This window comes from Cellulomonas sp. HZM (assembly GCF_000708885.1).
Taxonomy (GTDB): domain Bacteria; phylum Actinomycetota; class Actinomycetes; order Actinomycetales; family Cellulomonadaceae; genus Cellulomonas.
This window is the reverse complement of sequence record NZ_JEOE01000015.1, coordinates 1-57,671: the sequence shown is the minus strand read 5'-3', so window position 1 is coordinate 57,671 and position 57,671 is coordinate 1. Positions and strand designations below refer to the sequence as shown.

48 protein-coding genes and 2 tRNA genes (1 of these 50 running past the window's edge) are annotated in these 57,671 nt (G+C 73.7%); 18 read left to right on the top strand and 32 right to left on the bottom strand.

Annotation, left to right across the window (positions count from 1 at the left end):
- The 3 genes in view from AW16_RS0110000 to AW16_RS0109990 are tightly spaced (each overlapping or abutting the next) and all read left to right on the top strand, a layout consistent with a single transcriptional unit that may run on beyond the window.
- Positions 1-574: the 3' portion of a glycosyltransferase family 2 protein gene (locus AW16_RS0110000; RefSeq protein ID WP_051681842.1), read on the top strand. It extends 356 nt beyond the left edge of the window; only the last 574 of its 930 coding nucleotides appear in the window; its start codon lies off the left edge, out of view; it ends in the stop codon at positions 572-574.
- Positions 571-1,713, top strand: a complete 1,143-nt coding sequence (locus tag AW16_RS0109995; RefSeq protein ID WP_034648663.1) for a glycosyltransferase family 4 protein — start codon at positions 571-573, stop codon at positions 1,711-1,713. Before AW16_RS0110000 ends, AW16_RS0109995 begins: the two co-directional genes overlap by 4 nt.
- Complete coding sequence (locus AW16_RS0109990; RefSeq protein WP_051681841.1) at positions 1,710-3,197, top strand: lipopolysaccharide biosynthesis protein; 1,488 nt, start codon at positions 1,710-1,712, stop codon at positions 3,195-3,197. Before AW16_RS0109995 ends, AW16_RS0109990 begins: the two co-directional genes overlap by 4 nt.
- Before the next feature lie 32 nt (positions 3,198-3,229).
- Here the strand turns inward: AW16_RS0109990 and AW16_RS0109985 are convergent, their stop codons facing one another.
- The 10 genes from AW16_RS0109985 to glmU form a co-directional block, all read right to left on the bottom strand.
- Positions 3,230-5,098, bottom strand: coding sequence for a hypothetical protein (locus AW16_RS0109985; RefSeq protein WP_029290020.1), 1,869 nt, complete (start codon positions 5,096-5,098; stop codon positions 3,230-3,232).
- Between the two features lie 295 nt (positions 5,099-5,393).
- A complete protein-coding gene (locus AW16_RS18430; protein WP_156044130.1) occupies positions 5,394-7,223 on the bottom strand; it encodes a hypothetical protein in 1,830 nt (609 codons plus the stop codon).
- 224 nt (positions 7,224-7,447) lie between these two features.
- Positions 7,448-8,170: a CDP-alcohol phosphatidyltransferase family protein gene (locus AW16_RS0109970; protein ID WP_029290015.1), complete on the bottom strand. Its 723-nt coding sequence runs from the start codon at positions 8,168-8,170 to the stop codon at positions 7,448-7,450.
- A complete protein-coding gene (locus AW16_RS0109965; RefSeq protein WP_029290013.1) occupies positions 8,167-9,318 on the bottom strand; it encodes a DUF1972 domain-containing protein in 1,152 nt (383 codons plus the stop codon). Before AW16_RS0109965 ends, AW16_RS0109970 begins: the two co-directional genes overlap by 4 nt.
- 172 nt (positions 9,319-9,490) lie before the next feature.
- The gene (locus AW16_RS0109960; protein WP_029290011.1) at positions 9,491-11,020 is read right to left on the bottom strand and encodes a sugar transferase; all 1,530 of its coding nucleotides are present in this window, start codon (positions 11,018-11,020) and stop codon (positions 9,491-9,493) included.
- Positions 11,021-11,160: 140 nt separating this feature from the next.
- Positions 11,161-11,778 carry an aminoacyl-tRNA hydrolase gene (gene pth / locus AW16_RS0109955; protein ID WP_029290009.1) on the bottom strand — a complete coding sequence of 206 codons (618 nt, stop codon included), beginning with the start codon at positions 11,776-11,778 and terminating at the stop codon, positions 11,161-11,163.
- A 79-nt stretch (positions 11,779-11,857) separates the two neighbouring features.
- Entirely contained in the window at positions 11,858-12,496 is a 639-nt protein-coding gene (locus AW16_RS0109950) for a 50S ribosomal protein L25/general stress protein Ctc (RefSeq protein WP_029290007.1), read from the bottom strand.
- A gap of 242 nt (positions 12,497-12,738) precedes the next feature.
- Positions 12,739-13,422 carry an SIMPL domain-containing protein gene (locus tag AW16_RS0109945; protein ID WP_051681840.1) on the bottom strand — a complete coding sequence of 228 codons (684 nt, stop codon included), beginning with the start codon at positions 13,420-13,422 and terminating at the stop codon, positions 12,739-12,741.
- 49 nt (positions 13,423-13,471) lie between these two features.
- Positions 13,472-14,458, bottom strand: coding sequence for a ribose-phosphate diphosphokinase (locus AW16_RS0109940; protein WP_029290003.1), 987 nt, complete (start codon positions 14,456-14,458; stop codon positions 13,472-13,474).
- Positions 14,458-16,095, bottom strand: a complete 1,638-nt coding sequence (glmU, locus tag AW16_RS0109935; RefSeq protein ID WP_034648655.1) for a bifunctional UDP-N-acetylglucosamine diphosphorylase/glucosamine-1-phosphate N-acetyltransferase GlmU — start codon at positions 16,093-16,095, stop codon at positions 14,458-14,460. Before glmU ends, AW16_RS0109940 begins: the two co-directional genes overlap by 1 nt.
- 207 nt (positions 16,096-16,302) lie before the next feature.
- Between glmU and glsA the strand changes: the two genes are divergently transcribed.
- Both glsA and AW16_RS0109925 read left to right on the top strand, forming a co-directional pair.
- Positions 16,303-17,337 carry a glutaminase A gene (glsA, locus tag AW16_RS0109930; RefSeq protein WP_034648652.1) on the top strand — a complete coding sequence of 345 codons (1,035 nt, stop codon included), beginning with the start codon at positions 16,303-16,305 and terminating at the stop codon, positions 17,335-17,337.
- Positions 17,334-18,983, top strand: a complete 1,650-nt coding sequence (locus tag AW16_RS0109925) for an MFS transporter (protein WP_034648648.1) — start codon at positions 17,334-17,336, stop codon at positions 18,981-18,983. Before glsA ends, AW16_RS0109925 begins: the two co-directional genes overlap by 4 nt.
- Positions 18,984-19,136: 153 nt before the next feature.
- Here AW16_RS0109925 and AW16_RS18425 read toward each other — a convergent pair whose 3' ends face one another.
- Complete coding sequence (locus tag AW16_RS18425; protein ID WP_156044129.1) at positions 19,137-19,283, bottom strand: hypothetical protein; 147 nt, start codon at positions 19,281-19,283, stop codon at positions 19,137-19,139.
- Positions 19,284-19,600: 317 nt separating this feature from the next.
- Between AW16_RS18425 and AW16_RS0109910 the strand changes: the two genes are divergently transcribed.
- Entirely contained in the window at positions 19,601-19,939 is a 339-nt protein-coding gene (locus AW16_RS0109910; RefSeq protein ID WP_029289993.1) for a PadR family transcriptional regulator, read from the top strand.
- Positions 19,939-20,712 (top strand): hypothetical protein, encoded by a 774-nt coding sequence (locus tag AW16_RS0109905; RefSeq protein ID WP_029289991.1) that lies wholly within the window; start codon positions 19,939-19,941, stop codon positions 20,710-20,712. Before AW16_RS0109910 ends, AW16_RS0109905 begins: the two co-directional genes overlap by 1 nt.
- A 201-nt stretch (positions 20,713-20,913) precedes the next feature.
- On the opposite strand, the gene AW16_RS0109900 is transcribed toward AW16_RS0109905, so the two are convergent.
- Positions 20,914-20,985 (bottom strand) — tRNA-Gln (locus AW16_RS0109900).
- A 164-nt stretch (positions 20,986-21,149) separates the two neighbouring features.
- Here AW16_RS0109900 and AW16_RS0109895 point away from each other — a divergent pair.
- Genes AW16_RS0109895 through AW16_RS0109885 form a run of 3 tightly spaced genes read left to right on the top strand, consistent with a single transcriptional unit; the run spans position 21,150 to position 22,546 of the window.
- Positions 21,150-21,755 (top strand): TetR/AcrR family transcriptional regulator, encoded by a 606-nt coding sequence (locus tag AW16_RS0109895; RefSeq protein WP_034648686.1) that lies wholly within the window; start codon positions 21,150-21,152, stop codon positions 21,753-21,755.
- A gap of 54 nt (positions 21,756-21,809) precedes the next feature.
- On the top strand, positions 21,810-22,316 hold the full coding sequence (locus AW16_RS0109890) for a MarR family winged helix-turn-helix transcriptional regulator (protein ID WP_304412824.1): 507 nt from the start codon (positions 21,810-21,812) through the stop codon (positions 22,314-22,316).
- 14 nt (positions 22,317-22,330) lie between these two features.
- Positions 22,331-22,546 (top strand): SCO4848 family membrane protein, encoded by a 216-nt coding sequence (locus tag AW16_RS0109885; RefSeq protein WP_029289985.1) that lies wholly within the window; start codon positions 22,331-22,333, stop codon positions 22,544-22,546.
- A gap of 129 nt (positions 22,547-22,675) precedes the next feature.
- Here AW16_RS0109885 and AW16_RS0109880 read toward each other — a convergent pair whose 3' ends face one another.
- The 9 genes from AW16_RS0109880 to AW16_RS0109840 all read right to left on the bottom strand — a co-directional run bounded on the left by AW16_RS0109880 (position 22,676) and on the right by AW16_RS0109840 (position 35,025).
- Positions 22,676-24,505 (bottom strand): ABC-F family ATP-binding cassette domain-containing protein, encoded by a 1,830-nt coding sequence (locus AW16_RS0109880; protein WP_029289983.1) that lies wholly within the window; start codon positions 24,503-24,505, stop codon positions 22,676-22,678.
- 69 nt (positions 24,506-24,574) lie between these two features.
- On the bottom strand, positions 24,575-25,513 hold the full coding sequence (locus AW16_RS0109875; protein ID WP_029289981.1) for a 4-(cytidine 5'-diphospho)-2-C-methyl-D-erythritol kinase: 939 nt from the start codon (positions 25,511-25,513) through the stop codon (positions 24,575-24,577).
- Positions 25,510-26,481: a 16S rRNA (adenine(1518)-N(6)/adenine(1519)-N(6))-dimethyltransferase RsmA gene (gene rsmA, locus AW16_RS0109870; protein WP_051681839.1), complete on the bottom strand. Its 972-nt coding sequence runs from the start codon at positions 26,479-26,481 to the stop codon at positions 25,510-25,512. The genes AW16_RS0109875 and rsmA overlap by 4 nt, the downstream gene beginning before the upstream one ends.
- An 86-nt stretch (positions 26,482-26,567) precedes the next feature.
- Entirely contained in the window at positions 26,568-27,920 is a 1,353-nt protein-coding gene (locus AW16_RS0109865) for a resuscitation-promoting factor (protein WP_231496010.1), read from the bottom strand.
- Between the two features lie 194 nt (positions 27,921-28,114).
- Complete coding sequence (locus AW16_RS0109860) at positions 28,115-29,380, bottom strand: ubiquitin-like domain-containing protein (protein WP_231496009.1); 1,266 nt, start codon at positions 29,378-29,380, stop codon at positions 28,115-28,117.
- Positions 29,381-29,757: 377 nt separating this feature from the next.
- A complete protein-coding gene (locus AW16_RS0109855) occupies positions 29,758-30,690 on the bottom strand; it encodes a TatD family hydrolase (RefSeq protein ID WP_029289974.1) in 933 nt (310 codons plus the stop codon).
- A complete protein-coding gene (gene metG / locus AW16_RS0109850) occupies positions 30,690-32,474 on the bottom strand; it encodes a methionine--tRNA ligase (protein ID WP_029289972.1) in 1,785 nt (594 codons plus the stop codon). Before metG ends, AW16_RS0109855 begins: the two co-directional genes overlap by 1 nt.
- 193 nt (positions 32,475-32,667) lie before the next feature.
- Positions 32,668-33,420, bottom strand: a complete 753-nt coding sequence (locus AW16_RS17695; protein WP_156044128.1) for an endonuclease domain-containing protein — start codon at positions 33,418-33,420, stop codon at positions 32,668-32,670.
- A gap of 468 nt (positions 33,421-33,888) precedes the next feature.
- Positions 33,889-35,025 (bottom strand): sorbosone dehydrogenase family protein, encoded by a 1,137-nt coding sequence (locus AW16_RS0109840; protein ID WP_231496008.1) that lies wholly within the window; start codon positions 35,023-35,025, stop codon positions 33,889-33,891.
- A gap of 29 nt (positions 35,026-35,054) precedes the next feature.
- Between AW16_RS0109840 and AW16_RS0109835 the strand changes: the two genes are divergently transcribed.
- A complete protein-coding gene (locus tag AW16_RS0109835) occupies positions 35,055-35,687 on the top strand; it encodes an isochorismatase family protein (protein ID WP_051681836.1) in 633 nt (210 codons plus the stop codon).
- On the opposite strand, the gene AW16_RS0109830 is transcribed toward AW16_RS0109835, so the two are convergent.
- Positions 35,642-37,417 carry an ABC transporter ATP-binding protein gene (locus AW16_RS0109830; protein ID WP_029289964.1) on the bottom strand — a complete coding sequence of 592 codons (1,776 nt, stop codon included), beginning with the start codon at positions 37,415-37,417 and terminating at the stop codon, positions 35,642-35,644. The two genes, AW16_RS0109835 and AW16_RS0109830, sit on opposite strands and share 46 nt — an antisense overlap.
- A 137-nt stretch (positions 37,418-37,554) precedes the next feature.
- Between AW16_RS0109830 and rsmI the strand changes: the two genes are divergently transcribed.
- Positions 37,555-38,508, top strand: a complete 954-nt coding sequence (gene rsmI / locus AW16_RS0109825; RefSeq protein ID WP_369794777.1) for a 16S rRNA (cytidine(1402)-2'-O)-methyltransferase — start codon at positions 37,555-37,557, stop codon at positions 38,506-38,508.
- A 109-nt stretch (positions 38,509-38,617) separates the two neighbouring features.
- A complete protein-coding gene (locus AW16_RS0109820; protein ID WP_231496007.1) occupies positions 38,618-40,483 on the top strand; it encodes a dolichyl-phosphate-mannose--protein mannosyltransferase in 1,866 nt (621 codons plus the stop codon).
- A gap of 3 nt (positions 40,484-40,486) precedes the next feature.
- Here AW16_RS0109820 and AW16_RS0109815 read toward each other — a convergent pair whose 3' ends face one another.
- Together AW16_RS0109815 and AW16_RS0109810 are read right to left on the bottom strand one after the other, a co-directional pair.
- The gene (locus tag AW16_RS0109815) at positions 40,487-41,950 is read right to left on the bottom strand and encodes a beta-N-acetylhexosaminidase (protein ID WP_029289958.1); all 1,464 of its coding nucleotides are present in this window, start codon (positions 41,948-41,950) and stop codon (positions 40,487-40,489) included.
- A 48-nt stretch (positions 41,951-41,998) separates the two neighbouring features.
- A complete protein-coding gene (locus AW16_RS0109810) occupies positions 41,999-42,985 on the bottom strand; it encodes a bile acid:sodium symporter family protein (protein ID WP_369794776.1) in 987 nt (328 codons plus the stop codon).
- A gap of 95 nt (positions 42,986-43,080) precedes the next feature.
- Here AW16_RS0109810 and AW16_RS0109805 point away from each other — a divergent pair, with 95 nt between their 5' ends.
- The gene (locus tag AW16_RS0109805; RefSeq protein WP_029289955.1) at positions 43,081-43,335 is read left to right on the top strand and encodes a GlsB/YeaQ/YmgE family stress response membrane protein; all 255 of its coding nucleotides are present in this window, start codon (positions 43,081-43,083) and stop codon (positions 43,333-43,335) included.
- A 76-nt stretch (positions 43,336-43,411) separates the two neighbouring features.
- Here the strand turns inward: AW16_RS0109805 and AW16_RS0109800 are convergent.
- The 5 genes from AW16_RS0109800 to galU all read right to left on the bottom strand — a co-directional run bounded on the left by AW16_RS0109800 (position 43,412) and on the right by galU (position 47,570).
- Positions 43,412-43,484: transfer RNA gene (locus tag AW16_RS0109800), tRNA-Ala, on the bottom strand.
- 47 nt (positions 43,485-43,531) lie between these two features.
- Entirely contained in the window at positions 43,532-44,611 is a 1,080-nt protein-coding gene (locus AW16_RS0109795; RefSeq protein WP_029289953.1) for a hypothetical protein, read from the bottom strand.
- A 111-nt stretch (positions 44,612-44,722) separates the two neighbouring features.
- Positions 44,723-45,322 carry a GNAT family N-acetyltransferase gene (locus tag AW16_RS0109790; protein ID WP_029289951.1) on the bottom strand — a complete coding sequence of 200 codons (600 nt, stop codon included), beginning with the start codon at positions 45,320-45,322 and terminating at the stop codon, positions 44,723-44,725.
- Positions 45,322-46,542, bottom strand: a complete 1,221-nt coding sequence (gene glp / locus AW16_RS0109785) for a gephyrin-like molybdotransferase Glp (RefSeq protein WP_029289949.1) — start codon at positions 46,540-46,542, stop codon at positions 45,322-45,324. Before glp ends, AW16_RS0109790 begins: the two co-directional genes overlap by 1 nt.
- Positions 46,543-46,661: 119 nt before the next feature.
- Positions 46,662-47,570, bottom strand: coding sequence for a UTP--glucose-1-phosphate uridylyltransferase GalU (gene galU, locus AW16_RS0109780; RefSeq protein ID WP_029289948.1), 909 nt, complete (start codon positions 47,568-47,570; stop codon positions 46,662-46,664).
- Positions 47,571-47,686: 116 nt separating this feature from the next.
- On the opposite strand from galU, the gene AW16_RS0109775 reads away from it, so the two are divergent.
- Positions 47,687-48,322, top strand: coding sequence for a 5-formyltetrahydrofolate cyclo-ligase (locus AW16_RS0109775; RefSeq protein ID WP_029289946.1), 636 nt, complete (start codon positions 47,687-47,689; stop codon positions 48,320-48,322).
- A 72-nt stretch (positions 48,323-48,394) separates the two neighbouring features.
- On the opposite strand, the gene AW16_RS0109770 is transcribed toward AW16_RS0109775, so the two are convergent.
- Entirely contained in the window at positions 48,395-50,971 is a 2,577-nt protein-coding gene (locus AW16_RS0109770; RefSeq protein ID WP_029289944.1) for a penicillin acylase family protein, read from the bottom strand.
- A 147-nt stretch (positions 50,972-51,118) separates the two neighbouring features.
- Between AW16_RS0109770 and AW16_RS18095 the strand changes: the two genes are divergently transcribed.
- From AW16_RS18095 to mscL, 3 genes are all read left to right on the top strand, one after another.
- Positions 51,119-51,460, top strand: a complete 342-nt coding sequence (locus AW16_RS18095) for an FmdB family zinc ribbon protein (RefSeq protein WP_081861580.1) — start codon at positions 51,119-51,121, stop codon at positions 51,458-51,460.
- A 201-nt stretch (positions 51,461-51,661) separates the two neighbouring features.
- Complete coding sequence (locus tag AW16_RS0109755) at positions 51,662-52,336, top strand: SAF domain-containing protein (RefSeq protein WP_081861579.1); 675 nt, start codon at positions 51,662-51,664, stop codon at positions 52,334-52,336.
- 57 nt (positions 52,337-52,393) lie between these two features.
- The gene (gene mscL, locus AW16_RS0109750) at positions 52,394-52,996 is read left to right on the top strand and encodes a large conductance mechanosensitive channel protein MscL (RefSeq protein ID WP_156044127.1); all 603 of its coding nucleotides are present in this window, start codon (positions 52,394-52,396) and stop codon (positions 52,994-52,996) included.
- 64 nt (positions 52,997-53,060) lie between these two features.
- Here the strand turns inward: mscL and AW16_RS0109745 are convergent, their stop codons facing one another.
- Both AW16_RS0109745 and AW16_RS18630 read right to left on the bottom strand, forming a co-directional pair.
- Positions 53,061-53,390, bottom strand: a complete 330-nt coding sequence (locus AW16_RS0109745) for a hypothetical protein (RefSeq protein WP_156044126.1) — start codon at positions 53,388-53,390, stop codon at positions 53,061-53,063.
- A gap of 61 nt (positions 53,391-53,451) precedes the next feature.
- A partial coding sequence (locus AW16_RS18630) for a hypothetical protein (RefSeq protein ID WP_197021601.1) occupies positions 53,452-57,671 on the bottom strand: 4,220 nt, incomplete at its 5' end.

Here is a 57,671-nt window from a genome sequence, read left to right as displayed (position 1 = left end):
CGCGCGCACGACGCACGGGCTCCTCGTCGGGCCGCAGATCGAGCGACCCGACGGCAGCACGTGGTTCCGCGGGGGCGGCCTCGACCTGGAGCGCGGGCGCACAGGCCGCGCCGAGCCGGCGCAGACGCGGTGGCTCACGGGCGCGTGCCTCGCCGCGTCCGTGCGGACGTGGGAGCTCGTCGGAGGCTTCGATCCTGCGTTCTTCCTGTACTGGGAGGACGTCGACCTGTCCGTGCGACTGGTCGAGGCGGGCGGGGGCCTGCGCGTGCGCGACGACCTGCGGGCCGTGCACGACGTGGGCGGGACTCAGAAGCATGCAGGCACCAGGCGCAAGTCCGACGTGTACTACCGGCACAACTGCCGCAGCCGCCTCGTGTTCGCCGCACGCCATCTGGACCGCGCCGGCCGACGCCGCTGGCTGCTCGGCTCGCCACGGTTCGCTTGGGAGGTGCTCCTGCGGGGCGGTCGTCGCCAGCTGCGTTCCCCCGGACCGTGGCTGGCCGCCGCACGAGGGACCGCCGAGGGCGCGTGGTTCGTCGCACGCCATGCGGGTCGCCAGGGTGGCATCGGATGAGACGGCTCGTCGTCGCGCACCCGTCGCCGGACCTGTACGGCTCGGACCGGCAGCTCCTGCGCTCGCTCGTCGCCGCACGCGACGGGGGGTGGGACGTGCTCGTGGTGCTCCCCGCGGACGGCCCGCTCGTGCCGCTGCTGCGCGAGTGCGGCGCGCGAGTGCGCGTCGTGCCGTTCCCCGTGCTGCGCAAGTCGCTGCTGCGCCCTCGGGCGCTGCTCGGGCTGCTCGTCGGCGCGGCGCGCAGCATCGTCGGGGCGGCCCGGCTGCTGCGCCGTGAGCGACCCGACGCGATGTACGTCAACACGGTGACGATCCCCTGGTGGCTCGCCGCGGCACGCCTCGCCCGGACGCCCGCCCTGTGCCACGTGCACGAGGCCGAGGGCGACGACTCGCGCACGGTCGCCACCGCCCTCGCGCTCCCGCTCCTGCTCGCGCGCCGCGTCGTCACCAACAGCCGCGCGTCGGCCGCGACCCTCACGCGCGCCCTCCCACGGCTGTCGGCCAGGACGTCGGTGCTGCACAACGGCGTGCCCGGGCCGCCCGTGCCGCCGACCGCGAGCCCGCGCCAGGACGGCGACCCGTGGCGGGTGGCCTACGTCGGGCGCCTCTCACCCCGCAAGGGCACCGACCTCGCGCTCGAGGCGATCGCCCTGCTCACGTCGCGTGGGCTCGACGTCCGGCTCGACGTCCTCGGCAGCACGTTCCCGGGCTACGAGTGGTTCGAGGACGAGCTGCGCGCTCGGGCGGACGAGCCCGACCTCGCTGGGCTCGTGACGCTCCACGGGTACGTCAACCCCACCTGGGACGCGCTCGCGTCGTGCGACGTCGTCGTCGTCCCGTCGCGCGCCGAACCGTTCGGCAACACTGCCGTCGAGGGGCTGCTCGCACGACGACCGGTCGTCGCGGCGCGCGTCCAAGGGCTCGCGGAGGTCGTCGACGACGGCCGCACCGGCCTGCTCGTCGCCCCGGACGACGCCATGGCGCTCGCCGACGCCCTCGATCGCGTGCTCCGGGACGACGTGCTGCGCACACGCCTCGCCGACGAGGGGCTGCGTGACGCCGCCGAGCGGTTCGGCACCGAGCTGTACGAGCGCCGCGTGCGCGAGCTGCTGGACGCGATCTCGGGGGCGAGCGCGTGAGCGAGCACGTCGAAGACCTGTCCACGGACGTCAGCCAGATGGGACGCCGGGCGGCGCGCGGTGCGTTCGTGACCTTGTGGGGGCAGGGCTCGCGCATCCTGCTGCAGGTCGGCGGCGTCGTGGTCCTCGCGCGCCTGCTGTCCCCGGCCGACTACGGCCTCGTCGCGATGGTCACGGCGGTCACCGGGGTCGGCGAGCTGTTCCGCGACTTCGGGCTGTCCGCCGCAGCGGTGCAGGCACGGTCGCTGAGCCTCGCGCAGCGCACCAACCTCCTGTGGCTGAACACGGCCATCGGCCTGCTGCTCACGTGCGTCGTCGCGGCCCTCGCGGTCCCGATCGCGGCGATCTACCACGAGCCGCGCCTACGGGCCATCGTCCCCGTGCTCGCGCTCACCTTCCTCCTCAACGGTATGGCGACGCAGTACCGCGCGGACCTCACGCGCCGGATGCGGTTCGCCCGCCTGGCCGTCGTCGACGTCAGCGGCTCGTGCGTCGCCCTGGTCGTCGCGATCGCGCTCGCGCTGGCCGGCGCCGGCTACTGGGCACTCGTCGCGCAGCAGATCACCACGAGCGTCGTGCTGCTCGTCGGCGCCGCGCTCGCGGCCGGCTGGTTCCCGGGTCTGCCGCACCGCGGGGTGCCGATGCGCGGGCTGCTGTCGTTCGGGTGGAACCTGCTCGCGACGCAGCTCGTCGGCTACGCCGGCAACAACGTCGACTCCCTCACGATCGGTGTCCGCTTCGGGCCCACCGCACTGGGGACGTACAACCGCGCCTACCAGCTTCTGCTGTCCACGCTCTCGCAGCTGCGCGCGCCCACCACGGTCGTCGCGCTCCCGATCCTCAGCCGCCTGCGCGACGACCCACCGCGCTTCGCCGAGTTCGTGCGCCGTGGACAGCTCGCGCTCGCGTACTCGCTCGTCGCGGGCCTGGCGCTCGTCGCGACGGCCGCCACGCCGCTCACCGCGATCCTCCTGGGCGACCAGTGGACGCAGGCCGTCCCGCTGCTGCGCCTGCTCGCGGTCGCGGGGATGTTCCACACCGTCGCCTACGTCGGCTACTGGGTCTACCTCGCGTACGGGCTGACGGGGACGCTGCTGCGGTACCAGCTGGTGGCGACGTGCATCACGATCGTCTGCGTCGTCGGCGGGAGCCACTGGGGCGTGACGGGCGTCGCCGCGGGCTTCGCGCTCGCACCGGCCCTGTCCTGGCCGCTGTCGCTGTGGTGGCTCTCGCGCCACGCCGCGGTCCGGCTCGACGACCTGCTCGCGGGTGCCGGGCGCACGCTCGGGGCGTTCGCGGTGTGCGGCGCCGCCGCCTGGTGGGCCGCCGACGCCCTCGGCGTCTCGTCCGCGTGGGCGCAGCTCGGGCTCGAGACGGGCATGTTCGTCGGCCTTCTCGGGCTCGGCTGCGTGCTCGTGCCGTGGTTGCGGCGCGACGTGCGCGACGTGGCGATGGTCGTGCGGATCGCCCGCAGCCGGGTCTGACGGCCCGACCGACCCGCCCGCGCCCGCGGCGCTCAGCCGCGGTGGACCGTGACCGGGACCCCGTCCGTGTAGAAGTTGGCCGCGAGGGTCAGCAGCGGGGTCGTCGTGCTCGGCGCGATGATCGCGCAGTTCGACACGGTCGTGTTGCGGCCGAAGACGTTGTCGGTGAACGTGAGCCCGGACAGCGGCCCGTAGGCCTTCTCCGCGAGGTTCACCGAGCACGCACCACCGTCCACGTGGTTCCCCGAGAACACCAGGTCGCTCACCTTGCCCCGGTCCTGCGTCACCATCATCACCGAGTTGTGCGTCCCGGTCATCGTGTTGTTCACGAACCGCAGGTTCTTCCCGATCGAGATCTGCACGTTGTCATCGTGCGACGGCGTGTTGTTGTAGTTCGGGTCCTGCTCGAAATACGCGTTGTCGTGCAACCACGAGTCCTGCACCGTCACGTCGTCACCGATGATCAGCACCTGGTCCACCACGTCGTACGCATCCACCCGCGTCAACGAGAACCGCGCACCGATCACCCCACGGATGTGCGGCGACGGCGTCGACGCCGCCAACGTCGTGTCCTGGATCTTGGCGCTCGCGGGCACCGTGGTCGACATCATGACCAGCGCCTTGTCGTAGGCGGTGTCACGGCCGCGGATGATCGAGTTCTTGATCACCACGCCGGTCGCGTTCACCTGCACGAACCCCCGGACGTCGAGCCCGTCGACGACGGTGCCGTCCTTCGTGATCGTCAGGTCACCGTCATGCACGGTGAGCTTGGTGCCGGCAGGCACGCCGGTGTTGGAGGGACCGGGACGTGCGGACGACCCGCCGGCAGAGGCGCCCTGCGACGGGCTCGCCGTGGCGGTCGGTTTCGCCGTCGCGGTCGCCGTGGCGGTCGGCTTCGGGGTCGCCGTCGTGGCCGTAGGGGTCGGGGTCGCGGTCGCCGTGGGCTTCTGCGTGGTGGTCGCGGTGGCCGTCGCGCTCGACGTGGGCCTCGCCGTCGCGGTGGCGGTCGACGAGCCGGTCGAGGAGGCCGGGGCGCTCGTCGTCGCCGACGCCGAGGCCGTCTCGTACGACGCGAGGTCGAGCCACACGCGGACGCTCGCCGACGAGTTGTGCACCGTCACCTTGCCGCCCGACCCCGCGAGGTCGACCTTCACGGTGGCCGTCCCGAGCGTCTGGGTCGGCGTGGTCAGAGCGGGCGCCGCGAGGCAGGCGGCGCTCGCCGCCGAGCCCGGGCACACGGCGATCTGGGTCGGTCGCCACGCCCACCTGCCGGCGACGGTCAGCGTGGCCGAGGCCGTCCCCGCGGGGAGGCCGAGGTCGACCGTCGTGCTCTGGCCCGGGGCGAGCACCACGTTCGAGAGATACGAGGCGGACTTCGTCGTCGAGTACGACGTCAGCGTGAGCCCCACCCGCACGCTCGCGGCGGAGTTGTGCACGACGACCGTGCGCGCGCCGCCCGTGAGCGGCACCGTCACCGACGCCCGGCCGAGCTGCTGCACCGGTGTCACGAGAGCGGGCGCGGCCGTGCACGCCGCCGTGACCGTCGAGCCCGAGCAGACGGACAGCTTCGTCGACTTCCACGCCCAGCGGCCCGTGATCTCGAACGTCACCGCCGTGGCGTCGGCCGGCAGGTCGCCCAGCTCGACCACGCGGGACGCGCCGGGGGCCAGCACCTCGTCGCTCAGGTAGGTGCGGGGCAGCTGCACGGTCTGCGACGAGCCCCACGAGGCGGCGGGCACGACGACCGCTCCCACGAGTGCGAGCAGCGCGGCGCCGAACCACGCGGCGGCGGTGCGCCGCGACGCTGCGCGCGGGCGCGTCCCGGGCTGCCGGGAACGGTCGGCGGCGCGCTTCGGCGGATGCTGCGCGGGGCGCTCGGCACGGTGGCGGGCGTTGGGCATGGATGACGCTCTTCCGAGGGGGGACATGAACTGCGGGGAGCGTAGATGAACCGGACGAGTGCCCAGCAACCTCCGTCGACCACCCGAACCGGACGCACCCGGTCCATCGCCCGGAGGCTCGGAGGCGGGCATGGGCGGCCATGCGACGCTGGCCTGCAAGGTCACGATCCGGCATCGGAGCGGCGCCCCCGTTCGCCCGAACGGGTGTGACCTGCATCACAAATGAACGCCACAAGGGTGAATGTCCACCATATGGACGCCTGCCGAACGTCTTCGATCACCCGAACGGGTGTCTTCACCCCCGCCGGACGGTGACCGCGGCGCCATCCGTGTAGTAGTTGCGTGCGAGGGTGAGCAGCGCCGTGGTCGACAGCGGCGAGATGATCGCGCAGTTGTTCAGGGTCGTGTTGCGGCCGAAGACGTTGTCGGTGAACGTGAGCCCGGACAGCGGCCCGTAGGCCTTCTCCGCGAGGTTCACCGAGCACGCACCACCGTCCACGTGGTTCCCCGAGAACACCAGGTCGCTCACCTTGCCCCGGTCCTGCGTCACCATCATCACCGAGTTGTGCGTCCCGGTCATCGTGTTGTTCACGAACCGCAGGTTCTTCCCGATCGAGATCTGCACGTTGTCATCGTGCGACGGCGTGTTGTTGTAGTTCGGGTCCTGCTCGAAATACGCGTTGTCGTGCAACCACGAGTCCTGCACCGTCACGTCGTCACCGATGATCAGCACCTGGTCCACCACGTCGTACGCATCCACCCGCGTCAACGAGAACCGCGCACCGATCACCCCACGGATGTGCGGCGACGGCGTCGACGCCGCCAACGTCGTGTCCACGACGCTCACCGACGACGGCACGGTCTGGTCGACCATGATCATCGCCTTGTCGTAGGCGGTGTCACGGCCGCGGATGATCGAGTTCTTGATCACCACGCCCGTCGTCTTGATCGAGACGAAGCCGCGCACGTCCATCGAGTCGATCACGGTGTTGGGCGTCGTGATGGTCCAGTCGCCCTCGCGGACCGTCAGCTTGGTGCCCGCGGGCACGCCCGTGTTCGACGGCCCCGGACGCGCAGCCGACGACGAGGTGGGGGTGGGCGTAGCGACCGGGGTCTGGGTCGCCGTCGGGGTGGACGTCGGGGTGGACGTCGGCGTGGGGGCGGCCGTTGCGGTCGGCGTGCTCGTCGGCTTCGGCGGGTCGGTCGTCGCGGTCGCGGTCGGAGCCGGGCTCGACGTGGTGCTCGTCGCCGACGGCGACGGCTTCGCGGTCGTCGTCGAGGTGCCCGTCGGGGACGCGGAGGGGCTCGGCGCGCTCGTCGCCGGAGCCGTGCGCACCAGGGTCATCTTCTTCAGGACGAGCCAGACGCGGACGCTCGCGGACGACGACCTGATCGTGACCTTCCCCTTCTTGCCCGCCATCGGGATCGTGACGGATGCGGAGGCGCCCTTCTGCTTCGGCGTGACGAGGACCGGGTGCGCGGCGCACGCCTCGGTGATCCGGGTCCCGGCGCACACGACGATCTTCGTCGGCCGCCAGGCGAACTTCGCCTTGACCGTGAAGCGCGCCGACGACGCGGCAGCGAGCATCCGCGACGCATCCACCGTGACCGTGCCGCCCTGCTTGACCACGGCGCTGCGCAGGTAGGTGACCGGCAGGCCGTCCTTGAGGTCGGTGGAGTACGAGACGAGCCGGAGCGTCACCCGGACGCTGGCCCGCGAGGTCCCGACCGTCACCACCCGGCCGGAGCCGACGAGCGGCACCGTGACGCGCACGGTGCGCTTCTTCTGCACCGGAGTCTTCATCGCGGGCTCGTCGACGCACTCGGCGAGCACCTTCTTGCCCGGGCACAGCGAGATCGCGGTCGACCGCCACGCGAAGCGACCGGTGACGTCGAACGTCGCGGCCGTCGCGTTCTTCGGCAGCGACGTGAGCTTCACGACGCGCGGCTTCTTGGGTGACACCGTGACGTCGCGGAGGTAGGTCTTCGCACCCGGAGAAGCAGCACCTGCCACCTGTGTCCCGCCGACGAACGAGGCGAGCAACGCGATCACCGCGAGGGCCGCCACGACGGCGACGTGACGCGCTCGGCGAGCGCTGGGACGGGTGGTGCGGGGGTGGTGCATGACGGCTCCGATCGACACGAACGACTGCGGCGCCGGAGCGGGAGACCCGCCAACCCGGCGTCGTGGGCCATATCGGTCGACACGGACGGGTGAATGAGCGCCGCCGCGCGGGCGACTTCGGAGGCAACCAGGTGATGCCTGGCATCTACGCAGGCCAGCGGCGCAATCGGGCGCGCCGAGATTCGGGTGTGAATCGCATCACACCTGTTCGGTCCAGCGAGGTCTCAGGCGGCGAAACCCGCGATCTCGCGGCGCCACTTCACGAGCGCGAGCAGCAGGTACACGAAGGTCGCCGCGACGATCAGGCAGTAGACCAGCACGAAGGCGGGAGTCCAGCCCAGGAGCACGAACGACAGGCACAGCAGGCCGTAGTCCGTCGGCAACGCGATCAACGAGCGAAGCCACGGCGCTCGCCCACCCGTCGCCGCACGGCTCTCGACGCCGTGGGCACGGCGCATCTGCTCGGTGAGGATCATCGCGAAGAACATGACCGCGCCGAGGACCGCGTGGGCCAACGGGACCAGGAGCATCGGGCGGTCGACCACGTCGAACCGGTACCAGCCCACCGCGAGCGCAACCGGGAGGGTCGAGACCTTCGTGGCGTCGACCACGTGGTCGAGCCACTCACCGGCCGGGCTGGACCGGCCTGTCAGTCGCGCCACCTGGCCGTCCGCGGAGTCGAGCGCATACCCCAGGACCAGCAGCAGGCACACCGCGACGCCCGCCCACCACGACGGGGCGACGAGGGCGAGCATCGCGATGCCGGAGAAAGTCGCGAGCGCGCTGAGGCCGGTGACGGCATCGGGGCCGAGGCCGCGCCCGTAGGCCCAGGCCGCGAGGAGCCTGCCCAGCCGCCGGTTGACGAACCGGGAGTACGCCGGCGCACCCCGTGCCGCCCCCTTCTGGGCCGACGCGAGCTGCTGCACGGTGTCGAGGTACCTGCTCATGCGCGGATCGCCTCGACGGGCTCCGCCGTCTGCTGGCGTCGCCTCAGCCGCTGCGGCCCGGCCGTGCGGCGTGCAGCGAGGTCGAGCGCGAGCCGCTCGTAGCCCGCGGTCACGTCGTCCCAGTCGTAGTCGAGCGCGCGCAGCCGCAGAGCCTCACCCCTACGCGTCGTCGCCGCAGGGTCCGACTCGGCGCGCTCGAGGTGCCCGGCCAGCTCGGCGGCGTCGGCGAAGTACAGGCCCTCCGAGCGGAGCACCTCCCGGTTGAACGCCACGTCGTAAGCGATCGTCGCCGTGCCGGCGCCGATCGCGCGCAGCAGCGAGGGGTTGGTGCCGCCGACGCTGTGCCCGTGCACATAGGTCGACGCACCCGCGTACAGCTGGTCGAGCAGCTCCTGGTCCCACACACCACCGAGCAGGCGCACCCGAGGGTCGTCGCCCGCTGCCGCCCGCACCGCGGCCGTATACGTGTCCGAGTAGGGCGCGGAACCCACGACGACGAGGGGAAGCTCTGCGCTCGAGCGCACGTACCCCTGAACCGCCTCGAGGACGTGGTTCTCGGGCTCGAACCTCGCGACGACGACGTGGAAGCCCCCGGCGACCAGCCCGAGCTCGGCGAGACGCTCCGTCCCGACGTCCACGCGGGGAGCCCCGTATGCGAGCAGCCGGGTGCGCGCACCGAACTCGTCGGCGTAGTAGTCGGCGATCCCCTGCGCATCGGCCACGAGCGCGTCGGACCAGCGCACCGCGAGCTGCTCGGCCGCGCGGTAGTAGCGGCGTCCGTTGGCGCCCCACTTCGCGCGCCGCCACTCGAGGCCGTCCACATGCGTCGCGACCGGTACCCGCACCGCTCGCACGACCGGCAGCAGCGGCGCGTTCGCGGCGTTGAAGACGAACGCCGCATCCACCCTGTGCGCGACGAGGTGCCCGACGGACAGGGCCGTGTGGCTGAGCGTCTCGAGCGACCTGCGACGCAGCGCAGGCAGCGTGACCCGCTCCATGCCGAGGTGCTCGCCGTGCGGCGGATCGAGCTCGTGGCGCCGGCAGTACACGCGGACGGTGTGGCCACGCGCGACGAGCCGACGGCCGATCTCCTCGACGGCCGTCTCGAACCCGCCGTAGCGGGCCGGGACGCCCCGCGTCCCGATCATCGCGATCCTCAGCGACCGCTGCCGGTCGTCGCCCGTCACAGCCACTGCGCTCCTGTCGTCGTCGGCACGCCCCGAGCCGGTCTCGCGAGCATAGATACCGGGCACCGCCGCACGGCGGGCGGAGCGACCCAGTTCACCCGGCCGCCCCTGCGTGGACAGGCACCACGTCCGGTCAGTAGGCACCCTCGGGCCGCACCACGGCCCGTGCGGTCTTCCACAAGATCGTCAGGTCCATCGCCACGGACCAGTTGTCGGCGTACCGCAGGTCGAGCCGGACCGTCTCCTCCCAGCTCAGGTCGGAACGCCCGCTGATCTGCCACAGTCCGGTGATTCCCGGCTTGACCCGGAGCCTGCGATGCGCGACGTCCTCGTACGCGTCGACCTCGCACGTCAGCGGCGGCCGGGGGCCCACGAGCGACATGTCACCGCTCAGGACGTTCCACAGCTGGGGCAGCTCGTCGAGCGAGTACCGCCGCATGAGCCGGCCCAGCGGTGTCACACGCGGGTCGTCGCGCATCTTGAACATCACGCCGTTGCCCTCGTCGAGCTCGGCCAGGGCGGCACGGCGCTCGTCGGCGTCCACGTACATCGAACGCAGCTTCCACATCGAGAACCGGCGGCCGTCCACCCCCACGCGGTGCTGCCGGAAGAACGCCGGCCCGCGGGACGTCAGGCGCACCAGCACCGCGAGCACCAGCACCAGCGGGAGCGTCACGAGCGCGATGAGCGGCCCGAGCGTGCAGTCCATCGCGGTCTTGGCGAGCTGTCGGCGGCGCGACGCGACGACCTCCACCTCGAGCATCGGCATCGAGCTCGACGGTCGGACCGCGAGCCTCACGGGGCTCACCTCGACCAGGTCCGGGATCACGACGAGCGCAGCACCCGCGCGGTCGAGCGCCCAGGACAGTCGCCGCGTCGCGTCCCCGGACAGAGTCGAGCCCGAGAGCACGACCACCTCGATCGCGTAGTCGTTGACGATCTGCACGACGTCCGAGACCGCACCCAGCACGGGTGCCCCCGTGAACAGCGCCTCGTCGTCCACCGACGGGAGGCACAGCCCGACGACCTCGTACCCCTCGTACGCGGCGGACTGCAGCTCGTACGCCACGCGGGACGCGCTCGCGGTCGATCCCAGCACGACGGTGCGCTGCATGTCGGCGCCGCGCAGCCGCCGGTGGTGCAGGCGCTTGCGCAGCGCGTAGCGCGTGAGGCAGGACAAGACCGTCGCGAGCGGGATCGCGACGAACACGGTGGTGCGCGGCGGTGTCGCGTGGAACGAGAACGCACCCACGACGATGCCCGCGGACAGGAGCGCCCCGCCCGCCGCGACGGACTGGAACTCCTGGGCGCCCGCGCCGAGTCTGCGCAGGTCGTAGCCGTGCGCGATCATGACGGTGAGGCCAAAGGTGACCGTGCCGAGCACGATCCAGAACCACGTCGCCGGCGCGTTCCCGAGCCGCGGCAGGAGGAACCCCGCACCCGCGGTGAACATGAGCGCGGCGTCGGTGACCACCACGACCGACCGATACCGACGGCTCGCGGCGTGCCAGCTGTGGGCCCGGACCTCGTCGCCGTTGAACTGCGTCGCCCGCGGGTCGTACGGACGGGTCGATGCCCACGAACGGCGCGGCTCGCGGGAGCGGGCGCGTCGCTCGCCATCGGCGAACGCGCCCGCGCCGGCCTGGTCAGCCGTCAGTGTCATCGGATCCCCCACCCGCACGTCGTCGGACGAGATCGTCCTGGACACGTTGGAGGTTATAGGTCCCAGTCTGTACCGATCAGTACCTTGTGTCCGATTTCACCCGGTACACGGGACTTTCACCCCACGGACCGGTGAACGCGTCACGACTTCGTGTGGAACCTCAGCTGCGCCGCCTCGAGCCCCTGCGTCACCACGAGCTCCACCGCGTCCGCCGCGGCGTCCAGCAGGAACGGCAGCTCCTTGCGCTCCACGGTCGAGAAGTCGCGCAGCACGAAGTCGGCGGGGTCCATCCGCCCGGGCGGCCGCCCGACGCCCACGCGCACGCGCACGTACTCCTTGGTGCCGAGCGCCTTGGTGGTGTCGCGCAGCCCGTTGTGCCCGCCCTCGCCGCCGCCGCGCTTGAGCTTGATCTCTGCGAACGGGATGTCCATCTCGTCGTGCACCATGATCACGCGCTCAGGATCGACCGAGTAGTACGACGCGAGCGCCGCGACGGGTCCGCCCGAGACGTTCATGTACGTCGTGGGCTTGGCCAGCACCACGCGCGGTCCGGGTGCCCCGCCGGGCAGCACGCCCAGGCGCCCCTCGGCGGTCACGGCCTGCGGTCGTCGGCCCAGCAGGCCGCCGCGCGAGCCGAAGGACGACGACGTCCTCGCCGCGAGCTCGTCGAGCACCATCTGGCCGACGTTGTGGCGGTTGCCCGCGTACTGCGGGCCGGGGTTGCCCAGGCCGACGACGAGCCACGCACCCTCGGTCACGTTTCCTCCTGATCAGCACAGACGACGGCGCCCGGCACCGCCACTCAGGACGGTACCGGGCGCCGGTGGTTCAGCGGGCTCAGCCCTCCGACGACTCCGACTCCGCGGCGTCGGCCGACGCGGCGGACTGCTCGGCGGCGAGCTCGGCCGCGGCCTCCTCGGCGGCGACGTCGTCGGCCGAGACCTGCGGGACCGTGACGGTCACGACGATCGTCTCGGCGTCCGTGACGAGCGACGAACCCTTCGGGAGCTCGATGTCACCGGCGGTGATCGACGTGCCGGCCTCGACGCCCTCGATCGACACCTCGACCGCGGCGGGCAGGTGCGTCGCCTCGGCCTCGAGCGAGAGCGACTGCGTGTCGACGAGGTGGATGGTGCCGGGGGCCGACTCGCCCACGACGTGCACCGGGACCTCGACGGCGACCTTCTCGCCCTTCTTCACGATGAGCAGGTCGATGTGCTCGATGACGTTGCGGACCGGCTCGATCTGGACGTCCTTGGCGATCGCGAGCGTGGGCTTGCCGTCGAGCTCGATCGAGAACAGCGCGTTGGCGTGCTTGACCGCGAGCATCGTCTCGTGGCCCGGCAGGGCGACGTGCAGCGGGTCCGAGCCGTGCCCGTACAGGACGGCGGGGATCTGGTGCGCGCGGCGCAGGCGGCGGGCCGCACCCTTGCCGAACTCCGTGCGGGCGGTGGCGACGAGCTTGATCTCAGACACGATGACTCCCAGAAGCAGTGACGGTGGAGTGGCGCCGACGACGGCGCGACGTTGGTGGTGGCCTCGACGTGGGGCGCAGGACGGAGACGCACGCACGGAGGCATGGGCCCTGTCGATCACGGACGGGTGGCGGCCGATGGAGCGTGGCCGTCCGTCGTCCCTCGCCGAGGCAACCGGAGCAGTCTAGCCGCTACGACGACCCACCGGAAACGCGCTGACCGCCCGACCGATCGGTCGAACGATCAGGCGCCGACGACCTCGTCGTCCGCCCACGCGAACCGCACCTGCACCGCCGCCTGCACGGTCTGCTCCCCCGGCTCGACCGGGATCGCGCGCACGTCCTTCGCGGCGCGCGCGAACCTCGGCGCACCGCCCCCGCCGGGCTCGTCCTCGTGCACCCACAGGACGGGGCCGAGCCGGTGCCCGGCGAGCGCGGCCCACTGGGTCGCCTTGGTGGTCGCGTCGTCGAACGCGGCGGTGCGCGCCGCGGCGGCCGCCTGCGACGGGTCGGACACGACGAGGCGCAGCCCGCCGAGCCACGCGTGCGACGCGCCCGCCGCGACGACGGCACCGAGCACGTCGCCCGCGGTCGTGACGTCGGAGAGCGTCACGACGAGCCCGAGCCGGGCCACGGTGCGGCGGACGTCCGGGACGCTGCTGTCCTCCCACGTCGACGTGCTGCCGGTGCGCACGGCACCGTCGGCGACGCCCGCCGAGCGCAGGGCGTCGCGCATGGCCGCGAGCGCGTCGCCGGCCGCGGCGAGCGCGGAGCCGACGTCCGGCTCGGTGGCCTGCGCCCCGAGGTCGGCGACGACGACGTCGGGGACGGCGTCGGCCGCGCCCGAGCCGCGCACGGTAACCCCGCCGCGCGGACCTCGTCGGCCCGCGTCCTGCCAGGAACCCTCACCGGTGACCGGTCCGTGCACGTCGACCTCCGCGTCGTGGTTCCTGCTCGTCCCGCTCGTCGTCCTCGCGTCAGGCGTTGCCGTCGAACAGGCTCGTGACGGACCCGTCGTCGAACACCTCACGGACCGCGCGCGCGACGAGCGGCGCGATCGACAGCACGGTCAGCGAGTCGAACCGCTTCTCGTCCTCGATGGGCAGCGTGTCCGTGATGACGACCTCCCGCACGCCGCAGGACTGCAGGCGGTCCACCGCGGGGTCGGACAGGATGCCGTGCGTCGCGGCGACGATGACGTCCTTCGCGCCGGCCTCCTTGAGCACGCGCACTGCCTCGGAGATCGTGCCCGCGGTGTCGATCAGGTCATCGACGAGCACGCACGAGCGGCCCTCCACGTCACCGACCACACGGTTGGCGACCGCCTTGTTCGCGGTGCGCACGTCGCGCGTCTTGTGCACGAACGCGAGCGGCCCGCCGCCGAGCTTGGCGGCCCACTGCTCCGCGACGCGGATGCGTCCCGCGTCCGGCGAGACGACCGTGACGTTGGAGACGTCGACGCGCCCGCGCACGTAGTCCACGAGGATCGGCATGGCCCACAGGTGGTCGACCGGGCCGTCGAAGAAGCCCTGGATCTGCGCGGTGTGCAGGTCGACGCTCATGATGCGGTCGGCGCCCGCGGTGCGGAACATGTCGGCGAGCAGCCGGGCCGAGATGGGCTCGCGGCCGCGGCTCTTCTTGTCCTGGCGCGCGTACCCGTAGAACGGCGCGACGACCGTGATCGTCTTGGCCGAGGCGCGCTTGAGCGCGTCGACCATGAGGAGCTGCTCCATGATCCAGTGGTTGATCACGGGCGACGCGTGCGACTGCAGCACGAAGGCGTCCGCACCGCGCACCGACTCGCTGAAGCGCGTGTAGATCTCGCCGTTGGCGAAGTCGTAGGCCGTGGTCGGCAGCAGGTCGATGTCGAGGTGCTTCGCGACGTCGGACGCCAGGTCGGGGTGCGCACGCCCCGAGACCAGCACCAGTCGCTTCTCGCCGTCGTGGGAGACGATCCCGGTCATCATGCGTCCTTCGGGGTGGTCGAGCCGGTGGGGTCGTCCAGCCGCGGCGGCTGGTCGGGCAGGGCGGGGGGCGGCGTCACGGGGATGCCGCGGGCCGCGGTGGCGGCGCGCTCGCGCTCGGCGCGCGCCTGCGGGGACAGGCCGTCGTCGGCGGGACGAGCCACGCGCGCGGCGGCCTGCGCGGCCGCGGTCCCGGCGCGCGAACGGGCCACCCAACCCTCGATGTTGCGCTGCGCGCCCGCGCTGACCCCGAGCGCACCCGCGGGCACGTCGCGGCGGATCACGGACCCCGCACCGGTGTACGCCCCGTCCCCCACGGTGACGGGCGCGACGAACATGTTGTCCGCCCCCGTGCGCACGTGCGAGCCGATCGTCGTGCGGTGCTTGTTGACGCCGTCGTAGTTGACCGTCACGGACGCGGCGCCGATGTTCGAGTGCTCGCCGATCGTCGCGTCGCCCACGTAGGACAGGTGCGGCACCTTGGAGCCCATGCCGATCTGCGCGTTCTTCGTCTCGACGAACGTGCCGATCTTGCCCTTGTCCCCCAGCTCGGTGCCCGGTCGCAGGAACGCGAACGGCCCGACGCTCGCGCCCGCGCCGACCACGGAGAGCGACCCCTGCGTGCGGGTCACCGTCGCGCCCGCGCCCACCTCGACGTCGGTCAGCGTCGTGTCCGGGCCGACGGTCGCGCCCTCGCGGACCACCGTCGCGCCGTGCAGCTGCGTCCCGGGGAGCAGCGTCACGTCGCGCTCGAGCTCGACGTCGACGTCGACCCACGTGGTCGCCGGGTCGACGACCGTCACGCCCTCGCGCATCCAGTCCTCGAGGATGCGGCGGTTGTACTCGCGCGCGAGCGTCGCGAGCTGCACACGGTCGTTGACGCCCTCGACGACGAACGGGTCGTCGGTGCGCAGCGCGCGCACGTGGCCGCCGTCGGCCCGCGCGATCGCGACGACGTCCGTCAGGTACACCTCGCCCTGCGCGTTGTCCCGGCCCAGCCGCCCGAGCGCACCGCGCAGCACGGCGGCGTCGAAGACGTAGATGGACGAGTTGATCTCGCGGATCTCGCGCTGCTCGTCGTCGGCGTCCTTGTGCTCGACGATCGACAGCACGTCACCGGTGCCGGCCTCGCGCACGATGCGCCCGTAGCCCGTCGCGTCCGCGACCTCGGTGGTGAGGATCGTGACCGCGTTCTCGTCCTCGTGGTGGGCCGCGAGCAGCTCGCCCAGCATGCCGGCGTCCAGGAGCGGGACGTCCCCGGCGACGACGACGATCGCACCCGTGAGCAGCGCGTCCGCGGCGGACCCCGTGCGACCGCCCTCGGCGGCTCCGGCCTGCGCCGACGCGTCGAGCGCCGTCATCGCGACCTGCACCGCACGGCCCGTGCCGGGGATGTCGTCCTGGTCCGCGAGCAGCGCCTGCGGGTCGATCTCCGCGACGTGGGCTGCGACGCGCTCGCGCTCGTGCCGCACCACGACGACGACGCGCTGCGGGTCCAGCCCGCGTGCGGTGGCGAGCGCGTGGCCCACCATGCTGCGGCCCGCGAGCGTGTGCAGGACCTTGGGGGTCGCCGAGCGCATGCGGGTGCCTTCACCTGCGGCGAGGACGACGACGGCGGCGGGCCGGGGATACGACACCAGGGAGTGCTCCTCGCGGGTCTGCCCGACGAGCGGGCGGCGGTTCGTGGCGCACGGTCACTCTACCGTCGCGCAGGGCGGCCACCCGACGGGCGGGCAGGTCGGTAGCCGTCCCGAGATGTGGCGTCACCCATTCCCTGTGTCGGTGCCCGAGGGCAGGATGGCGCTCGACGGGACGCCGGTGTGGTGCGACGACGAGGGAGACGCGTGGACTCGAGGATCGATGTCGTCGGCGACGTCGCGCAGGCGGTCTCGACCGGTGCGCTGCCCGGCTGGGACCAGGTCGAGGAGCTCGTCGTGGCGGCGCACGCGCGCTACGCGGACGACTCCTCCGGGGTGCTGGCCGACTACATCCCGGTGCTCGCCCAGGCTGACCCGGCCGCGTTCGGGGTGTGCGTCGTGGACGCCGACGGCCGCGAGCACGCGGCGGGCGCGACGACCACCCGGTTCTCGATCCAGTCGATCTCCAAGGCGTTCGTCTACGCGCTCGTCTCCGAGCGGCTCGGCCACGCACACTTGCGCGAGCGCATCGGCGTCGACAACACCGGCCTCGCGTTCAACTCGGTCATGGCCGTCGAGCTGCACGGCGGCCACCCGCGCAACCCGATGGTCAACGCCGGAGCGATCGCGACGACCGCGCTCGTCGAGGGGGACGGACCCGACGAGCAGTGGGAGGCCGTCGTCGACGGGCTGTCGCGGTTCGCCGGCCGGCGCCTCGAGGTCGACGAGGTCGTGTACACGTCGGAGGCGGCGACGAACTCGCGCAACAAGGCGATCGCGCGCCTGCTGGAGAGCTACGGGCGCATCGAGGCCGACCCGCTCGACGTCGTCGACGTGTACACGCGGCAGTGCTCGCTGCTCGTCGACGCGCACGACCTCGCCGTGATGGGCGCGACCCTCGCCGACGGCGGGGTCAACCCCGTGACCGGCGAGCGCGTCGTCTCGGAGCAGGTCGCGACCGACACGCTGGCCGTGCTCGCCTCGACCGGGATGTACGAGCGCTCGGGCGAGTGGCTGTTCGACGTCGGGCTGCCGGCCAAGTCGGGCGTGGCGGGCGGGATCGTCGCGGTCAGCCCCGGCAAGGGCGCGATCGGCACCTACTCGCCGCTGCTCGACCCGGCCGGCAACAGCGTGCGCGGGCAGCGCGCCACCGCGTACCTCTCGCGCGCGCTCGGGCTCAACGTCTTCGCGTCGTCCGTGCACGTCCCCACCCGCCCGACCTCACCCGAGGAGCCCGCATGAGCACGACGACACCCGAGCCCGCTCCTGCGGGTGCCGAGGAGCGCCGGTCCTGGACCCCGCTCGTCGGGCTCTTCCTCGCGCAGGTGCTCATGTCGTTCAACGTCGCCGCGCTGCCGGTCTCGCTCGGCGGCATGGTCGACGACTTCGGCGTCCCACCCACGTCCGCGAGCACGACGATCGTCATGTACGGGCTCGCGGTCGCGGCGCTCGTCATGACCGGGGCCAAGCTCGGCCAGCGCATCGGGTGGCTGCTCGCGTTCCGGATCGTCGTCGCGCTGTTCGCTGCGTCCGCGGTGCTCATGATCGTCTCGCCCTCGATCGGGTGGGCGATCGCCGGCCAGGCCCTCGCGGGCGCGTCCGCGGCGATCATCGTGCCGGCACTGGTCGCGCTCATCGCCGAGAACTACCGCGGCCCGCAGCAGGCGACCGCGATCGGGTCGCTCGGCTCCGCGCGCGCGGTCTCGGGCATGACCGCGTTCTTCCTCGGCGGCGCGCTCGGCACGCTCGTCGGCTGGCGCCCAGTGTTCGGGGTGGTCCTCGCGCTCGCCGTCACCGTGTTCGTGTTCAGCTTCAAGCTGCGCGCCGACCGCGGCGACCCGGGCATCACCATCGACGCAGTGGCCGCGCTGCTCATCGGTGCCGCGATCGTGGCGCTCACGCTCGGGTTCAACAACCTCAACGGCTGGGGCATCCTCGTCGCGTCGCCGGGCGCGCCGTTCGACGTCGCGGGCGTCTCCCCCGCGCCGCTGCTCGTGGTGCTCGGCGTGGTGCTGGGGCAGACGTTCTTCTGGTGGACGCGCCGGCGTGCGCGGGCAGGCCGCGTGCCGCTCGTCGACCTGTCCGTGCTGCGGCGGCCCAGCGAGCGAGCGGCGGTGTACGCGATGTTCGTCGTCGTCGCGCTCGAGGCCGCGCTCAACTTCACGGTGCCGCTGTACATCCAGATCGTGCAGGGGCGTACGCCGTTCGACACCTCGCTCGCGATGATCCCGTTCAACCTCACGGTGTTCGTCACCGCGACGCTCGTCGTCCGGTTCTACAAGACGTACCCGCCGCGCACGATCGGTGTCTTCGGGTTCACGCTCACCACGGTCGCGCTCGCGTGGCTCTCGCTCGTCGTGACGAACAACTGGGAGACGCTGCCGACGATCCTCGGCCTCATCGTGTTCGGCGTCGGGCAGGGGGCGCTCGTCACGCTCGTGTTCAACGTGCTCGTCACCGCGGCGCCCAAGCGGCTCGCGGGGGACGTGGGCTCGATCCGCGGGACGACGCAGAACCTCGCGTCCGCCGTGGGCACCGCTCTCGCAGGCGCCCTGCTCGTCACGGTGCTCGGCATCACCGTGGGCCGCGCGGTGATCGAGCACCCCGATCTGCCGCCGTCGCTCGTCGCCCAGGTGGACCTCGACCAGGTCAACTTCGTCAGCAACGACGACCTGCGCTCGGTGCTGGCAGGTACCACCGCCGACGCCGCCCAGGTCGACGCCGCGGTCGCGCTCAACGAGCAGGCGCGGCTCGACACCCTGCGCCTCGGGCTCCTGATCCTGGCCGGCGTGAGCGCGACCGCGATCCTCCCGGCCAGCCGGCTGCCCCGCTACCGCCCGGACGAGATCCCGGACCCGTCCCGCGACCGGGACCCGGAACCCGCCTGATGCGGGCACCCGCCTGACGCCACGTCCGACGGCGGCTGCGCCGACCCGCGGCCGGAGAGTGCGCCGGTATCAGACCCTCGCTCTCACGGGCCTGGCCGTCGCTCGGTGGCGAGTCATGGTGGCGGTGTGCGAGAGGCCCCCGGTGGTGAGGGATCATCGGCCCCCCGCCGCGGCGACGATGCTGGCACGATCTCGTGTCGCGATCCCCCTGACCAGCCAGATCGAAAAGCCCACGGAGTTGACCGCCGACATCAACCAGATCGTCTTCGGCGGATGTGCGCGCGCCAGGACCTCGGCCACGTCGCCCTCCTCCGCAGGCTCCCGGCACGAGACGTGGTCCACCCGGCTCCGATGAGCCGCGCGACGAGCGATCGGAGGCGTGAGCGCGATGGCGATCCTCCCGGCCAGCCGCCTGCCCCGCTCCCACCCGGACCCGGCCTGACGCCCCGCCCGCTGCGCGCGCCAGCTGCCGAGCGCATGGGTTCGGCCCGAGAGTCGAACGTCGACGGCACGCTCTCAGGCCGCACGCGCTCGCTCGACGAGCGGGCCGAGCAGGCCTGACGGGGCCTCGCAGCGGCGACTTCCGGAATCGCACGTCGTCAGGTAGCGTGCGTCGCATGTTACCTGGTCAGGCACAGGTGCTCGCGAACCTGCGGCGCGGGGTCGTCGAGTACTGCGTCCTCGCGTCGCTGCGTTCCGGCGAGCGGTACGGCTTCGACATCGCGCGCGAGCTCGAGGGCACGCTGCTCGCGAGCGCCGGGACGCTGTACCCGCTGCTCGCTCGGCTGCGCAAGGGCGGACTCGTCGAGACGTCCTGGCGCGAGTCCACCGAGGGTCCGCCGCGCCGCTACTACGGGCTCACGCCCGAGGGCGTCTCCGCGCTCGCGGAGTTCGAGGCCGCCTGGGTGCCGTTCCACCACGCCGTCAACACGGCACTGTCCGAGGGGAAGAGCTGATGGGGATCTCTGGGGTCGGCCGCGCCAACGAGCGCGCCGAGCGCTACCTGGCCGACGTGGACGCGGCGCTGGCCGCGCGCGGCGTCGACGACCGCGGCGAGATCGTGGACGGGCTCCGCGAGCACCTGCTCGCGGCGATCGCCTCGGCGACCGGCGCGGCTGCCGGCTCAGCGGCGGGTCCAGCGGCAGGTTCAGCGACCGGCACCCCGGCGGGTCCAGCGGCAGGTTCAGCGACCGGATCAGGTCCCGACGACGCTGCGGTGGACACCGCCGTCGACGCCGCGATCCGCGAGCTGGGCGACCCGCTGGCGATCGCCGCCGAGGCCGCGGGCGACCAGCTCGCCGAGCGCACCGCACCAGCCGAGCGCACCGCGCCCGACCGGCGGACCCCGGCATGGGTGCCCGTGCTCGCGATCGTGCTCGTACTGGTCGGCGGCCTGCTCGTCGGCTTCGTCGTCCCCGTGGTCCTGCTGGTCGCGGGGCTCGTCATGGTGTGGGTCTCACGCGTGTGGACCCCGGGCGAGAAGGTCGCGGCGACCTTCCTGGTCCCGCTGCCCGGGATCGCGCTGTGGACCGTGCTCTCGGTCGCGACGGCCGGGCAGCAGTGCAGCACCGTCACGTCCGGCATCGACACGCAGACGACGTGCACCGGGAGCGGGGGCATGTCAGCGGGCGGCGTGGCGCTCACGGCGGCGCTGGGCGTGCTGGCGCTCGTCGGGCTGGCCGCGGCGTGGACCCTGGTCCGCCGCGCCGTGCACCGCACCGCGGCCTGACCGCGCTCGCGGGCAGCCCCGCGGGCCCGGGCCCGACCCGCGGCCGGGGCGCCGTGCGTCGGCGAGTGCGCCAGTTCTGGACGAGAGTCGAGGTCCAGACCCGCGCACTCGACCGAAACTGGCGCACTCGCGGAACCGTGCCAGCCGCGGACCGCGCGCGGCGCGCGGGACGGCGCGCCGGCGACGGGCGAAACCCCTCGGCTCCGCCCCCAGGATTCGAACCTGGACTGCACGGCTCCAAAGGCCGGCGTGCTGCCGTTACACCAGGGCGGAACGACGAGCGGCGCGGCGCTCGTCGGCGGCCAAGTCTGCCAGCCCTGCGCGGCGCGCGACGTCGCGACCGGCCTGCCGGGCCGTGGACCCGCACCCCGGCCGGCAGGCCCGCACGGCATGATGACCCCATGCCCCCCGAGCCGAAGCGCGCGCCCCGCTCGCGCATGACCGGCGTGCAGCGCCGTGCGCAGCTGCTCGACGTGTCTCGCCGGCTGTTCGCCGAGAAGGGGTTCGAGGGGACGAGCGTCGAGGAGATCGCCGCGCGCGCCGAGGTGTCCAAGCCCGTCGTGTACGAGCACTTCGGCGGCAAGGAGGGGGTCTACGCGGTCGTCGTCGACCGGGAGATCCAGGGCCTGACCGGCGCGCTGACCGGCGCGCTCGAGGAGGGCGGGCACCCCAAGGTGCTCGTCGAGCGGACCGCGCTCGCGCTGCTCGGGTACATCGAGGCCAACGAGGACGGGTTCCGGATCCTGGTCCGCGACTCGCCCGTCGCGCAGGCGACCGGGACGTTCTCGAGCCTCATCGGCGACGTCGCGACCCAGGTCGAGCACCTGCTCGCAGACCAGTTCCGCCAGCAGGGGCAGGACCCCAAGGCGGCCCCGATCTACGCCCAGATGCTCGTCGGGATGGTCGCGCTCACCGGGCAGTGGTGGCTCGACGCGCGCCGACCTGGCAAGCAGGAGGTCGCCGCGCACCTGGTGAACCTCGCGTGGAACGGGCTGCAGGGCCTCGAGCGCCGCCCGCAGCTCACCGGGCACAGCTCGCGCTGAGCCGTCCGGGTGGCGCAGGGCCCGGGTGTCTCGACGTCGAGTAACCTCGGCGGCATGGCAGCCGACGACGTGCGCGACGAGGTCGACCGCATCGTGTCGGCGTGGCGCCGCGAGCGGCCCGACCTGGACGTGCGCCCGCTCGAGGTGCTGTCCCGCGTCACGCGCCTCGCTCGGCACCTCGACCTCGCGCGTCGCACCGCGTTCGAGCGGCACCGGCTGGAGACGTGGGAGTTCGACGTGCTCTCGGCCCTGCGCCGCGCCGGGGAGCCGTACCGGCTCTCCCCCGGGGCGCTCCTGACGCAGACCCTCGTCACGAGCGGCACCATGACCAACCGCATCGACCGGCTCGCCGAGCACGGTCTCGTCGAGCGGCTCCCGTCGCCCGACGACCGGCGCGGCGTGCTGGTCCAGCTCACCGAGGCTGGTCGGGCACGCGTCGACGAGGCGTTCGCCGACCTGCTCGCGGTCGAGCACGGACTGCTCGCGGACCTCGGCGACGACGACCGCGACGAGCTCGCCGGCCTGCTGCGCCGCCTCGTCGGCCCGTTCGACGCGAGCTGACCTACCCTCGAGCCGTGATCGCGTTCGCGGCCGTCGTGCTGCTCCTCGGTGCCCTGTTCAACGTCGTGGCGTGGCCACGCTTCCTGCAGCGCATCGCGGCGGACCCGCGTGCGCGCGACGAGGCCGGGCGGCGCACGACGTTCTTCCGCGTGCACCTGGTGCTCATGCTGATCGCGCTCACCATCGCGGCGGCGTCGGTGGTCGCGGCGGTGGGGCTGCTCGCGAGCTGAACCAGCCGCAGCCGGTGCCGGATCAGCGGCACTTGTGACAGGAGTTGCCTCGAGTGAACCCGCGGGGCCCCACCAGTCCACTCCTGTCACAAGTGCCGCTGGTTGCGTGGCGTCGACGGGGGCGGTGGATCAGCCGGCGATCTCCGCAGCCTCGAGCCACGCCGCCTCGAGCTCGTCCTTCTCGGTGGCGAGCTCGCGCAGCTGCGCGTCGAGCGCCGCGACCGCGACGTGGTCGGTCGCCTGGTCCGCCATCTTCGCGTGCAGGTCCCGCTCCTGGTCCGCGATGCGGGAGAGCCGGCGCTCGACCCGAGCGATCTCCTTGCGTGCCGCGCGCACGTCGGCGGGGCTCGCGGCGGCGGCTGGGACGCCGGGGCCGGAGTCGGCGTCAGGCAGGGCCGGTGCGTCGGACGAGCCGGCGGTCGACGAAGCAGCGGCCGACGACGACCGCCCCGCGAGGGCCGCACGGCGCAGCTCCAGGTACTGCTCGACACCCCCCGGCAGGTCCCGCAGCGCTCCGTCGCCCAGCAGCGCCACCTGCCGGTCGCACACCCGCTCCAGCAGGTACCGGTCGTGCGAGACCACGATCAGCGTCCCGGGCCACGAGTCGAGCAGGTCCTCGAGCGCCGCGAGCGTGTCGGTGTCGAGGTCGTTGGTCGGCTCGTCGAGGAGCAGCACGTTGGGCTCGCCGACGAGCAGGCGCAGGAGCTGCAGGCGCCGGCGCTCGCCACCCGACAGGTCGCGCACGGACGTGCGCGCGCGGTCGCGCGGGAACCCGAGCCGCTCGACCAGCTGCGCCGCGGTGAGCTCCTTGCCCCCGACGACGACCGACCGCTTCTCGGACTCCACGACCTGCACGACGTTGAGCGCGCCGAGCTCGTCGAGGTCCTCGACGTCCTGGCGCAGCTCCGCAACCTGGATCGTCTTGCCGCGCTTGACGCGTCCGCTCGTGGGCTGCAGCCGCCCGGACAGCAGCCGCAGCAGGCTCGTCTTGCCCGCGCCGTTGACGCCGACGAGCCCGAACCGGTCCCCCGGCCCGATGCGCCACGTCACGTCGTCGAGCAGCGTGCGCTCGCCGAGCCGCAGCGTCACGTCCTCGACGTCGAGCACGTCCTTGCCGAGCCGCGCGGTGGCCATGCGCGAGAGCTCCATGCGGTCGCGGGGCGGCGGCTCGTCGGCGATGAGCGCGTTGGCGGCGTCGATGCGGAACTTGGGCTTCGACGTGCGTGCGGGAGCGCCGCGCCGCAGCCACGCGAGCTCCTTGCGGAGCAGGTTCTGGCGCTTCTCCTCGGTCGCCGCGGCGGTGCGCGCACGCTCCGCGCGGGCGAGCACGTAGGCCGCGTAGCCGCCGTCGTACTGGTCGACGACGCCGTCGTGCACCTCCCACGTGCGCGTGCACACCGCGTCGAGGAACCAGCGGTCGTGCGTCACGACCACCAGGGCGCCGCTCCCGCGCGCGTACCGCTGGTTCAGGTGCTCGGCGAGCCACGCCACGCCCTCGACGTCGAGGTGGTTGGTGGGCTCGTCGAGCACGAGCACCTCGTCGTCGCGCACCAGCAGCGCCGCGAGCGCGACGCGGCGGCGTTGGCCTCCCGACAGGTCGGCGACCCGCGCGGACAGGTCGACGTCGGGCAGCAGCCCGTCGTGGACCGCGCGGATGCGCGCGTCGGACGCCCACTCGTGCTCGTCGGCCCCGCCGTGCACCGCGTCCAGGACCGTGCCGGTGCCGAGCTCGTCGCGCTGCTCGAGCACCGCCACGCGCGTCCCGCCTGATCGGGTCACGCGGCCGTCGTCGGGCTCCTGCGCGCCGGACAGGACGCCGAGCAGCGTGGACTTGCCGGCGCCGTTGGGGCCGACGACGCCGATGCGCTGCCCGTCGTCGAGGCCGAGGCTGACGCCGTCGAGCAGCGTGCGCGTGCCGAGCGTGAGGGTGACGCGGTCCGCGCCGAGCAGGTGAGCCATGAGGGCTCCGAGGCTACCCGCGATGCGGGAGCGGGCCTCCGTCGGTCCGGCGGTCCGTCAGCCGGTCCGTCAGTCCGACGACACGACACGCGCGCCCGCGACCGGGCCCGATGCGGTCAGGACGCGGTCCGCGACCCCCGAGGCGGTGAACGCCGCCGCGAGCGCGAGCGCGTGCTGCCGCGAGCGCGCGAGCGCCGCGACGGTCGGCCCGGACCCCGAGACGATCACGCCGAGCGCCCCCGCGTCCTCCGCGACCGCGAGCGGCTCGGCGAGCATCGGGTCGAGGTCGAGCGACGCCATCTGCAGGTCGTTGTGCAGCGCGGCGCCGAGTGCGTGCGGGTCGCCTGCGCGCAGCGCGTGCATGAGCGGCACGTCGTCCTGGCCGTCGGGCGGGCCGGGCACGCCGCCGTGCAGCTCGTCGAACCGGGTGTAGACGTCGCTCGTCGACAGTCCGCGGTCCTGCACCGCGAACGCCCAGTGGAAGTCCCCGCGCGTGAGCGCGGGCGTGAGCAGGTGCCCACGGCCCTGGCCGACCGCCGTGTGGCCCATGAGCAGGAAGGGGACGTCGGCGCCGACGTGCGCGGCGATCTCGATGAGCTCCGCGCGGCTGAGGCCGGTGGCCCAGAGGGTGTCGCAGGCGAGCAGGGCCGCGGCCGCGTCGGCGGAGCCGCCCGCCATGCCGCCCGCGACGGGCACGCCCTTCTCGAGGTGCAGGTGCACGCCCTCGTCGACCCCGACGTGCCCGGCGAGGACCTCGACGGCGCGCAGCGCGAGGTTCGTGCCGTCCGTCGGGACGACGTCGGCCTGCACCCCCGCGACGCTCAACGTCCGGTCCGACGAGGGCGTCGCCACGACCTCCTCGAAGACCGACACCGCCTGGAACACGGTGCTCAGCGGGTGGTAGCCGTCCTCCTCGCGCGCACCCACGCGCAGGGACAGGTTGATCTTCCCGGGGGCCCGGACCCGCACCTCGCGCTCGGGCAGCGGCTCCACGGGGGTCAACGTCACGCGTCCACCCTGCCAGACGATCCGCCGAGGTTCCCGCCCGTCGCCTGCACGGGGGCGACGAGCTGCTCGGCGACGCGCGCGAACCCCTCGACGTCCACCCGCTCGCCGCGGTCCTGCGGGTCCACGCCGGCCGCGGTCAGGGCCGCGGTCGCCGCGTCCGACGAGCCCGCGAGGCCGGCCAGCGCCGAGCGAAGCATCTTGCGCCGCTGCGCGAACGCCGCGTCGACGACGGCGAACACCTCCTCGCGCGTGGCCGTCGTGCTCGGGGGCTCGCGGCGGTCGAGCCGGACCAGCGCGGAGTCCACGTTGGGCGCGGGCCAGAACACCGAGCGGCCGATGGTCGACGTGCGGCGGGCCGCGGCGTACCAGGCCGTCTTCGCCGACGGCACGCCGTACGTGCGGCTGCCCGGGGGCGCCGCGAGGCGGTCCGCGACCTCGGCCTGCACCATCACGAGGCCGCGCTCGAGCGACGCGAACCGCTCGAGGAACGTGAGCAGCACGGGGACGGAGACGTTGTAGGGCAGGTTCGCGACGAGCGCGACGGGCGGCGGTCCCGGCAGCTCGGTGACGTCCAGGGCGTCGGCGAGCACGATCGTGAGCCGGTCGCGACCTGCCTCGTCGCGCAGCACCGTGACGGGGTGGCCGTCGGCCTGCTCACCAGCCTCCTGCACGGTCAGGCCCGGGACGTGGCGCGCGACCGTCTCGGGGAGCAGCCGCGCGAGCACGGGGTCGATCTCGACCGCGACGACGTCCGCCCGCGCCTCGAGCAGCCCGAGCGTGAGCGAGCCCAGCCCGGGGCCGACCTCGACGACGCGGTCGCCCTCGCCGACGTCCGCCTGCCGCACGATCTTGCGCACCGTGCCTCCGTCGAGCACGAAGTTCTGCCCGAGCGTCTTCGTCGGGCGGACCCCGGCACGCGCGGCGAGCTCGCGGATCTCCGCGGGACCGAGCAGGGGGGTCGTCGACATGCGCCCGAGCCTATGCGAGCGACGACGAAGCGCCCGCCCCCACCAGCCACGAGGGCGACGGGGACGGGCGCTGCGTCAGGAGCGCGTCAGGAGAACAGGCGCTTGCCGCACACGGGCCACTGACCGGCACCCGAGCGGTTGTAGAGCATCTTGGCGCGCGCGGTCTGCTCCGAGGCCGAGGCCTTCGACGGCAGGCCGGCCCCGCCGACCGCTCGCCACGTGCCCACCGAGAACTGGTAGAGGCCGTGGTAGAGGCCGTTCGACGAGACGACGTGCGGGTTGCCGCCCGACTCGCACTTGGCGAGCGCGGCCCAGTTGAGGTCGTCGGCCTTGCCACCGGCCTTGATCGGACCGGACTTCTGGCTCGACGAGCCCGAGCTCGAGGACCCCGAGGACTTCGTCGAGGTCGTCACGACGGGACGCTCCTTGGTGCCCACGGTGACGACCTCGTCGACGGCCTTCGTCGTCACGTCGTCGGACAGCTTCACGGTGTCTGTGACCTTGCCGTCCACCTTCGTGACGCGCTCGACGACCGTCCGCACGCCCTTCTTGCCCTTGGTCGTGACGACCTTGGTGCCGACGTAGCGGTCGGAGTCCTTCTTGGTCGACGAGTCGAACTTCACCGACTTCTTCGTGGTCTTCTCCTCGACGACGACGCGGTTCACGACGACCTGCACGCGGTCGCCCCGCTGCGTGACGAACACGCGGTCGAGCGGTGCGAGCGTGACGTCGAGGTCGGTCAGCACCTGGCCGACGGGGACGTCGGCGTCGGGGACGGCGTGCGTGTCGCCGTCGACCGTGACGTCCACCGACCCGTGCAGCACGAGGTCCAGCGGCAGCTCGGCGCGGCCGTCCGACGAGCGCGAGGCGACGAGCGAGACGCGGTCGTCGCGCGACGCGAGCGTCTCGAGCGCCTCGTCGGCCGTGAGCGCCGTGGTCCAGACCTGGCGGTTGACGCCGTCCGTCTCGACCGTGATCTGGTGTGCGTGGCGCACGACGACGTCCTGGCCCTCGCGCAGTGCGCCCGAGGTCGAGACGTCGTCGCGGGCGCCGACCTTCACACCCTGCTCGGCGAGCAGCTTGTCGACCGAGCCGGCGAACGTGTCGACCTTGGTGACCTGGCCGTCGACGTCGAGCTGGACCTGCTTGTGGGCGTTGGCGTAGGCAGCGGTGCCACCCGCGAGCACGAGCACGGCCGCGCCGGCGACGACGGGCAGAGCCCGGCGACCACGCCTGGCCCCTCGCTCGTCGCCCGTGGGGGCGGTGCCGGCGACGTCCGCGGGGTCGTTGCCCGGGGTGGTCGCGTCGTGGCGGGAGAAGAGGCCGCTGAGGCGGGTCGAGAAGGGCACGGGGCTCCAGCCGTCGTGGTTCCCGGGCACGGGGGCGGACGTGCCGCGCTGGCGCAGGCACCCGAGCGGTGGACCGGTCTGCAGTCCCACGGACACCAGGAGGGTGGCGTCCCCGTCGGTTCCCGGATCCCCGATCCGGCTGTTCCCGGACCCACCCGCTGGCGGGTCCCGGGCCGCGCGCTCAGTTGCCCTGGGCGGGCTTCCTCGCGAAGCGACACGCGACCGTAACCGAATCGTGATCCGGATGCCAACCCCTGCCCCGCACCGTCATGGTAAAGGGACGGTCAGTACCAGCCCTGCGACTGGAAAGAGGCCCAGGCCCCGCAGGGCGTCTTGTAGCGGCCCTTGATGTAGTTCAGCCCCCAGGTGATCTGCGTCGCGGGGTTGGTGCGCCAGTCCGCCCCGACGCTCGCCATCTTCGAGCCCGGCAGCGCCTGCGGGATCCCGTACGCGCCCGACGACTTGTTCTCGGCGTTGATCCGCCAGCCGCTCTCGCGCTTCCACAGCTGGACGAGGCACGCGAACTGGTCGTCGCCCCAGCCGCGAGCCGCCGCGAGCTCCTTCGCGATCGCCTGCGCGCTGCCCGGCGCGACCTTCACCTGGCTCGGGTCCGGCAGCACCATCGTGCCGATGTGGACCACCTGGGTCACCGGCTCGGTCGTGACGACCGACGAGAGCGCGGTGCGCTTCGTGACGACGCCGCCCACCGACTCGGTCTCGTACGTCGTCGTGCGGACGCCCGCCCGGCCCTTGGTGACGACGACCTTCTGGCCCTTCGCCAGCCCGGGGTCGTCGACCTCCTCGGTGTCGAACGGGACCGCCTCGGTGCGCGTCTGCCCGTCGGTCGCGGCGCGCGTCACCAGCACGACGAGGCCGTCGACGGCCGTCGCGTCGAGCGGGACCGAGACGTGGTCGCCCTCGCCGAGCACCAGGCCGATCTCCTTGAGCGCGTCGCGCACGGTGTCTGCGCTGCTCACGCCGTCGATCACCTGGCCGTCCACGACCAGGTGGATCGTCTTCTGCGTCGACACGCGCAGCGCGTCACGGCCCAGCGGCTCCGAGCGGGACGCCGAGAGGCGGACGTCGCCGTCGCGCAGGCCCATCGCGTCGACCGCCTCGCCGACCGTGAGCGCCGTGGTCCACACCTTGCGCTGCTCGCCGTCGACCTGCACCTCGACGCTGCGGCCGTGGCGCACGACGATCTGCTCGCCCTTGCTCACCGCGTCGTGCAGCCCAGGGGCGACGAGGTCCCGCGGGCCGACCTCGATCTTCGCGTCCGCCAGCACCTGGCCGACCGTGCGCCCGAAGCCCTCGACCTGCACGGCCTGGCCGTCGAGGTCGACGGTCACCGTCTTGTGCAGCACCGCGAACGCGCTGGTGGCGCCGACGACGAGCGCGAGCACCCCCGCCTGCGCGGCGATGCGCACGGCACGCGGTCCGGTCCGGGCGGGCGCCGTCGCGGGCACCGTCGTCGCGGGCACCGTCGTCGCGGACGCCGCCGGGTGCGCGGGACGCTCGACGCGCCCGTCAGCCCGGTCGTCCGCGTGCACGCTCGTCGCCTCTCGTCGGTGGCAGTCTCTCGACCTCTACCCTCCACGTCGGCGCGCGCGAGCCGCGACCTGAGCCGGGAGGGGTCGGTTCAGCCGTCCGACCGTAACCGATCCGTGACCGCTGCGGGTAGCCGGGACCGTCGCCGCACGGGGCTCCAGCACCCGTCCGGACGAGGACCGTCCCGCCGTGGCCCCACCACCCCGGCGTGGCCCCGGCGTGTCGGCCCGGCGTGTCGCGGCGCGCACCCCGAACGGGTGGTTCTGGCTGTCGAGGCGAGCCAGAACGCACCCGCTCGCGGACGGGCTGGTCACACGGGCCGGTCATCACGGGCGAGTCATCACGGGCCAGTCACCACGGGCCGGTCACCACGGGCCGGTCACCACGGGCCGTAGACGCGTTCCGACGTAGTCGACAGGGTCGCGCACAGGTCGGCCAGGGGGACGTCGCGGACCTCCGCGAGCGTGCGGACCGTGCCGGGCAGCAGGTAGGGCGCGTTGGGACGGCCACGGAACGGGTGGACCGTGAGGTAGGGGGCGTCCGTCTCGACGAGCAGCAGCTCCGCCGGGAGCAGGCGCGCCGCCGCACGCAGGTCCTCGTTCGCGGGGAACGAGACCGGCCCCGCGAACGAGCAGAACCAGCCCTGCTCGGCAGCCACCTCGGCGAGCGCTGGCCCTCCCGAGAAGCAGTGGAACACCGTGCGCTCGGGTGCACCGTCCGCGAGCAGGACCTCGACCACCTCGTCGTGCGCGTCGCGGTCGTGGATCTGCAGCGCCAGGTCCAGCTCCTTGGCGAGCGCGACGTGCGCACGGAATGCGTCGCGCTGGACGGCCCGGCCACGCGGGCCGGCGCGGAAGTGGTCGAGACCCGTCTCCCCGATCGCGCGGACCCGCGGGTTCGCGCGCGCGACGAGCATCACCGCGTCGATCGCGTCGTCGAGCGACATCGCGTGCCGCGGCTGCGGGTCGGGCTCGAGGCCGTCGGGGGCCACCTCGCGCACGCCCGCGTGCAGCACGGCCTCGTTGGGGTGGATCGCCACCGCGCCCAGCAGCTGCGGGTGCGCGCGCACCGCGGCATCCGTCCACGCGACGGCGTCGAGGTCGCAGCCGACCTGAACCATCCGGGTCACGCCCACCGAGGCCGCGCGCGCGACGTGCTCCGCGACCCCCGGCAGCTCACGCTCGTCGCCACCCGCCGCCCAGCCGTCCGCCACCCACTCGACGACCGACTCCAGGTGCGTGTGGTTGTCCACCACGGGCACCGGCAGCGGCTCCGGGCGCGCGGGCCAACCGCGCTCGCGTGTGCGCGCCATCAGCGCGCCGCGTACCGGGCGAGCTCCTCCTCGACGATCGAGTCGTCGAGCTTGGTGAACACGGGCGTCGGCTTCGCGACCGCCGTCCCGGCCACCACGGGCACGGACTCCCACGCGGGCACGCCCGAGTAGTCACCCGTGATGACCGGGTAGTGCCGCGACTCGTCGTCCAGGTCCGTGACCTCGTCGATGCGGGGCTGCGGCGCGAACGTGCCGGTGCGGCCGAACGTCTCGTGCACCTGCTGCGCCGAGTGCGGCAGGAACGGTGCGAGCAGCGTGTTCGCGTCGCTCACCGCCTGCGCCGCGGTGTTCAGCACCGTGGCGAGCCTCTCGCGGTCCGCGGTCAGCTTCCACGGCTCGGTCTCCGAGACGTAGCGGTTGGCCTCCTGCACCACGCGCATCGCCTCGCCGATCGCCGCCTTGTGCCGGTGCGTCCCGACGAGCTCCCCGACGCGCGCGAACGCGCCGGAGGACGTCGCGAGCAGCGCCCGGTCCACGTCCGCGAGCTCACCCGCCGCGGGGATCTCGCCGAAGTTCTTGTGGATCATGCTCGCGGTGCGGTTCACGAGGTTGCCCCAGCCCGCGACGAGCTCGTCGTTGGTGCGGCGCAGGAAGTCCGCCCACGTGAAGTCGGAGTCCTGGTTCTCCGGGCCGGCCGTCGAGATGAAGTACCGCAGCGCGTCCGGCTGGTAGCGCGCGAGCATGTCGCGCACGTAGATGACGATGCCGCGCGAGCTCGCGAACTTCTTGCCCTCCATCGTGAGGAACTCGCTGCTCACCACCTCGGTGGGCAGCTGCAGGTCGCCGTAAGGGCCCGGCGCCCCGCCCTTGTCACCCTTCCCGTCGTAGCCCAGCAGCTCGGCGGGCCAGATCTGGGAGTGGAACGTGATGTTGTCCTTGCCCATGAAGTAGTAGCTAAGGGCCTCCGGGTCGTTCCAGAACGCGCGCCACGCGTCGTCGTCCCCGCTGCGGCGCGCCCACTCGACGCTCGCCGAGAGGTACCCGATCACCGCGTCGAACCACACGTACAGGCGCTTGTTCGGGTTGTCCTCCCAGCCGGGCAGCGGCACGGGGATGCCCCAGTCGATGTCCCGCGTCATGGCACGCGGGCGCATGTCGTCGACCAGGTTGAGGCTGAAGTTGAGCACGTTGGGGCGCCAGCCCTGGCGGCCCTTGAGCCACGTCTCGAGCGCGCTCGCGAACGCGGGCAGGTCGAGGAAGAAGTGGGTGGACTCGACGAACTTCGGCTTCTCGCCGTTGATGCGGCTCTTCGGGTTGATCAGGTCGATCGCGTCGAGCTGGTTGCCGCAGTTGTCGCACTGGTCGCCGCGCGCGCCGTCGTACCCGCAGATGGGGCACGTGCCCTCGATGTAGCGGTCCGGCAGCGTGCGGCCCGTGCTGGGGCTGATCGCGCCCATCGTCGACTGCTCGACCATGTAGCCGTTCTTGTGCACCGTGCGGAACATCTCCTGCACCACGGCGTAGTGGTTGCGCGTGGTGGTGCGCGTGAACAGGTCGTAGCTCAGGCCCAGGTTGGTGAGGTCCTCGACGATGACCCGGTTGTAGCGGTCCGCCAGCTCCTGCGGGCTCACGCCCTCCTGCTCGGCCTGCACGAGGATCGGCGTGCCGTGCTCGTCGGTGCCCGACACCATGAGCACGTCGTGGCCTGCCATGCGCATGTAGCGGGAGAAGACGTCCGAGGGGACGCCGAAGCCGGCGACGTGACCGATGTGGCGGGGACCGTTCGCGTAGGGCCACGCGACGGCCGACAGGATGCGGGACATGCGCCGATCCTAGGTGCCCGGCGGTCACCGCCGCGGGCGACGTCCGGCCGCGAGCCGGCCGCGAGCCGACCGCGGGACCGCCGTGCGTTCGCACGCTCCGCGCGCCCCCGGCTCGGTCGCGGTGCAGAACCAGCGGACCTTGTGACTGGTGCGCCTGGAGTGGCGCGCTGGAGGCGTCCGGAGTGCGCACGCGTCACAAGAGCCGCTGATTGCGATCCGGAAGCTGACCGCACGCCGCTCGGACCGCATCGACCAGCCGGTCCACGTCACGCCGGACGTCCGCCGCCGCGAACCTCAGCACCAGGTACCCCTGGGCGACCAGCTCCCGGTCACGTCGCCGATCTTCGCGGAAGGCACGCACCGAGCTGTGGAACTCGAAGCCGTCGAGCTCCACCACCACCCGTCCCTCGACGAGCAGGTCGACGTACCCGACGCGGGCCACGAGCACCCCCGGCTCCACCACGAGCCCGTCGGCGACGAGAGCGAGTCGCGCCACGGTCTCGAGCGGGGACATGCTGCGGCCGTCCGCGCGCGAGAGCACGAAGCGGGCTCCGACCGGGGACGTCACCGGCAGCGCCGCCGCGATCTGTCGGAGCGTCGCGCGCCGCTGGTTGAGCGCGCTGTCGATCGACACGAGCGCCTCCGCAGGCGCGCAGCAGATCAGCATCCGCGCCAACGCCTCGTCCAGCGGGACCGCCTCGACGCCGGCCACCCGACCCTGCGGCGCGGCGCTCTCGTGGTGCACGACCGCCGGCCACGCCCTCCGCGCGTCGGATGCCGTCGTCCCGCGGTTGCACGGTACCGACAGGTGCGGCGCTGCCGCGGGGCGGAGCACCGCGACGCCGTACGACTCCACCGCCGAGACACAACCGAGCCGGGCTCCGTGCACGACCGCGGAGATCGCGGCGCGGCCAGCACCCGCGAGCGCGTAGACGCCCCGGGCCACCCGGCGGACCGATCCTCGTTCGATCTCACCGGCGAGGGTCGCCGCCGAGCCCGCGCGACGCCCGAGATCCTGTCGACGTGCGACCCCTCCGAGCTCGCGAAGGCGCCGTTCCGTGTCGGTGAGCACTCGCCGATCAGCCCACGGATCGGCGCGCTCGTGGGGAGGCACCGGCGCCCGCTGTGGAGAGCGGCCGCAGCCGGCGCTCCTGTGGACGGTTCGGCGCGTGGCGGCCCGTCGCCGGCGGTACCACCCGAGGCTCAGGGCGGGCGAACGTCACGATCAGCGGCACTTGTGACGTGAGCGCCCGGTGATGCGGGCTGCCCGCCACATCAGGCCCCACCTGTCACAAGTCCCGCTGATCCGGTTCGCCGACGCAGGCCGCGGCACGCCCGCGCGAGGCCCGCGCGGGGCCTGCGCGGGGACCCGCGCGAGGAGTCGTCCGCAGAGCCGCGCGTGGAGTCGCGCAGGTCAGCCGAGCGTGATGCGGACGATGCGGTCGTCGCCCGGGCGGGGGGTGCCGCGGCCGTCCGTGTTGTTGGTCAGCACCCACAGCGAGCCGTCCGGCGCCTCGGCGACCGCGCGCAGGCGGCCCAGGTCCGTGAGCAGCGCGCGCGGCGTGCCCACGCCGTCCGGCGTCAGGGGGACGCGCCACAGCCGTTCGCCGCGCAGCGCCGCGAGGTACACGGCGTCGTCGGTCACGGCGATGCCGCTCGGCGACGCGTCGGACGTCGCCCACTGCGCGACGGGGTCGACGAACCCCGCACGGCCGGCGCGCCCCTCGACCACTGGCCACCCGTAGTCCGCACCCGGCTCGATCACGTTGAGCTCGTCCCACGTGTCCTGCCCGAACTCGGCCGCGAGCATCCGCCCGTCGGGCACCCAGCCGAGGCCCTGCGGGTTGCGGTGACCGAGGCTCCACACGGGCGAGCCGGGCGTCGGGTTGCCCGGCGCGGGCTCACCGTCCGCCGTGACGCGCAGGATCTTGCCGTTGAGCGAGGCGGGGTCCTGCGCGTCGGGCCGCTCGTTCGCGTCGCCCGTGGTCACGTACAGGAACCCGTCGGGGCCCACCGCGAGCCGGCCGCCGTCGTGGTTGCGCGCCTTGTGGATGCCGGTGAGCACCGGCCGGAGGTCGCCCAACGACGAACCGGTGAGCGTCGCGCGCAGCACGCGGTTGTCGTCGGCCGCGGTGGCGTAGAGCGCGAGGTCGACGGCGCCCCCGTCGGACCCGAGCACGGCGACGCCCAGCAGACCGCCCTCACCGGCCGGGTGCACCACGTCGAGCAGCCGGCGGGCGCCCGGCCCGGTCACGCGCGTGACGGCGCCCGCCGGCGACACCAGCACGAGCCGCTTCTCGTCGCGCAGCGTGACGACCGCGTCGCCCCCGGGCAGGAACGCGATCCCCCACGGGACGTCGAGGCCGGTGACGACGTCGTCCTGGGCGGTGACCCGGACGTCGGGCGCGGGCGTGGGCGACGAGCCGGTGGGCGAGAGCGCGGTGGGCGAGGGGGACGACGAGGACGACGACCCGCCCCCCGTGCACCCCGCGAGCACCAGGACCACCGCGACCAGCCAGATCCGCACGCGCGCCATGCCCCAGCGCAGCACGCCCGGCCCGTGCGTGCAACGCTGGACGGATGACGCAGACCCCGGAGACGACGAACCACCGCGCGCTGCTCGTCGTCGACGTGCAGCCCACGTTCTGCGAGGGCGGTGCTCTCGCGGTGGCGGGCGGCGACGACGTGGCCCGCGCGGTGGCCGAGCACGCCGCCGCGCACCGGGACGCCTACGACCTCGTCGTGACGACGCAGGACTGGCACGTCGATCCCGGCGACCACTTCAGCGACCACCCCGACTTCGTCGACACGTGGCCCCCGCACGGCGTCGCGGGCACGCCCGAGGCGGAGCTGCACCCGGCGCTCGCGGAGCTGGGTCCGGACGCGAGCGTCAAGAAGGGCGCGTACGCCGCGGCCTACTCGGGCTTCGAGGGGACGGATGCCGAGGGCCGCACGCTCGAGACGATCCTGCGGGACGCGGGCATCGACGCGGTCGACGTCGTCGGCATCGCCGAGTCGCACTGCGTGCGCGCGACCGCGCTCGACGCCCACGGGCTCGGCCTGGCGACGAGGGTCCTCACCGACCTCACGGTGCCGGTCTCCCCCGAGCTCGGCGCGGCCGCGCGCGACGAGCTGCGAGCCGCGGGCGTCGAGCTGTCGACGTCCGATCAGGCGTTCGTGGCACCCGACGAGAGCCGCTCGAGCTCGGCGTAGGCGCCGTCGGCCGAGACGAGCTCGGCGTGCGACCCGATCTCGACGAGCCGCCCGTCCCGCATCACCGCGATGCGGTCCGCGCCGCGGATCGTCGAGAGCCGGTGCGCGACGACGAACGTGGTCCGTCCCGCCATGAGCCGCGCGAGCGCCTCCTGCACGAGCCGCTCCGAGGCGGTGTCGAGCGCGGACGTCGCCTCGTCGAGCACGAGCACGCGCGGGTCGCGCACGAGGGCTCGCGCGATCGCGAGCCGCTGCCGCTGCCCGCCCGACAGCCGCGCGCCCCGCTCGCCGATCACCGCGTCGAGGCCACCCATCTGCTCGACGAAGCCCAGCGCGTTCGCACCCCGCAGCGCCTCGAGCACGGCGTCGTCGGACAGGTCGTGGCTGCCGTAGGTGACGTTGTCGCGCACCGACCCCTCGAACAGCAGGGACTCCTGCGGCACCACCGCGAGGAACCGCCGGTACGTGCGCAGGTCGAGGCCGGCCATGTCCCGCCCGTCGAGCAGGATCCGCCCGCTCGTCGGCGCGAGGAAACCGATGACCATGTTGAGCACGGTGGACTTGCCGGACCCGGACGGGCCGACGAGCGCCACCGTCTCCCCGGCCCGCACGTGCAGGTCCAGGGCCTCGACGGCGACCTCGTCGGGTGCGTCGGCGTAGTGGAACGTGACGTCGTGGAACTGCACGTCCCCGTGCACGTCGTCGACGACGGCCTTGCCCGCGTTGCGCTCGACGTCCGGCTCGGTGAGGACCTCGCTCATCGACCGCACGGACTCGAGGCCCTTGGTGATGATCGGCGTCAGGCTCATGATCGCGGTGACGGACCCGGTCAGCGCGACGAAGTACGACGACAGCATCGTCACGTCACCGGCCGTCATGCCGAACCGCCCCGTCCACGCGACCCACGCGGCACCGATGAGGCATGCGACCGACAGCAGCTGCATGAGGATCCACGACAGCGCGCCGAACCAGCCGTTGGTGACGTCGAGCCGGATGCCCGCGTCGCGCACCCCGACCAGGGTCGCGCCCATGCGGTCGAGCTCGTCGCGCTCGAGCGCGTGCGCGCGCGTGATGGGGATGAGGTGCGTCATCTCGGAGACGCGCGCGGACATGTTCTCCACCTCCGCGCGGAACGCGGCGTTGCGCGCGGTCATGCGCCGGCGCATCGAGACGACGAGCGCCGCCGCGGCCGGGACCGCCACCGCGTACACCGGCAGGAACTCGGGCACCTTGATGGCGGTGATGACGATCGCTCCCGTGAGCGTGGTGATCGCGGCCATGCCGGAGTCGAACGCCTGGCGCGAGCTCTCGACGACGTTCTCGACGTCCCGCACGATCTTGGCCTGCAGCACACCCGCGCTCACGCGGCGGTGGTAGCCGATCGAGAGCTCCTGCAGGCGCTGCGCGAGTGCCATGCGCAGGTTGGTCTCGACCGTGCGGACCGAACGGGACAGCATGCGCACGTAGAGCTGGTGCAGCGGCAGGTTCTGCGCGATCAGCACCGCCATCAGCACCGCGGAGACCCACAGCTCGTGCAGCGGCTGGTGCTCGACGACCACGTCGATGACGTTGGCGGTGAGCAGCGGGATGATCCAGATCGGCGAGTGCTTGACGGCGAACGCGGCGGTCGCGACGGTGAGCCGCCCGCCCTGGCCGCGGAACATCCGGCGCAGGGTGCGGACGGGGTGCGCGCCGTCGTAGACGTCCTGGGGGTCGGTCACGGCGGTCATCGTATCGATTCGAGCGACGGTTGCGGAGACGGTGCCCGCCGAGGTCCGGCGACGTCGGCCGGCGGACGAACGGGTGGGCGGCCACGCGGGACCGCGGGCGCGGCCGGCGCGGGCGGTGGGCGTGGCAGGCTGAGCGCGTGGACGACGACAGGCACGACGAGCACACCGAGCCGGTCGACGAGGCCGGCCCGCTGCGCGTCGACGAGCCGCACGACGCACCGGGCGACCGGCTCAGCGGCGCGAGCGCCAGCAGGCGCGGCGCGGGACGGCTCGTGCTCGCCGCGACGCCGATCGGCAACTCCGGGGACGCCTCGCAGCGCCTGCGCGACCTGCTGACGAGCGCCGACGTGGTCGCCGCCGAGGACACCCGGCGGCTGCGCGCGCTCGCGGCCCGCCTCGGGGTGACGGTGGGCGGCCGGGTGGTCAGCCACCACGAGCACAACGAGCAGCGATCGGCCGACGAGCTGCTCGACGTCGTCGAGGGCGGCGGGACCGTGGTGGTCGTGACCGACGCCGGGATGCCGGCCGTCTCCGACCCCGGGTTCCGCGTGGTCGCGGCGGCCGTGCGTCGCGGGCTCGACGTCACCGCGGCACCCGGACCCAGCGCGGTGCTCACCGCCCTCGCGCTCTCCGGGCTGCCGACGGACCGCTTCTGCTTCGAGGGGTTCGCGCCGCGCAGGCCGGGCGAGCGTGCCCGTGCGCTCGCGGAGCTGGCCGACGAGCGCCGCACGATGGTGTTCTTCGAGTCGCCGCACCGCGTCGCCGACCTGCTGGCCGCGATGTGCGACGCGTTCGGCGGCGACCGGCCCGCTGCTGTGTGCCGCGAGCTGACCAAGACGTACGAGGAGGTGCGCCGCGGCCCGCTCGCCGAGCTGGCGACGTGGGCGGCCGGCGAGGTGCGTGGGGAGATCGTGGTCGTGGTGCAGGGCGCGCCGCGGCGCAGGGCGTCGGTCCCGGACCTGGTGCCCGAGGTGCTCGCGCGCTCCGACGCGGGCGAGCGGCTCAAGGACGTCGTGGCCGACGTCGCGACGACGGCCGGCGTGCCCAAGCGCGACCTGTACTCCGCGGCCCTGGAGGCACGCGCGCGCTGACCCGGGACGCGTGCGCCGGGTCCCCGTCGCCGCCATCGGGACGAACCGCGACGAAACCGGTGCGCGAACCGTCGCCGACGTGACAGGGGGCACCCCTACGATGACGGACGTGCCGCCTGCCACCGACGACGACGTCCCCGCCACGCCGGCCGGCCCGGGGGCCGTCGACGAGCCGAGCCCGACGACGAGCCCGACGAACACCCCGCCGACCAGCCCGTCGACCGGTGCCACGCCGGCCGGTGCCACGCCGGCCGCCGCCACGCCGACCGCCGCGGAGGACCCCGACGACTTCGACCACGTGGTGCTCGTCGGCGGCGAGGACCACGACGCGCCGCAGCACCGCCGCGCGGACACCGCGACGCCGCCCGACGAGGACGACGAGCAGCTGACCACGCGCGAGCGGCTCCTGCGCCGGCTGCTGGGCGAGGCGACGCTGCGGCTCGACGCGACGCGCCGCTCGCGCGTCATCGGGTGGGTCGCACCGCTCGCCGTCATGGTCCTGGGCGGGATCCTGCGCTTCTGGCACCTCGGCACGCCCCACCGGTTGGTGTTCGACGAGACGTACTACGTCAAGGACGCGTTCTCGCTGCTGACCAACGGGTACGAGGCGAACTGGGACGACGACTCGAACCCGAAGTTCGAGGCGGGCGACACGAGCGGCCTGCGCACCGACGCCGAGTACGTGGTGCACCCCCTGGTCGGCAAGTGGCTCATCGCGTTCGGGATCAAGCTCGGCGGGGGCATCGACAGCTCCGCGGCCTGGCGGCTGTCGGCGGCGATCTTCGGGACGATCGCGATCCTCATGCTCGCGCGCATCGCACGACGGCTGTTCGCGTCGACGACCTGGGGCACGCTCGCGGGGCTGTTCCTCGCGCTCGACGGCCAGGCGATCGTCATGTCCCGCGTGAGCCTGCTCGACCCGTTCCTCATGTTCTTCGTGCTCGCCGCGTTCGGGGCGCTGCTGCTGGACCGCGAGCAGGCCAGACGCCGGCTCGCGGAGCGCACGGCCCTGCTGCTCGATGCGGGCGAGCCGCTGGGCGACGGTCCCGGCCTGGGGTGGCGGTGGTGGCGGTTCGCCGCGGCCGTGCTGCTCGGGCTGGCGTGCGGCACCAAGTGGTCCGGCATCTACTTCCTCGCGGTCTTCGGCCTCATGTCGGTGCTCTGGGACATGACGGCGCGCAAGACGATCGGCGTGCGCCGGTGGGTGTGGGCGGGCTTCGCGAAGGACGGGATCTTCGCGGGCGTCGTCATGGTCGTCACGACGTTCGTCGTCTACCTCGCGACGTGGACCACGTGGTTCACGCACGCCGGCGCCTGGGACCGGCAGTGGGCGGCCCAGAACCCGGGCCAGGGCGTCGGGTGGTTGCCGCCCGCGCTGCGCTCGCTGTGGCACTACCACGTCGACATGTGGAACTTCCACAACGGCCTGGACTCACCGCACCCGTACGCGTCCAAGCCGATCGGCTGGATCGTGCAGTGGCGGCCGACGTCGATGTTCTACCCCACCGAGGTCTCGCACCTCTCGGGCCAGCGGGCGCTCGACGCGTGCGGTGCGTCGAGCTGCTCGCAGCCGATCGTCGCGCTCGGCAACCCGATCCTGTGGTGGGTGGGCGCTGCCGCGATCCTCGTCGCGCTCGTGTGGCTGGTCCGCTACCGCGACTGGCGTGCCGGCGCCGTGCTGTCCGGCATCGCCGCCGGGTGGCTGCCGTGGTTCGCCTACTCGCACCGCACGATCTTCACGTTCTACTCGATCGCGTTCGTGCCGTGGGTCGCGCTCACGGTCGCGTACGTGCTGAGCCTGATCGTCGGGCCGCCCGACGACGACGTGCGCGGCCGGCGCAACGCGCAGGTCGCCGTAGGGGTCGTCGTCGCGGTGATCGTCGCCGCCGGCTTCTTCTTCTACCCCGTGTGGAGCGGTCAGGTCATGCCGTACCAGCAGTGGCACCTGCGGATGTGGCTCAAGAGCTGGGTCTGAGCCTCAGCGCTCCCAGTCCACCTGCGTGCTCGGGTGCCACGCGAGCCCGAGCCGGTCCCAGAACGCGCCCTGGTGCGCCACACGCGCGCGGAAGTCGTCCCAGTCGCGCAGCTCGGGTGCGGTCCACGCGACCTCGGCGACCGCGGCGAGCCGCGGGAGCAGCATCGTCGTGAGGTCGTCGAGCGTGCGGATCGTCTCGGTGAAGACCGCCGCCTCGACGCCGACCACGGACTCGGGCGGCATGCCCTCGATGAGGGTCGTCGGCTCCCAGTCGTACGCGTCGCGCATCTCGACGCACCCGGCCCACTCGAGCCCGAGCGGGAAGTCGGCGTCGTACTTCATGTCGAGGTACGACTTCGACGCGGGCGACATGAGGAACAGCGCCCCCGCCTTGGCCGCCTCGACGAAGACCGACGGGTCGACGCGGGGGTCCCAGAACTGCACGACCGTGCCGGGCTCGAGCGGCGTGTGCGCGATCTCCTGCCAGCCGATCACCTTCTTGCCGGCCGCACGCACGACGCGTGCCGCGGTCCCCACGAGCGAGGCGTACTCCTCGGCCTCCATCGTCAGCACCTCGTCGCCGCCGATGTGCACGTACTCGTCGGGGGACATGGCAGCGACGTCGCCGAACACCGCCTCGATGAACGGCGTCGTCGCGGGCAGGTCCGCGTGCAGCCGGCTGAACCCGACCTCGATCCCCGTGTAGGCGTCGGTCGGCTCACCCGACGGGTTGAGCTCGCCGTAGGCGTGCGACGCGGCGTTGACGTGGCCCGGGACGTCGATCTCGGGGACGACGCGCACGCCGCGCGCGGCGGCGAACTGCACGATCGTCTGGAAGTCGGACGCCGAGTAGTACCCGCCCGGGTCGCCGTCGACGGCGGTCTGCCCGGACACGCGTGTGAGGTTGGGTCGCGACGGGACGTGCAGGCGCCAGCCCTGGTCGTCGGACAGGTGCAGGTGCAGCACGTTGAGCTTGTAGTGCTTCATCAGCCCGATGACGACCTTGACGTCCTCGACGCCGAAGAAGTGGCGTGCCACGTCGAGCGAGAGCCCGCGCCACGCGAACCGCGGGGCGTCCTCGATCCGCACGGCCGGGACCGACGCACCCTCGTCGCCGTTGCACGCCATGAGCTGGCGCAGCGACACCACGGCGTGCACGAGCCCGGCCACCTCGCGCGCACGCGCGGTGACGCCGTCGGAGGTCACGACCAGCGAGTACGCCTCGTCACCCTCGGGCGCCGCGTCGTCGAGCAGCAGGCGCACGGCGCCGGGGCCCTCGACGTCGTCGTAGCGGACCTGCACCGGCTTGCCCGCGACCCGGCCCAACAGGTCCGCGCTGAGCACCGCGACCTGGATGAGCTCGGGACGCTGCTCGACGACGACGGCGGTCGAGCCGTCGACGAGGAACGGTCCGCCCTCGAGCTCCTCGACGCTCGCGGGGCGAGGGACGATGGCGATGTCCGGCACGGGGCTCCTCAGGTGGTTCGTGGTGGATCGTCGTGCGACGGGACGACGCTACTCGACGTCGGCGGCCAGCCGGCGCGCCACGACGGCGCACGTCGCCAGCTGCAGCTGGTGGAAGACGATCACGGGCAGCGCGACGCTCGCTGCGACGGCGGGCGTGAACAGCACGGCGGCCATCGGCAGACCGGTCGCGAGGCTCTTCTTGGAGCCGCACATGAGCAGCGCGATGCGGTCGGGCCTGCTCAGCGCGAGCAGCGCGCCGCCGCGCCACGTCAGGGTGAGCATCGCGGCCAGGACGGCGGCGCACACGACGACGAGCACGACGAGCACGCCCGCCGAGATGTGGTCCCAGGCACCCGACGTCTGCGCCTCGCTCACCGCGGTGTAGGCGACGAGCAGGATCGTCACGCGGTCGCTCACGCGCGTGACCGACGCGTGCCTGCGCACCCAGTCACCCACCCAGGGCTGCACGGCCTGCCCGAGCGCGAAGGGCAGCAGCAGCTGCACGAGGATCCCGCGCAGGGAACCGCCGGCTCCCCCGCCGGCGCCCATGAGCAGGGCGACGAGCAGCGGCGTGAGCACCACACCCGCGACGTTGGAGATGGTCGCGCCGGTGATCGCGCCCGCGACGTTGCCGCGCGCGATCGACGTGAACACCACCGACGACTGCACCGTGGACGGCAGCAGGCTCAGGTAGAGCATGCCGGTCTGCAGGTCGGCGGGCAGCACGCTCTCGGGCAGCAGCTGGACGGTCAGGCCGAGGACGGGGAACACGACGAAGGTCGCCGCGAGCATCGACCCCTGGAGCCGCCAGCTGCGCAGGCCGTCCCACACCTCGCGCGTGCGCATCCGTGCGCCGTAGCCGAAGAACAGCACGACGATCGCGACGGTCCGCGCGACCTCGAGCACGTCCGCCGCCGTGCCCGTGGCCGGCAGCACGAGCCCCAGGACGAGCACCGCGACGATCATCACGACGAGCGGGTCGAGCCACGCCGTCACCGCCGCGCGCACGCGACCGGGGCTCGGGTCGGCGGGCACCCGGCCATCCTGCCACCGCTCGACGAGCGGCCCCGCCCGCGTCGCCCTACGTTCGGACGAGCGGCGCGACAGGCGCCCGGACCACAGGAGGACCCGTGACCATCTCAGGCATCATCAGCGCGATCATCATCGGCATCGTGATCGGAGCGCTCGGACGCCTCGTCGTCCCGGGCAAGCAGAACATCCCGATCTGGCTGACGATCGTCATCGGCATCGTCGCCGCGCTCGTCGGGACGCTGATCGTCGGGAGCCTGCGCGACACGGATGGCATCGACTGGATCGAGATCATCGTCCAGGTCGCGCTCGCGGCTCTCGGCGTGCTGGCCGTCACGAGGCTGCGCAAGAGCTGACCGCCGGCCGGATCTCGCGCCGGCCGCGAGACGACGAAGGTCCTCCCGGATCCCGGGAGGACCTTCGTCACTGCGGTGGAGCTGAGGGGATTCGAACCCCTGACCTTCTCATTGCGAACGAGACGCGCTACCAACTGCGCCACAGCCCCGCGAGCGGGAACAGACTAGCAAAGAATTCCGGGGGTCGACGACACGCTCACTCGCCCACGGCACGCCGCTTGGCGAGCACCGCGTCGAGGTCGATCGAGCCGGTCGTGGCGACGGGGACGTCGTCCGGGACGACCGCCGACGAGACGGCCGACGACGCCGCCGGCGTGACCTGCGCGGCCGGCTTGTCCGATGCGGCCGCCGCCGGACGCGCGGTGGTCGAGCCCTCGACGTCGCCGAGCGGTGCGGGCTCGCGGCGGGGAGCGGGGGCCTTCATCGCGTACGTCGGGCGCGGGACGGCGACCGGCGACCAGCCCTCGCCAGTCTCACCCTCCGTCGCGGCGGCCGACGACGAGCGCACCGTGGCGCCCACCGTCGGGATGACCTGCGTGTGCTCGTCGGACGGCTGGAAGGCGCGACCCACGTGCGTCGCGCGCGGCCCGCGTGCGACGGACGGCAAACCCGCGGCGGGCGTGGCCGGCCGCACCGCGGCGCGCTGCAGCTCGGCGTCCTGCCGCTCCCACGCGGCGTCGGCCGCACGCCCCGCGAGGACCGCGCGGCGACCCAGCACGACGACACCCGTGAGCAGCGCGGTGGGCACGGCGGCGACGACCCACGTCACGGCGGGCGCGACGCCGACGACGACCCAGCCGGCGACCGTCGCGAGCAGCAGGGCGCCCGCGAGCAGGCCACGGCGGCGTGCGGCGGCACCGCGCCGCGCGAGGGCGGCGGCGTGCGCGGCGCGGGCCTGGGCGGCGCGGCGCGCGTGCTCGGTGGCGAGCCGGTCCTGGGTGGCGGTGGGTCGGTCCACGGCGGTACCTCCTTCGACAGGTCCCGGTCGGGTGACCGGGACCCCTGAGCCCGGGGTCAGCAACCCCGTCGTGCTACGGCCTGTGGTGCTGCGTCCTGTCGTGCTGCGCTCCGCCGGGCGGGAGCCCGAGGCGCCGTCGGTGCCGCGTGCCGACCGGCCGTGCCGGTCGCTCACCGCGACCACGCGCAACGCCTCCGAGTACCTGTCGTCCGACCGGGACTCGAGCAGCTGCTGTCGGTGCCGCAGCTTGTGCGGCACCAGGTAGGCGATCCACAGGCCGACGAGCGCCAGGGCGACCGGACCTGCGAGATCTGTCACGCACCGACGGTAGGGCGCGTCGCGTCCCGCTCCCCGGAGCCACGCCGCGTGTGTCGCTCGTCGGCCGGTGAACTCCGCACGGACACCGCTCGGACATCGCTCGGACGCCGCTCAGACGCCGCGCGTACGGTGCCAACGAGCGAGCAGCCCGTCGGGCACCTCCTCGGCCGTGATCGCGAACGTGCGGTGGTCGCACCAGCGGTCGCCGATGTGCAGGAACCGGACGCGAACGCCCTCGTCACGCAGGCCGAGCTTCTCGACGACGCGCAGCGACGGGCCGTTCTCGGGCCGGATGTTGATCTCGATGCGGTGCAGCCCGAGCACGCGGAAGCAGTGGTCCACCGCGAGCGCGACCGCGGTCGGGGTGATGCCGCGCCCCGCGACGTGCTGCGACACCCAGTAGCCGACCGACGCCGAGCGCATCGAGCCGTACGTGATCGAGGAGACCGTGAGCTGTCCGACGAGCTCGCCGGCGAGGTCGACCGCGAACGGCAGGGTGCTGCCCGAGCGCGCCTGCGTCTGGAGGGTCCGGACGAACGCCGCGAACGTGGGCCGCGGTGCGTCGAGCGGCACGGGGCTCGTCGCGTCCCACGGCTCGAGCCACGCCGCGTTGGCGGAGCGCAGCGCCATCCACGGGTGCTGGTCGCGGCGCCGCAACGGGCGCAGGCGTACGTCGCCGTCGACGAGCGTCGCGGGCCAGCCGGTCGCCATCAGCCCTCCAGCACGAGGCAGTGCACGGTCTGGCCCGGGCGGACCGAGAGATCCTGCTCGCCGACGACCGCGAGCGCGTTGGCCCGCGCGAGCGCGCTCACCGACGGCGACGACGGGTCTCCGACGGGGGTCACGCGGTACCCCTCGTCGGGCGAGCCCAGCACGGTCGCGGGCACGAACTGCCGCATGCCCGGCGGCGAGGACCATCCGTCGGTGGCCTGCGCGGCGACCGACGGGCGGAACACGTCCGCGTGCCCGGCCATCTTGCGCAGCGCGGGCCGGACGAACACCTCGAACGAGACCTGTGCCGCGACGGGATGCCCCTGGAGCGCGAAGATCGGCACCTCGCGCTCGGGTCCCAGCTCCGAGCCCACGGCGCCGAACCCGTGGCGGTGCCCGGGCGTCATCGCGACCTGGTCGAGCCGGACGGTGCCCAGCGGCGCGAGCACGTCCTTGACGGTGTCGTGCGCGAGCTCGGACAGGCCGCCGGTGACGACCACGAGGTCGGCGCGCACCAGCTGGTCGTCGAGCGCCTCGCGCAGCGCCGCGCGGTCGTCGCGCTGGATCGCGACCCGCACGGGCGACGCGCCCGCGTCACGGACCGCCGCCTCGAGCGCGTGGCTGTCCGCCTCGAAGACGCCGCCCTCGCCGAACCGGGTGGACCCGGGCTCGACGAGCTCGTCGCCGACAGCCATGAGCACCACGCGCGGCGTGGGGTGCACGGGCAGGCGACCGAAGCCGAGGGCCGCCGCGATCGCGAGCTGGCGCGCGGCCAGGCGTGTGCCGGCCTCGAGCACGAGCTCGCCACCGGTCGCGTCCGAACCCGCGGCGCGCACGTGCTGGCCCGCCACGGCCGCACGCTGCAGCGCGACACGCGCCGTGCCGCGGTCGGTCTCCTCGAGCGGGACCACGGCGTCCGCGCCGTGCGGGAGCGGTGCGCCCGAGGCGATCCGCACGCACTGGCCGGGTGCGAGGCGCAACGGCGCCGCCGCCCCGGGACGCACGTCGTGCGCGACGGGCAGCACCGAGTCCGGTGCCGTCTCGTGCGCCGCGACCGCGTACCCGTCGCGCTCGGCGACCGGCACGCGCGGCAGGTCGGCGGACGCGACGACGTCGTCCGCGAGGATGCAGCCGGCGGCGTCGTGCAGCGCGACGTCGAGCGGCGCGACCGGCCCGACGGCGGCGAGCACGGCCGCCAGGTGGTCCTGGACCGATCTCATGCGCGCATTGTGCCCCGGCCCGGGCGCCACCGCGGGGAGGCGGCGACCCGGGCGATGCAGGTCCGGGGCCGGTCAGGGGCCGGTCAGGGGCTGGTCCGGGGCCGGTCCGGCGCCGGGCGTCAGTCGGTGGGAGCGCCCAGGGTCGGGACGAACTCCGCGAGCCAGGCGCGGAAGTCGGGGCCCAGGTCGGGCCGGTCCGCCGCGACCCGGACGACCGCCTTGAGGTAGTCGAGCCGGTCCCCCGTGTCGTACCGGCGGCCGCGGAAGACGACGCCGTACACGCCGCCGCCCTGCTCCGCAGGCATCTCGGCGAGCGTCGCGAGCGCGTCGGTCAGCTGGATCTCCCCGCCGCGGCCGGGCTCGGTGCGCTCGAGCACCTCGAACACCGCGGGGTTGAGCACGTAGCGACCGATGATCGCCAGGTTGCTGGGCGCCTCGTCGGCCGGAGGCTTCTCGACGAGCGCCGTGACGCGCACGCTGTCGTCGTCCTCGCCCTCGAGCGGCTCGACCGCCGCGCAGCCGTACAGCGAGATCTGCTCCTCGGGGACCTCGAGCAGCGCGATGACCGACCCACCGGTGCGCTCCGCGAGCTCGATCATCGGTGCGAGCAGCGTGTCGCGCTCGTCGATCAGGTCGTCGCCCAGCAGCACCGCGAACGTCTCGTCGCCCACGTGGTGCTTGGCCTGCAGCACCGCGTGCCCGAGGCCCTTGGGCTGGCCCTGCCGCACGAAGTGCACGTGCGCGAGGTCGGTCGAGGCGCGCACGCGCGCGAGCCGCTCGGTGTCGCCCTTCGCCTCGAGCGCCGCCTCGAGCTCCGGCACGGCGTCGAAGTGGTCCGCCAGGGTGCGCTTGGAGCGGCCCGTGATGAGCAGCACGTCGTCGAGCCCGGCGGCGACCGCCTCCTCGACCACGTACTGGATGGCCGGCTTGTCGACGACCGGGAGCATCTCCTTGGGCGTCGACTTGGTGGCCGGCAGGAACCGTGTGCCCAGCCCGGCGGCGGGGATGACTGCCTTGTGGATCGTCATACGTCCGGAGGCTAGCGGCGGGCGCTCGGGGGCGCGCAACGGGTGCGGGAGGTCCGTCGTGTGACATTCATCCCTCTCGGGGTCCCGCGTCACCGCACGTTTGCGACACTGGACCCATGAGCAGCGCCGCCCAGCCCTACCCGACCGCGTCCGACGGGGACGAGGTGGAGGACGTCAAGGACCGGCTGCGCTCCGCGATCCGCACCGCCCGCTCGGCGCGTTCCCAGCGGCTGCGCGACGAGGCCGCCGAGCGGCTCGCCGACGTGGTGAGCGCGATCCCCGAGGTCGCGTCCGCGTCGTGCGTCTCGGTGTACGCGTCGCGCCCCAGCGAGCCCGGGACGAGCCCGCTGCTCGAACGCCTGGCCGCGCGCGGCGTCCGCGTCCTGCTGCCCGTGCTGGGCTCGGGGCTGCAGCGCGACTGGGCCGAGTACGACGGCCCCGACGACCTGCGTGAGCGCGCCCCCGGCCGCCCGCCCGAGCCCGGCGGGCCGACGCTCGGCGCCGCAGCGATCGCCGAGGCGGACGCGATCGTCGCCCCTGCCCTCGCGGTCGACACCGCGGGCGCCCGGCTGGGCCAGGGCGGCGGCTGGTACGACCGCGCGCTCGAGCACGCACGCCCCGACGCGCTCGTCGTCGCGCTCGTCTTCCCCGAGGAGCTGTACGACGCGACGTCGCGGCCGCTTCCGCGAGAGCGGCACGACCGGACGGTCGGCGCGGTCGCGACGCCCGAGGGGTGGCGCCCGGTCGGCTGAGCCTCGTCGGCTGAGCGTCGTCGGCTTAGCGTCGTCGGCTGCGCCCCGTCGGCCGGGTGCCGTCGGCCGGCGTCACGGCTGCAGCGTCAGCTTCTGCTCCGCGTCCGCCTGCACCGCCGCGGCCGAGAACGGCCACGCGAACGTCCTGCCCGCGGCCCACGCGCCGAGCTGGTCGGTGTAGTGCTTGCTGCCCGGGTGCCCCGAGGTCCCCGTGAGGGTGACCCACGTCGAGGAGTCCAGGTCGCCCAGGTCCACGACCATCCGCATCGACGGCGCGGCCGTGACGTCGAACGACCCCGAGCTCGCGTCCCACGCGGTCGCGTCGACGATCGACGACCCGCCGCCGACCCCGATGGGCGTGGGGTTGACCAGCCTGCGCACGATCGCCGGGACCGAGTCGCCGCCCAGCACCGGGTGCTCCGGCGCCATGACGTGCAGCTTGCCCCACGACCAGTCCTTCGGGTCGCGGCCCAGACGTGCGGTGAGCTGTCGCCGTGCGGAGACCATCGCACGCGTCAGCACCTCGTCACGGCCCTCGACGACGCCAGGCGTCGAGCGGTCGTCCCACCACGGGGAGTCGGGGTCGTCGAGGAGCCGGCGGACCACCTCGAGCCAGCGCGAGTCGCCGCTCGGGCCGTCGCCGTCGGGCAGGTCGTCGTCGAACGCGAGCTCGAGCACGTTGGCCCACACCGCCGCGAAGTACGCCGCGGCCGGCGAGTCCTTGTCCGAGACGCGGTCCCACGTGCGCAGCAGCTGCTGGCCGTCGTCGTCGAACGTGTTGCCGATGTCGAGCGACAGCAGCGCGGGCACCAGCACGTCGGCATACGGGTTGTGCTGGTCGTACTGCAGCGCACCCATCGACGCGACGTCGACCTTGCCCCCGTCGGACGTCGCGGCCTCGAGCTGGTCGCGGATGCGCTGGCTGCGGAAGCCGTAGTCCCAGTCCTGCGTGAGGTACGGCCCGGTCCCCCGCGGGACCACCTGCTGGTTCGCGGCGACGATGATGCCGCTCGCCGGGTCGAGCGCGTGCGGCATCTGCGCCGGGTCGACGTAGCCCTGCCAGTCGTAGTCGCTGTCCCAGCCGGGTCGCGGCCACGTGCCGTCCGACGGCAGCTCGCCCGCGACCTTCGCGCGCAGCGGGATGCGGCCGGGCGCCTGGTATCCGATGTGCCCGTCGGCGGTCGCGAACACGATGTTCTGCGACGGCACCTCGAGCAGGCGGCCCACGCGCGCGATGTCGTCGGCGTCCTTCGCGGTGTCGATCGCGAGCAGCGCGTCGGCCGTGTGCCCCGGCTGCAGCGCGGTCCATGCGAGCGACACCGCATACCCGTGGCCCGACGTGCCGTCGGGCACCGGTCCGTCGCCCACCGCCGCGAGGTCGTCGACGACGTCCGACACGATGGGTCCGTGCCGCGTGCTGCGGACCTGGATCTGCACGTCGTCGGAACCGTTGACCTTGATCGTCTCGGTGCGGGTGACGATGGGCTCGGTGCCGTCGTCGACCTGCACCGCGTCACCGAGGACACGCTCGAGGAAGAAGTCCGTGACGTCCGCGCCGAGGTTGGTCAGGCCCCACGCGAGCTGGTCGTTGTGGCCGATGACGACGCCCGGCATGCCGGCGAACGAGAAGCCCGACACGTCGTACGGGCACTGCGTGCCCACCTGCGCGCACCGCAGCCGCACCTGCGCCCAGATCCCGGGCGCGGAGATGCCCAGGTGCGGGTCGTTCGCGAGCACCGGCTTGCCCGACGCGGTGTGCTCGCCGCTCACCACCCAGGAGTTCGAGCCGACGCCCGCGCCGTCGCCCACGAGGTGCGGGACGGCGTCCACCGCGGCGCTCGCCGAGACGATCGCACGCTGCACGTCGCCGCTGCGAAGCTCGGCGGAGGTGATCGTCGCGTCGCCGTGCGCGGCGGCCGTCGCCGTGGCCGCGTCGTCCTCCTTCGCGGTCAGGATCGGCGCGTTCACGTCCTGCGGGTACTCGGGGAAGAGCTGGTCGACCTTGTCGACGTCGCGCACGGACTCGAACGTGCGCGCACGCTCGAGCTCGTCGTCGTAGTTGCCGCGCAGGTCCCACGCCATCGCCTTGAGCCACGCGAGCGAGTCCACCGGGTCCCACGGCTCGGGGGCGCGCACGTTCACCTGCAGGCCCAGCACCGTGTACTCGACCGCTATCTGCGAGGGCGCCTTGCCGTCGAGGTAGGCGTTCACACCGTCCGCGTACGCCTGCAGGGCCGCACGCGTCGACGGCTCGACCGTCTGCCACTCCTGCTCGGCCACACGCCGCCACCCGAACGTGCGGATGACCTTGTCCGCCGCGAGCGCGTCCGCGTTCTCGCCGACGAGCTCGGAGAGCCGGCCCGCCGTGACGTGCCGGCGGTAGTCCATCTCGAAGAAGCGGTCCTGCGCGGCGACGTAGCCCTGGGCGCGGAACAGGTCCGCGCTCGTCGTCGCGGTGATCGTCGGGACGCCACGCGCGTCACGCGTGACCGTGACCGGTGCGCTCAGCCCGGGGACGTGCAGCGTGCCGGACGTCTGCGGCAGCGGCCTGCGGATGACGACGACCGCGCCGACGACCGACACCACCAGCGCGGCGACGAGCACGATGGCGACGACGAGGACGGAGAGACGCACGGCACGGCGGGACACGTTGCCGAGGGTAGTTCGTCCCGCGTGCGTCGGGCGCGCTCCGTACGCGCGACGCGTGCCGTGCACGTGCGGAATGCCGACCGTTGCCGGACCGTTAGCATTGGCACTCGGATCCGACGAGTGCCAGCCTTCCCCGGGAGAACCCCAGTGCCCACCTACTCCTACGCCTGCACGGTGTGCGGCCACGCCTTCGACATCCAGCAGTCGTTCACCGACGACTCGCTGACGGTGTGCCCCGAGTGCGACGGGCGCCTGCGCAAGGTGTTCTCGTCCGTGGGCGTCGTGTTCAAGGGGTCCGGGTTCTACCGGAACGACGCGCGGTCGGGGAAGTCGTCGTCGGTGCCGGCGGCGGCGTCCCCGGGTTCGTCGTCGTCCGACTCGTCCTCGGCCTCGTCGTCCTCGTCCTCCACCGCGTCGACGGGTGCGTCGACGGGTGCAGCGCCCGCCGCCTCGTCGGCATCGGGCAGCTCGTCGACCACCTCCGCCTGACGGCCGCTGCTGCCTGACGGTCGCCGCGGTCCGGCGGCCGCCGCTGCCTGGCGGTCGCCGCCGCGCTGACGGCAGGCGACCCGGCCCTGAGCGTCGTCAGCCGGCGTCGAACCGTCCACAGGCCCGCCGGGGCACATGGGCCGTCCACACCCCGACCTCCGACCGCGGCCGGTCCCGGACGCGCCTGCCTAGCGTCCGGGCATGAGCAGACGAGCGGCCACCGGTCCCCCACCACTGGGACGGCGTCCCCTGCCCGCGGGGCTGCTCGCACGTCGCGTCGCGTGGCGGGCGAGGTTCGTCGTCGCAGCCGTGCTCGTCGGGATCGCGGTGTCGCTCGTCGCACGCTCGCTCGCCCCTCCACCACCGCGCACCTCGCCCGTCGTCGTCGCGACGAGGTCGTTGGAGGCCGGGCACGCGATCGCGACGGGCGACGTCCGGATCGCCCGCGTGCCGGTGCCGCTGGTGCCCGACGACGCGCGCGCGTCGACCGATGCCGTCGTCGGCCGGACCACCGCCGTCCCGCTGACGCCCGGCACACCCGTCGTGCCCGGCGTGCTCGCGTCGCGTGACCTGTCCGGCCCCGAGGGCACGGTGGTCGCGGCGGTCCGCCTGGCCGACGCGACCGTCGCGTCCTGGCTCGCGCCCGGGGTCCGCATCGACGTCGTCGCGGCGTCCGGCGACAGCGGGCAGGGGCACGTCGTCGCCCGACGTGCGCTGGTCCTCCCGACGCCCCGGACCGCCGGTACGCACACCGCGCTCGGGGTCGGCGAGGGCGACGACTCCACGCCCGTGCTGGTCGCGGTCTCGCCCGACGAGGCCTCCGACCTGGCCGGAGCGGCCGCGCTCGGGATGCTGTCCGCGGTGGTCGTGCCATGATCGACGTGCTCGACGAGGAGCGGTCCGACGATACGCACGACATCCGGGGAGCTTGGCGTGACGCACAACGTGACAGACGCGGTCGGGGAACGGCTCAGCGGGGTCGGCAAGGTCCTCAACGGGTTCAAGGAGTTCATCTCACGCGGGAGCGTCGTCGAGCTCGCGGTCGGTGTGGTCATCGGCGCGGCGTTCGGTGCGGTCGTCAAGGCGATCGTCGACAGCTTCATCAGCCCGCTCGTCGGCTGGATCTTCGGCGCGCAGGACCTCACCGACGTCTGGGACATCGGCCCCTACTCGTGGCAGACGTCGACGACCGAGCACCCGATCGCGCCCATCAAGGTCGGCGCGATCCTGCAGGCGGGGCTGACCTTCGTCATCACCGCGGCGGCGATCTACTTCGTCATCGTGCTGCCGATGAACGCGCTCGCGGCACGCCGCAAGAAGGGCCAGGTGGACGAGCCCGCCGCGCCGGCCGAGGACATCCTGCTGCTGCAGGAGATCCGCGACCTGCTCGCGCAGCGGCCCAACCCGGCCACCGCGAACGACACGGGCCTGTCGTCCGCGCCCGGGGCGACTGCACCGGGCATCGCACCGGGCACCGCCGAGCCGGGGCGTGGCGACCTGCCGCCGAGCATCCCGCCGCAGCCGCCCACCGCCTGAGATCGGGCGTCCCGCAGCCCCGACGGTCATGCAGGGGCCTGCACGGCTGCCCGACGACCGGCTCTCACCAGTGCGGCGGCTTGTCCGACCGGAGGCGTGCGTCGTTGCCGTCGTCGGCGCGCCCTCCCCAGCCGATGTCGGAGTCGTCCTGGCTGCGCCGGGCCGTCGCAGGATCGTCTCCCGGGCTGCCGCCGGTGCGAGGGGTACGCGCCGGAGGGTCGGTCGTCGGCGAGGTGCCTGTGGGTGCCGTGACCGTGGGCGCGGAGCCTGCTGGCGTGGTGCCCGTCGGCGGGAACGCCGGGTGCACCGACACGAGCGCCGAGTCCGCGACGGCACCCACGGTGCCGGCCGGCCGGACCACGCGGCGACGGCGGGGACGTTCAGGACCGGTCACCCGACGATGATCTCACCGGCGCCCGCATGCAGTCGTGGCGACGCGGGGAGCCCGCGACGCGTCAGTCGCCCGCGAGACCCCGGCTGACGGCGCCTCGCACCGCGGTGTCGACCCGGTACGACCGGCGCGAGATCCCCAGCTCCGCCCGGAGCGCAGCCGCGAGCTGGTCGCGCGAGCGCTCCTCGCCGTCCGAGCGGAGCCACGACACGAGGTCGTCGAGCTGGTCGTCGGAGTAGGCACCGATCGGCAGGCCACGACGGACGTCCGGGCGCGGTCGCGTCGGGACGGCCAGCGCGAGCTGGACCGCCCGCACCTGGCCCGACGGGGTGGCGTCGACGGCCGGGGGAACCTGGGCGTCCGGAGCCGGCACCGGCTCGGGTGCCGCAGTCGGGGTCGGGTTCTCGGTCGAGGTCGGGTTCTCGGTCGAGGTCGGGTTCTCGGTCGAGGTCGGGTTCGGGGACTCAGCCGACGGCTCGCGCACGGATGCCTCGTCCGGTGCGGTCGCGTCAGGCAGTGGCGCACCCGCGGCGTCGAGGTCCGGTGCCACCGGACCCGGCGCCGGCACCACGTCGTCGTGCACGGCACCGACGGGCGCACCCGCGTCCGTAGCGGCATCGATGGCCGAAGCGCCCGGCGTCGCATCGGCTGGCGTCGCATCGGCCGGTGTCGCATCGGCCGGCGTCGCATCGGCCGGCGTGGCACGGGACGGACCGACGAGGTCCTCGGCGTCGGTCTCGGGGTCCACGAGCACGGCCGGGAGGGCCTCCGTGCGCGGACGGGCCACCGGCTCGGCCGGGACGCGTGCGTGCACCAGGCGGCGGATCCTGTCGACCTCCGCCTGCGGGTCGAGGAACGCCGCCGCCGACCACACGCGCAGCACCGACCAGCCGAGGCTCTCGAGCCGGTCGGCCACGAGGCGGTCGCGGACGCGGATGCTGGGCTCGTCGACGTACGCGGCGTCGTCGGTCAGCACCGCGACGAGCATCTGGTCCGGCAGGTCGGGGTGGCCGACGACCATCGGGATCCGCGTCCCGCCGGGGATGCCGTAGTCCACCTCGACGGTCAGGCCGTGCCGCCACAGCCGCTCGGCGAGGTCGAGCAGCAGGCGGTCGGGCTCGGGAGCGTCCGCGTCGGCTGCCGTCGCGCCCGCGGGCGTCGAGGTCGGGTCGGCGTCGCTCGCACCGGCCCGGAGCGCGTCCGCGGCATCCGTGCTCGCACCGGTCTCGTCAGTGGGGATCGCCGCGCCCGATGGCTCGTCAGCGACGGAGCCGCCGCGCGGACCGTCGGCCCCCACGGGCTCCGTGGCGTCGGACCCCGCAGGCGCCGCGTCGTCGGCCGCACCGGTGACCCGGCCCTCGGGCGCGATCTCGCCGACGCCGATCCCGCGCGGACCGGGGTCGGCCTGACCGTCGTCGGCCGCAGGTGCCGGCAGGAGCTGCGTCAGGTCCGTCGAGCCCGCCGACCGCGCGGCGGCGAACGTCAGCAGGTCGCGCAGCAGCACCGGGCCGGGTCCGCGCAGGCGTGCGGGGTCGAGGTCGTCGGCGCCGAACGACGCGACGACGTCGAGCCGTCGCGCGACCGAGCCCAGCGCCTCGAGCAGCAGCGCGTCGCCGCCGGGTCCGGACAGCGTGCCGAAGGTGTGCAGCACGCGCCGGTGCGGCGTGCGGCCGAGACCGAGCGACAGCACGACGGCGTCGCGACGCAGCCCGGCGACGTTGGTGACGTCGGTGACGACGAACGGCTCGCCCCGGCCTGCGTCGAAGAACGCGGCCAGCGCGGGGTTGGCGCGGACCTCGCCGAGCACGGCCTCGCGGACCGCCTCGGCGTGCTGCGCGGTCACGGTGACCACCGCGAGCGACTCGTCGGGCCGCATCACCACGTGGTCCATGACGAGCTCGAGCACGCGCTCGACCTCGGCCGTCGTCGTCGCGACCATCCCGGAGCCGTCGGGCATGCCGGTGCCGTCGACGACGTGCAGGCCGACGAGAGGCTTCTGCTGCGGAAGCGGCATGGCGGACAGCACGCCGTCGTACCCGTGCCGCGCGAGGAACACCGTGAGGTAGGGGTCGCGGCGCGACGCGCCCGCGAGCAGCGCGACGCGCGGCAGCACGTCGGCGAGGTCCCGCACCGCGCTGCCCGACGCGCAACGGGCGTCACCGACGACGACGACCTGCCGCCCGCGCGCGACGGCCGCGAGCACCACCTCGACCGGCAGGTGGGCGGCCGAGTCGATCACGACGAGGTCGACCGTGCGCGACGGCGGGAGCACCTGCGGCACGAGCATCGGGCTCGCGGCGACGACCGGCCGCAGCCGACGTGCGACCTCCGGGTGCCGCGCGAAGGTGTCGCGCAGCGACGTGAGCCGCTCCTCGACCATCTCCGCGAACAGGTCCTCTGCCTGCGCGCGGTGCTGGCGCAGCGCGGCCGACACGTGGCCCACGGTCGCGGCCAGCACGGGCTCGGCGAGGCGCGCGACGTGCTCGCGATCGAGCTGCGCGTACCGCGCGGACAGCGCTCCGAGCGTGGCGCCGTCGTAGCCGGCGAGCGCCGGGTCCTGACCCAGGATCTGCTCGATGACCGTGCTCCACCACGCCAGGTCGAGCTCGGTCCCGGCGAGCGCCGGGTCGACGCGCCGCTCGGCGAGGTCGTCGACGAGGTCGCCCAGGCCCGCCGCGCGCAGCCGGTGCAGCAGCCCCGTGCGGTCCGGGAGCTTCTCGAGCGCCTCCTTGCCGGCGCGCAGCCGGCCCAGCCGGTCGACGATCGACACGATCGACAGGTCCATCAGGCCGGCGCCGTCGGGCGTGCCCGCGAGCACCTCGTCGAGCGCGGTGACGTCCTGCACGACCTGGCGCAGTTCGTCCTCGATGACCTCGAGCCCCTCGGGCAGGCGCGGCCATCCGCCGCCCGGGCAGTGCTCGTGCCACACGCGCCGCTGCTCGGCGACGTCCAGCAGCGCGGCGTGCAGGTCCGCGACGGGGCGTCCCGGCCGCACCATGTCCTTGGCCTGCTTGCGCAGCCGACGGCGTGTCACACGGCCCATCTCGATGCCCCGCTCGGCACGCCACTGCGGCGTCGCGGTCGCGGCGACGAGGTCGGACGCGGTCCGCTCGAACACGAGCGGCTGGAAGACGTCGAGCGCACCGCGCACGCCGTCGAGCATCCGCAGCTGGTCGACCCACGCGGTCAGGGTCGTCGCCTGCGTCAGCCCGGTCTCGTGCGCGACCTGCGTGGTGCGCTCGAGCAGCACGGGCAGCGACTGGTCGAGCAGTCGCTCGATGCGGCGCATCGCGACGTCCGCGTCCGCGCGCGTGCGCAGGTCGGCGCCGTACCAGGGCGTGTCCGACGGCCGCACGCGGAACGCGCCCAGCTCGCCCACGCGCAGCAGCAGCGAGGCGAGCTCGTCGCGCTGCGCCCCCACGGTGCGGGCCACGTCGGCGGTCAGCCGCACGGTCGTGCGGGGGGTCGGTCGCGCGGACGTCAGGCGCGCGAGCTGCTGCAGCGCGTCGTAGGCGGACACGCCCCACGGCGCACGCTCGGCGTGCAGCCCGGCGACGTACCCGCGCAGCTGCTCGCGGTGCGCGACGAGGTCCGAGCGCAGCGCCGCGAGCCCCGCGGTGTCGATGTGCGGCAGCTCGAGCGTCATCGCACCGAGGAGCCGGCGCGCGGCGATCGTGCGCCAGGCGGCGTCGGGTGCGACGTCGAGCAGGAGGTCACCGAGGCCGAGCGCGGTCAGCCGCTCCCCGAGCGCGACGGCCGAGCGGCGGTGACCCGGCACGTACAGCACGGTGCGGCCCTCGGCCGCGGCGTCGGCGACGACGGCCGCGAGCGTGCCCGTCACGTCGGCGCCCGTGGGCGCGTCGACGAACAGGTGCCCACCCGCCGCGACGGCGTCCAGCACGTGCTGCTGGGCCGGGTCGAGGTCGCCGGCGCCGCGCTCGCGCGCGGGGTCGCGGTCTCCCTGGACCTGCGCCGGGACCCGCGCCTGGACCTGCGCCGACGACGACGACGCGAGCTCGTCGGCGGGCACCCCCGCGAGCGCGGCGACCACCTCGTGCCGGTCGAGCGTCCCGGCGAGCTGGTCGAGGTCGTCGACGAGCACCTGGCCGGGGTGGACGAACGTGCCGACGACGACCCGCTCCGCGAGCGAGAAGTCCTCGAGCACCGCGTCCCCGAGCGACGCGAGCCGCTGCAGCGCCGCGCGCGGGTCGAAGCCCGACGGCGTGAACGCACCGCGCGCGGCGCTGCAGCGGCTCGCGTCGCTCGGGGACGCGGTGCTCGAGG

Bases quoted from the DNA above. Each gene is read 5' to 3' on its own strand.
- AW16_RS0109970 (WP_029290015.1), bottom strand. From the start codon at position 8,170: ATGAGCAGGTACCTCGACACCGTGCAGCAGCTCGCGTCGGCCCAGAAG.
- AW16_RS0109835 (WP_051681836.1), top strand. From the start codon at position 35,055: ATGACGCAGACCCCGGAGACGACGAACCACCGCGCGCTGCTCGTCGTC.
- metG (WP_029289972.1), bottom strand. From the start codon at position 32,474: ATGTCCCGCATCCTGTCGGCCGTCGCGTGGCCCTACGCGAACGGTCCC.
- AW16_RS0109910 (WP_029289993.1), top strand. From the start codon at position 19,601: ATGTTACCTGGTCAGGCACAGGTGCTCGCGAACCTGCGGCGCGGGGTC.
- AW16_RS0109775 (WP_029289946.1), top strand. From the start codon at position 47,687: ATGAGCAGCGCCGCCCAGCCCTACCCGACCGCGTCCGACGGGGACGAG.
- AW16_RS0109895 (WP_034648686.1), top strand. From the start codon at position 21,150: ATGACCGGCGTGCAGCGCCGTGCGCAGCTGCTCGACGTGTCTCGCCGG.
- AW16_RS0109855 (WP_029289974.1), bottom strand. From the start codon at position 30,690: ATGGCGCGCACACGCGAGCGCGGTTGGCCCGCGCGCCCGGAGCCGCTG.
- AW16_RS0109890 (WP_304412824.1), top strand. From the start codon at position 21,810: ATGGCAGCCGACGACGTGCGCGACGAGGTCGACCGCATCGTGTCGGCG.
- AW16_RS0109960 (WP_029290011.1), bottom strand. From the start codon at position 11,020: ATGACACTGACGGCTGACCAGGCCGGCGCGGGCGCGTTCGCCGATGGC.
- AW16_RS0109790 (WP_029289951.1), bottom strand. From the start codon at position 45,322: ATGGCGACCGGCTGGCCCGCGACGCTCGTCGACGGCGACGTACGCCTG.
- AW16_RS0109830 (WP_029289964.1), bottom strand. From the start codon at position 37,417: ATGACCGCCGTGACCGACCCCCAGGACGTCTACGACGGCGCGCACCCC.
- AW16_RS0109925 (WP_034648648.1), top strand. From the start codon at position 17,334: ATGAGCACGACGACACCCGAGCCCGCTCCTGCGGGTGCCGAGGAGCGC.
- AW16_RS0109985 (WP_029290020.1), bottom strand. From the start codon at position 5,098: ATGCCCAACGCCCGCCACCGTGCCGAGCGCCCCGCGCAGCATCCGCCG.
- AW16_RS0109905 (WP_029289991.1), top strand. From the start codon at position 19,939: ATGGGGATCTCTGGGGTCGGCCGCGCCAACGAGCGCGCCGAGCGCTAC.
- AW16_RS0109940 (WP_029290003.1), bottom strand. From the start codon at position 14,458: ATGACCGGGATCGTCTCCCACGACGGCGAGAAGCGACTGGTGCTGGTC.
- AW16_RS18430 (WP_156044130.1), bottom strand. From the start codon at position 7,223: ATGCACCACCCCCGCACCACCCGTCCCAGCGCTCGCCGAGCGCGTCAC.
- rsmA (WP_051681839.1), bottom strand. From the start codon at position 26,481: ATGTCGACGACCCCCCTGCTCGGTCCCGCGGAGATCCGCGAGCTCGCC.
- galU (WP_029289948.1), bottom strand. From the start codon at position 47,570: ATGACGATCCACAAGGCAGTCATCCCCGCCGCCGGGCTGGGCACACGG.
- AW16_RS0109880 (WP_029289983.1), bottom strand. From the start codon at position 24,505: ATGGCTCACCTGCTCGGCGCGGACCGCGTCACCCTCACGCTCGGCACG.
- glp (WP_029289949.1), bottom strand. From the start codon at position 46,542: ATGAGATCGGTCCAGGACCACCTGGCGGCCGTGCTCGCCGCCGTCGGG.
- AW16_RS0109755 (WP_081861579.1), top strand. From the start codon at position 51,662: ATGAGCAGACGAGCGGCCACCGGTCCCCCACCACTGGGACGGCGTCCC.
- AW16_RS0109965 (WP_029290013.1), bottom strand. From the start codon at position 9,318: ATGATCGGGACGCGGGGCGTCCCGGCCCGCTACGGCGGGTTCGAGACG.
- AW16_RS0109995 (WP_034648663.1), top strand. From the start codon at position 571: ATGAGACGGCTCGTCGTCGCGCACCCGTCGCCGGACCTGTACGGCTCG.